Annotated in this window: 57 protein-coding genes and 1 riboswitch (2 of these 58 running past the window's edge); of the genes, 11 read left to right on the top strand and 46 right to left on the bottom strand. The window is 50.3% G+C overall.

From position 1 onward, the window contains the following. From D328_RS0106460 to D328_RS0106310, 30 genes are all read right to left on the bottom strand, one after another. Nucleotides 1–728 carry the 5' portion of a M23 family metallopeptidase gene (locus D328_RS0106460; protein WP_025681505.1) on the bottom strand. The gene continues 1 nt to the left of window position 1, outside the view, so only the first 728 of its 729 coding nucleotides appear in the window; it begins with the start codon at nt 726–728; only part of the stop codon is in view: it crosses the left edge, with 2 bases visible at nt 1–2. Nucleotides 729–800: 72 nt separating this feature from the next. After that, complete coding sequence (gene spoIID / locus D328_RS0106455) at nt 801–1,916, bottom strand: stage II sporulation protein D (RefSeq protein ID WP_025681506.1); 1,116 nt, start codon at nt 1,914–1,916, stop codon at nt 801–803. Nucleotides 1,917–2,166: 250 nt separating this feature from the next. Next, complete coding sequence (murA, locus tag D328_RS0106450; protein WP_018884154.1) at nt 2,167–3,510, bottom strand: UDP-N-acetylglucosamine 1-carboxyvinyltransferase; 1,344 nt, start codon at nt 3,508–3,510, stop codon at nt 2,167–2,169. A 226-nt stretch (nt 3,511–3,736) separates the two neighbouring features. Further along, complete coding sequence (locus D328_RS0106445; protein WP_018884153.1) at nt 3,737–3,994, bottom strand: DUF1146 family protein; 258 nt, start codon at nt 3,992–3,994, stop codon at nt 3,737–3,739. A gap of 356 nt (nt 3,995–4,350) precedes the next feature. Next, nucleotides 4,351–4,758 carry a F0F1 ATP synthase subunit epsilon gene (locus tag D328_RS0106440; protein WP_018884152.1) on the bottom strand — a complete coding sequence of 136 codons (408 nt, stop codon included), beginning with the start codon at nt 4,756–4,758 and terminating at the stop codon, nt 4,351–4,353. Nucleotides 4,759–4,824: 66 nt separating this feature from the next. Further along, the gene (atpD, locus tag D328_RS0106435) at nt 4,825–6,225 is read right to left on the bottom strand and encodes a F0F1 ATP synthase subunit beta (RefSeq protein WP_018884151.1); all 1,401 of its coding nucleotides are present in this window, start codon (nt 6,223–6,225) and stop codon (nt 4,825–4,827) included. A gap of 162 nt (nt 6,226–6,387) precedes the next feature. After that, nucleotides 6,388–7,254 (bottom strand): ATP synthase F1 subunit gamma, encoded by an 867-nt coding sequence (gene atpG, locus D328_RS0106430; protein WP_018884150.1) that lies wholly within the window; start codon nt 7,252–7,254, stop codon nt 6,388–6,390. A gap of 328 nt (nt 7,255–7,582) precedes the next feature. Beyond that, nucleotides 7,583–9,097, bottom strand: a complete 1,515-nt coding sequence (atpA, locus tag D328_RS0106425) for a F0F1 ATP synthase subunit alpha (protein ID WP_018884149.1) — start codon at nt 9,095–9,097, stop codon at nt 7,583–7,585. Between the two features lie 19 nt (nt 9,098–9,116). Next, nucleotides 9,117–9,662 carry a F0F1 ATP synthase subunit delta gene (locus tag D328_RS0106420; RefSeq protein ID WP_018884148.1) on the bottom strand — a complete coding sequence of 182 codons (546 nt, stop codon included), beginning with the start codon at nt 9,660–9,662 and terminating at the stop codon, nt 9,117–9,119. Then, nucleotides 9,659–10,147, bottom strand: a complete 489-nt coding sequence (atpF, locus tag D328_RS0106415; protein WP_018884147.1) for a F0F1 ATP synthase subunit B — start codon at nt 10,145–10,147, stop codon at nt 9,659–9,661. Before atpF ends, D328_RS0106420 begins: the two co-directional genes overlap by 4 nt. Before the next feature lie 111 nt (nt 10,148–10,258). After that, nucleotides 10,259–10,483, bottom strand: coding sequence for a F0F1 ATP synthase subunit C (gene atpE / locus D328_RS0106410; RefSeq protein WP_018884146.1), 225 nt, complete (start codon nt 10,481–10,483; stop codon nt 10,259–10,261). Between the two features lie 88 nt (nt 10,484–10,571). Next, nucleotides 10,572–11,381 (bottom strand): F0F1 ATP synthase subunit A, encoded by an 810-nt coding sequence (atpB, locus tag D328_RS0106405; protein WP_018884145.1) that lies wholly within the window; start codon nt 11,379–11,381, stop codon nt 10,572–10,574. Nucleotides 11,382–11,399: 18 nt separating this feature from the next. Then, complete coding sequence (locus tag D328_RS0106400; RefSeq protein ID WP_026281033.1) at nt 11,400–11,792, bottom strand: ATP synthase subunit I; 393 nt, start codon at nt 11,790–11,792, stop codon at nt 11,400–11,402. Then, nucleotides 11,785–12,027 (bottom strand): AtpZ/AtpI family protein, encoded by a 243-nt coding sequence (locus tag D328_RS0106395; protein ID WP_018884143.1) that lies wholly within the window; start codon nt 12,025–12,027, stop codon nt 11,785–11,787. The genes D328_RS0106400 and D328_RS0106395 overlap by 8 nt, the downstream gene beginning before the upstream one ends. Nucleotides 12,028–12,213: 186 nt before the next feature. Further along, a complete protein-coding gene (wecB, locus tag D328_RS0106390; protein WP_018884142.1) occupies nt 12,214–13,368 on the bottom strand; it encodes a non-hydrolyzing UDP-N-acetylglucosamine 2-epimerase in 1,155 nt (384 codons plus the stop codon). Between the two features lie 150 nt (nt 13,369–13,518). Further along, complete coding sequence (gene upp, locus D328_RS0106380) at nt 13,519–14,148, bottom strand: uracil phosphoribosyltransferase (RefSeq protein ID WP_018884140.1); 630 nt, start codon at nt 14,146–14,148, stop codon at nt 13,519–13,521. A gap of 303 nt (nt 14,149–14,451) precedes the next feature. Continuing rightward, nucleotides 14,452–15,663 carry an ABC transporter substrate-binding protein gene (locus D328_RS0106375; protein WP_231505519.1) on the bottom strand — a complete coding sequence of 404 codons (1,212 nt, stop codon included), beginning with the start codon at nt 15,661–15,663 and terminating at the stop codon, nt 14,452–14,454. Between the two features lie 95 nt (nt 15,664–15,758). Beyond that, nucleotides 15,759–16,598, bottom strand: a complete 840-nt coding sequence (locus tag D328_RS0106370) for a carbohydrate ABC transporter permease (protein ID WP_018884138.1) — start codon at nt 16,596–16,598, stop codon at nt 15,759–15,761. Between the two features lies 1 nt (nt 16,599). Next, a complete protein-coding gene (locus tag D328_RS0106365; RefSeq protein WP_197031797.1) occupies nt 16,600–17,484 on the bottom strand; it encodes a carbohydrate ABC transporter permease in 885 nt (294 codons plus the stop codon). Between the two features lie 224 nt (nt 17,485–17,708). Next, nucleotides 17,709–18,959: a serine hydroxymethyltransferase gene (locus tag D328_RS0106360; protein WP_018884136.1), complete on the bottom strand. Its 1,251-nt coding sequence runs from the start codon at nt 18,957–18,959 to the stop codon at nt 17,709–17,711. Between the two features lie 156 nt (nt 18,960–19,115). Continuing rightward, nucleotides 19,116–19,706, bottom strand: a complete 591-nt coding sequence (locus D328_RS0106355; RefSeq protein WP_018884135.1) for a TIGR01440 family protein — start codon at nt 19,704–19,706, stop codon at nt 19,116–19,118. Nucleotides 19,707–19,883: 177 nt separating this feature from the next. Next, a riboswitch (ZMP/ZTP riboswitch) is annotated at nt 19,884–19,965 on the bottom strand. 106 nt (nt 19,966–20,071) lie between these two features. After that, entirely contained in the window at nt 20,072–20,650 is a 579-nt protein-coding gene (locus tag D328_RS0106350) for a low molecular weight protein arginine phosphatase (protein ID WP_018884134.1), read from the bottom strand. Between the two features lie 29 nt (nt 20,651–20,679). Further along, on the bottom strand, nt 20,680–21,240 hold the full coding sequence (locus D328_RS0106345) for a manganese efflux pump MntP (protein ID WP_018884133.1): 561 nt from the start codon (nt 21,238–21,240) through the stop codon (nt 20,680–20,682). Between the two features lie 72 nt (nt 21,241–21,312). Next, the gene (locus D328_RS0106340; RefSeq protein WP_018884132.1) at nt 21,313–22,539 is read right to left on the bottom strand and encodes an L-threonylcarbamoyladenylate synthase; all 1,227 of its coding nucleotides are present in this window, start codon (nt 22,537–22,539) and stop codon (nt 21,313–21,315) included. A 142-nt stretch (nt 22,540–22,681) separates the two neighbouring features. After that, on the bottom strand, nt 22,682–23,344 hold the full coding sequence (gene spoIIR, locus D328_RS0106335; RefSeq protein ID WP_018884131.1) for a stage II sporulation protein R: 663 nt from the start codon (nt 23,342–23,344) through the stop codon (nt 22,682–22,684). Nucleotides 23,345–23,540: 196 nt separating this feature from the next. Next, nucleotides 23,541–24,866, bottom strand: a complete 1,326-nt coding sequence (locus D328_RS0106330) for an FtsW/RodA/SpoVE family cell cycle protein (RefSeq protein WP_018884130.1) — start codon at nt 24,864–24,866, stop codon at nt 23,541–23,543. A gap of 196 nt (nt 24,867–25,062) precedes the next feature. Beyond that, nucleotides 25,063–25,926 (bottom strand): peptide chain release factor N(5)-glutamine methyltransferase, encoded by an 864-nt coding sequence (gene prmC / locus D328_RS0106325; protein WP_081625231.1) that lies wholly within the window; start codon nt 25,924–25,926, stop codon nt 25,063–25,065. 24 nt (nt 25,927–25,950) lie between these two features. After that, nucleotides 25,951–27,018, bottom strand: a complete 1,068-nt coding sequence (prfA, locus tag D328_RS0106320) for a peptide chain release factor 1 (protein WP_018884128.1) — start codon at nt 27,016–27,018, stop codon at nt 25,951–25,953. Between the two features lie 662 nt (nt 27,019–27,680). Beyond that, nucleotides 27,681–28,781 carry a redox-regulated ATPase YchF gene (gene ychF, locus D328_RS0106315; protein ID WP_018884127.1) on the bottom strand — a complete coding sequence of 367 codons (1,101 nt, stop codon included), beginning with the start codon at nt 28,779–28,781 and terminating at the stop codon, nt 27,681–27,683. A 143-nt stretch (nt 28,782–28,924) separates the two neighbouring features. After that, nucleotides 28,925–29,566: a GNAT family N-acetyltransferase gene (locus D328_RS0106310; protein WP_018884126.1), complete on the bottom strand. Its 642-nt coding sequence runs from the start codon at nt 29,564–29,566 to the stop codon at nt 28,925–28,927. A 158-nt stretch (nt 29,567–29,724) separates the two neighbouring features. Here D328_RS0106310 and D328_RS0106305 point away from each other — a divergent pair, with 158 nt between their 5' ends. Next, entirely contained in the window at nt 29,725–30,882 is a 1,158-nt protein-coding gene (locus D328_RS0106305) for a glycosyltransferase family 4 protein (protein WP_018884125.1), read from the top strand. A 215-nt stretch (nt 30,883–31,097) separates the two neighbouring features. Here the strand turns inward: D328_RS0106305 and fni are convergent, their stop codons facing one another. Further along, nucleotides 31,098–32,114: a type 2 isopentenyl-diphosphate Delta-isomerase gene (gene fni, locus D328_RS0106300; RefSeq protein ID WP_233426162.1), complete on the bottom strand. Its 1,017-nt coding sequence runs from the start codon at nt 32,112–32,114 to the stop codon at nt 31,098–31,100. Nucleotides 32,115–32,761: 647 nt separating this feature from the next. Here fni and rsgA point away from each other — a divergent pair. Next, nucleotides 32,762–33,835, top strand: coding sequence for a ribosome small subunit-dependent GTPase A (gene rsgA, locus D328_RS0106295; RefSeq protein ID WP_018884123.1), 1,074 nt, complete (start codon nt 32,762–32,764; stop codon nt 33,833–33,835). Next, on the top strand, nt 33,832–34,854 hold the full coding sequence (locus D328_RS0106290) for an aminoglycoside phosphotransferase family protein (RefSeq protein ID WP_018884122.1): 1,023 nt from the start codon (nt 33,832–33,834) through the stop codon (nt 34,852–34,854). The genes rsgA and D328_RS0106290 overlap by 4 nt, the downstream gene beginning before the upstream one ends. Nucleotides 34,855–35,000: 146 nt before the next feature. On the opposite strand, the gene D328_RS0106285 is transcribed toward D328_RS0106290, so the two are convergent. The 8 genes from D328_RS0106285 to D328_RS0106250 form a co-directional block, all read right to left on the bottom strand. Further along, nucleotides 35,001–36,512 carry a phytoene desaturase family protein gene (locus D328_RS0106285; protein ID WP_018884121.1) on the bottom strand — a complete coding sequence of 504 codons (1,512 nt, stop codon included), beginning with the start codon at nt 36,510–36,512 and terminating at the stop codon, nt 35,001–35,003. Then, nucleotides 36,500–37,717, bottom strand: a complete 1,218-nt coding sequence (locus D328_RS0106280; protein WP_018884120.1) for a glycosyltransferase — start codon at nt 37,715–37,717, stop codon at nt 36,500–36,502. The genes D328_RS0106285 and D328_RS0106280 overlap by 13 nt, the downstream gene beginning before the upstream one ends. Further along, entirely contained in the window at nt 37,705–38,478 is a 774-nt protein-coding gene (locus D328_RS0106275; protein ID WP_018884119.1) for a lysophospholipid acyltransferase family protein, read from the bottom strand. The genes D328_RS0106280 and D328_RS0106275 overlap by 13 nt, the downstream gene beginning before the upstream one ends. After that, on the bottom strand, nt 38,475–39,203 hold the full coding sequence (locus D328_RS0106270) for a carotenoid biosynthesis protein (RefSeq protein WP_018884118.1): 729 nt from the start codon (nt 39,201–39,203) through the stop codon (nt 38,475–38,477). The genes D328_RS0106275 and D328_RS0106270 overlap by 4 nt, the downstream gene beginning before the upstream one ends. Before the next feature lies 1 nt (nt 39,204). Continuing rightward, nucleotides 39,205–40,095, bottom strand: coding sequence for a phytoene/squalene synthase family protein (locus tag D328_RS0106265; RefSeq protein WP_018884117.1), 891 nt, complete (start codon nt 40,093–40,095; stop codon nt 39,205–39,207). Next, complete coding sequence (locus D328_RS0106260; RefSeq protein WP_018884116.1) at nt 40,095–41,549, bottom strand: phytoene desaturase family protein; 1,455 nt, start codon at nt 41,547–41,549, stop codon at nt 40,095–40,097. The genes D328_RS0106265 and D328_RS0106260 overlap by 1 nt, the downstream gene beginning before the upstream one ends. Then, nucleotides 41,546–43,096, bottom strand: a complete 1,551-nt coding sequence (locus D328_RS0106255; protein WP_018884115.1) for a phytoene desaturase family protein — start codon at nt 43,094–43,096, stop codon at nt 41,546–41,548. The genes D328_RS0106260 and D328_RS0106255 overlap by 4 nt, the downstream gene beginning before the upstream one ends. A 169-nt stretch (nt 43,097–43,265) precedes the next feature. Further along, the gene (locus tag D328_RS0106250) at nt 43,266–44,162 is read right to left on the bottom strand and encodes a MerR family transcriptional regulator (protein ID WP_018884114.1); all 897 of its coding nucleotides are present in this window, start codon (nt 44,160–44,162) and stop codon (nt 43,266–43,268) included. Between the two features lie 255 nt (nt 44,163–44,417). Here D328_RS0106250 and D328_RS0106245 point away from each other — a divergent pair, with 255 nt between their 5' ends. After that, nucleotides 44,418–45,911 (top strand): phospholipase D family protein, encoded by a 1,494-nt coding sequence (locus D328_RS0106245; RefSeq protein WP_018884113.1) that lies wholly within the window; start codon nt 44,418–44,420, stop codon nt 45,909–45,911. A 33-nt stretch (nt 45,912–45,944) separates the two neighbouring features. On the opposite strand, the gene cls is transcribed toward D328_RS0106245, so the two are convergent. After that, the gene (cls, locus tag D328_RS0106240) at nt 45,945–47,456 is read right to left on the bottom strand and encodes a cardiolipin synthase (protein WP_026281028.1); all 1,512 of its coding nucleotides are present in this window, start codon (nt 47,454–47,456) and stop codon (nt 45,945–45,947) included. A 334-nt stretch (nt 47,457–47,790) separates the two neighbouring features. Between cls and D328_RS0106230 the strand changes: the two genes are divergently transcribed. The 4 genes from D328_RS0106230 to D328_RS0106215 are packed head-to-tail and all read left to right on the top strand — an operon-like array spanning nt 47,791 to nt 50,036. Next, complete coding sequence (locus D328_RS0106230) at nt 47,791–48,378, top strand: TetR/AcrR family transcriptional regulator (RefSeq protein WP_018884110.1); 588 nt, start codon at nt 47,791–47,793, stop codon at nt 48,376–48,378. Between the two features lie 7 nt (nt 48,379–48,385). Next, nucleotides 48,386–48,733 carry a DMT family transporter gene (locus D328_RS0106225; RefSeq protein WP_018884109.1) on the top strand — a complete coding sequence of 116 codons (348 nt, stop codon included), beginning with the start codon at nt 48,386–48,388 and terminating at the stop codon, nt 48,731–48,733. Further along, entirely contained in the window at nt 48,733–49,047 is a 315-nt protein-coding gene (locus D328_RS0106220; protein ID WP_018884108.1) for a DMT family transporter, read from the top strand. Before D328_RS0106225 ends, D328_RS0106220 begins: the two co-directional genes overlap by 1 nt. 47 nt (nt 49,048–49,094) lie before the next feature. Next, entirely contained in the window at nt 49,095–50,036 is a 942-nt protein-coding gene (locus D328_RS0106215; RefSeq protein WP_018884107.1) for a 1-phosphofructokinase family hexose kinase, read from the top strand. Nucleotides 50,037–50,160: 124 nt separating this feature from the next. Here D328_RS0106215 and D328_RS0106210 read toward each other — a convergent pair whose 3' ends face one another. From D328_RS0106210 to mobA, 3 genes are all read right to left on the bottom strand, one after another. Continuing rightward, the gene (locus tag D328_RS0106210) at nt 50,161–50,487 is read right to left on the bottom strand and encodes a hypothetical protein (protein ID WP_018884106.1); all 327 of its coding nucleotides are present in this window, start codon (nt 50,485–50,487) and stop codon (nt 50,161–50,163) included. Then, the gene (locus tag D328_RS0106205; RefSeq protein ID WP_154658976.1) at nt 50,439–50,879 is read right to left on the bottom strand and encodes a sigma-70 RNA polymerase sigma factor region 4 domain-containing protein; all 441 of its coding nucleotides are present in this window, start codon (nt 50,877–50,879) and stop codon (nt 50,439–50,441) included. The genes D328_RS0106210 and D328_RS0106205 overlap by 49 nt, the downstream gene beginning before the upstream one ends. Before the next feature lie 139 nt (nt 50,880–51,018). Further along, complete coding sequence (mobA, locus tag D328_RS28450) at nt 51,019–51,681, bottom strand: molybdenum cofactor guanylyltransferase (RefSeq protein ID WP_018884104.1); 663 nt, start codon at nt 51,679–51,681, stop codon at nt 51,019–51,021. A 184-nt stretch (nt 51,682–51,865) separates the two neighbouring features. Between mobA and D328_RS0106195 the strand changes: the two genes are divergently transcribed. Further along, nucleotides 51,866–53,062: an MFS transporter gene (locus D328_RS0106195; protein ID WP_033412393.1), complete on the top strand. Its 1,197-nt coding sequence runs from the start codon at nt 51,866–51,868 to the stop codon at nt 53,060–53,062. Here D328_RS0106195 and D328_RS30985 read toward each other — a convergent pair. Beyond that, entirely contained in the window at nt 53,048–53,191 is a 144-nt protein-coding gene (locus D328_RS30985; protein WP_018884102.1) for a hypothetical protein, read from the bottom strand. The two genes, D328_RS0106195 and D328_RS30985, sit on opposite strands and share 15 nt — an antisense overlap. Beyond that, on the bottom strand, nt 53,181–54,404 hold the full coding sequence (locus tag D328_RS0106185; protein ID WP_018884101.1) for an MFS transporter: 1,224 nt from the start codon (nt 54,402–54,404) through the stop codon (nt 53,181–53,183). Before D328_RS0106185 ends, D328_RS30985 begins: the two co-directional genes overlap by 11 nt. Before the next feature lie 267 nt (nt 54,405–54,671). Between D328_RS0106185 and D328_RS0106180 the strand changes: the two genes are divergently transcribed. Next, a complete protein-coding gene (locus D328_RS0106180; RefSeq protein WP_018884100.1) occupies nt 54,672–55,265 on the top strand; it encodes a TetR/AcrR family transcriptional regulator in 594 nt (197 codons plus the stop codon). A 148-nt stretch (nt 55,266–55,413) separates the two neighbouring features. Here D328_RS0106180 and D328_RS0106175 read toward each other — a convergent pair whose 3' ends face one another. Then, nucleotides 55,414–57,111, bottom strand: a complete 1,698-nt coding sequence (locus D328_RS0106175; RefSeq protein ID WP_018884099.1) for a glutamine--tRNA ligase/YqeY domain fusion protein — start codon at nt 57,109–57,111, stop codon at nt 55,414–55,416. A gap of 287 nt (nt 57,112–57,398) precedes the next feature. On the opposite strand from D328_RS0106175, the gene D328_RS0106170 reads away from it, so the two are divergent. Further along, nucleotides 57,399–57,671: the beginning of a hypothetical protein gene (locus D328_RS0106170; RefSeq protein WP_018884098.1), read on the top strand. 417 nt of this gene lie beyond the right edge of the window; 273 of the gene's 690 nt are visible here — the first part of the coding sequence; it begins with the start codon at nt 57,399–57,401; its stop codon lies off the right edge, out of view.

Genomic DNA, 57,671 nt, shown 5'->3' with positions numbered 1-57,671 from the left:
TATTGCTTCGGCAGAACTGTCACTGGATTTACTGGCTGACCATCCTGGATAACCTCGAAATGAAGGTGATTCTTGAGATCCTTCTCCATTTCGCTACGTCCAGCTACCGCAATTACATCCTGTTGCTTGACGGCATCGCCCTCCTTGACCTTCACATGATCAAGGCTTTGGTATACCGTCTTGAGATTGTTGTCATGCGTAATCTCCACAATACTGCCCATAAGTGGATGCTGCTCTACCCGAGTTACTTTTCCGCTCATAGCTGCCTGGATATCAAATACCTGATCATCCGCACGAGCCAGATCAATTCCTGTGTTAGCTGTGAAGGTCTGGTCATACTCTACCATCGCAGAGGCTTGTTCTTCTTCACTGGCATTGGTGTCAAAAAACGGCTTCACGACTTGTACCTCTGTAGCATTCGCTACAGGCCATACCATATTCTCCGACTGAGCGACGACTTCCATGCTATCCTGCTCTCCTGTCATACCAACGTCTTCGCCAACTGAGACTTGCTGTGCTTCGGTCGGGTCTTGCTGAAGAGGTGTCTTGCTGCCATCCTGATAGACCCACACGAGAGTTAATATAATGGCTGCTGCGGCAATGTAGGCTGCAGGATAGACCCACCTTTTAGACAACAGCTTCCTCCATGAAGACGACTGTGCGCCTTGTTCTCCCATTTTTGTTTTGGAAGAGTCTTCATGATTCTGGTTTTTGTTTTCTTCATTCATGATTATCACCTCAGTAACAAGTGTTACCGGGTGCAACTCTTTTATACTCGTAAACTCAGAAAATTTGAAAATTTATCCTTCCTGCCTGGTTGTTAACAGTTTCGAAGCCTTAGCGAAGGAGATTCCCGTGTAGTAGTGTTGAAGAATCTTCGTCGTCGTATAGCCCTCTTTGGCCATGCCATTCGCTCCCCATTGACTCATCCCCACTCCATGCCCATTTCCAAAGGTAGTGATGGTAACGCCCTGCGAGTCTTCCTGCCATGTAAATTCGCTGGATCGGAGTCCTAGTCTACTACGAACCTCCACTCCGGAATAGACCTCGTCTCCTATACGAATTTTCTCAATGCGATGCCCGGCTGTCTTCGATAATGTGCGCATTTCCGGGAGACTCTTGTTCGACGAAAGCGTGGCGATGGCCTTTCGCGGGAGGTTAAGCTTCTGAATCAGCTCGTCCCTTGTAAACCTGACCGTCTTCCGATAACCAGGTGCAATCTTCTGATCCCATGGGCTCGGGACACTACGCAGATAGGGTACTCTGGCTTGCCACACATCCTCAGAGTTCTCTGTGTATCCGTTGCTTGTTGAAAAAAACGAAGCCGTAATCGGTCGTCCACCGTATACCATAATAATATCTCTAGTGTCTTGTACCGCTTTTCGAATTTTTGCGAGAGCTTCCGCTTTTCCAGCATTCTCCCAGTCCTTCTTCAGGACTTCTGCTGAAAGATAGACCTGATGCTGAATGGTATCCGTCACATCTGCACCAGGTGAACCGCTACGGTCTTGTGCGGACAGACGCCTTACGATAAAGGTTCGTGCAGCAATGGCTTGGGCCTTGAGTGCCTCCGTTTCAAACGAAGCTGGCATCTCGGCAGCTACCACCCCAGCCACATAGTCTTCTAATAGGACGGTTTCGGTAGTGCCTGACGCGCTAAGTAGCACCGTCACTTGAATGTCCTGAGACGCTGTACTCTGCGTTCCTACTGGATGTCTACCAGCTTCAGAGGAAGCTGACGACTGATCCGTAGCTGGTGGATTTGGCCATTCATGCCCAGGGCCAACTAGCACCGTCGGAATCACCAGAACCAAAGCGAAGAAGACAGCTGCGCCAGTTAATGGGAGCCATGGGCGAACAGCCTGTCCAGGGGGCTTCGACGGAGTCCAGCGAGTGTTGCCTCGATATTCTTTCATATATTGTGCAGCCTCCATACCATGATTAAGCTCCAGCTATCTTGCATTGCCGGATACTGAATCTTATGAAGACCATCTAGCAAATAGAACTCTTAAATAGAGCCTGCTTGAGAGAATCGAAGGTAGTATCGGGGCCAACGATGTTGACGTACAAACAAAAAATCGCCCACCGCAAATGCGATGGACGACCGTAGCCAGTGGTAAGCACCATGGCTATATGTGCAACCTTGTGAAAACAGGTTACTGTTGATTAAGCTAATGTAGGTTGTACTTTGAAAATAGGAGAGGTTTCTTCCTTCAGCAGGCTCTCAGCAGCAGGCTCGTTCTTGGTCTCTTCAACTACTACACGATAGATATCCGCTCCGAGCTTGGAGAGCTTCTCGGCCAAATGTACATATCCACGATCGATATGATGCACACCAGACACCTCAGTTGTGCCTTCTGCAACCAGACCAGCAAGAATTAAAGCTGCTCCTGCCCGCAGGTCCGTCGCACATACTTTCGCGCCTGTCAGCTGAGCCTCACCCGTAATAATGGATGTTCTGCCCTCAACCTTAATCTCTGCATTCATAAGATGGAATTCATCCACATGCATGAAACGGTTCTCAAAGACCGTCTCCGTGATGACACTTGTGCCCTTGGCCACCAACTGCAATGCCATCATCTGGGACTGCATGTCGGTTGGGAAGCCAGGGTATGGAAGAGTCTTGATATCCACGGCCTTTAGCGGCTTGTCGCTGATGACGCGAATACCGTTCTCATCCGGTTGGATCGTGACACCCATTTCCTCAAGCTTCGCAATGACTGGGCCCAGATGGTCGGAGATTGCGCCTTCTACATAGACATCTCCACCTGTAATGGCCGCGGCTGCCATGTAGGTCCCCGCTTCAATACGGTCCGGAATGACAACATGCCGAGTGCCATGCATTTTCTCCACACCTTCAATGCGGATCATGCCGGTACCCGCCCCACGAACCTTGGCGCCCATGCCGTTCAGATAGTTAGCCAGATCCACAATTTCCGGTTCCTTGGCAGCATTCTCAATGATCGTAGTACCTTCGGCGAGCACCGCTGCCATCATGATGTTCTCGGTTGCTCCTACGCTAGCCACATCCAGATAGATTTTGGCTCCACGCAGACGTCCTGCACTACGAGCCTCTACATAGCCCTGGCCCATGCTGATCTCGGCGCCAAGCGCTTCAAATCCCTTCAGATGCTGATCAATCGGACGAGTACCGATGGCGCAGCCGCCTGGCAACGAGATACGTGTATGTCCCATACGCGCAAGCAAAGGCCCCATAACCAAAAACGATGCCCGCATTTTACGGACCCATTCATAAGGGGCTTCACAAGAGGTAATGGACTTTGCATCTACACGAATGGTCTCATTCTGGTATGTAACGCTCGCACCCAGAGATTCCAATACTTTATTAATCGTCATCACATCATCTAGGGGAGGCGCATCGATAATGACACTCTCTCCTTCTTCTCCCAGCAGAGAAGCTGCGATAATCGGAAGAACGGAATTTTTAGCCCCGCTTACCTTCACTGTTCCGACCAATCGGTTGCCACCGCGGACGATAAATTTGCTCATTATGATTTCCCTCCGCGCGTTCGTGTTCCTTTTCGGTCCGAAAAAGAACGTAATCCGCTATTTTCGTGCCCATCACGGGCGTTTCATTGTGAACTCACTAACTTGCATCATATCATCGTTTAAAACTTGGATTCAAGCGTTTTTTGATGGCTTACCCTTCAGAACCAGTCAGCGTTCGACAATCCCTGTCTTCCGGCCTACAAGTGATTAACCAAAGGGTATACCCTTAAAACAAATGACGCAGCATCTGGCTCCAGGACATGTAATCCAAAATGAAACCAGCCACGAAGCGTCCAAGCACGATCGCAAACAATAGATGCAGCAATCTGCCCTGCGGTCCCTTAGGGTGTCTGATCAGTAGATCCAGCTTGAAGTTCTGGAGCGCCCACCATGACAGACCGATACATAAAAGAGAAATCAGCATGGATATTAAGCCATTGGCGCTTGCAGCCTGACTCAGCTGCCGGGTCAACTCATCACTCATAGTTCAACCCCCGTAACGCAGACTCTTCTGTAATGAACAGGAGCGCTCTGCATAAATACTGTATTTTTAATTCTTGTTATATATAGCGGGCAGCAAAATGAGATTAAACATTGCTTGCCTGCTTAATTGACTACTCTATAATACTTGGCAAACGCATAACAATCTAGTCCTAATTCATAAAGAACTGCTTTTTTTCGACAAATTCTGTTTGTTCCTGGTAGTATTCACCAAAACGGGACAATATGATTCCTATAATCGCCTTACTTCCACATCCGAGTGGGTATGCACTATCCTATGCATCAAAAAGCCCGACAGTCACATCTGCCGGGCTTTTTTTGAGAACTGATTCAAAATACCTATTTCTTGGCGCCTCCTGAGACGTTCAGACGGTTCAAAGCCTTTTGCAGTGCAATCTCTGCACGCAGATGATCGATGTCAGTGCGGTTGCTTTGGACACGCAGCTCTGCACGCTCTCTTGCGGCACGAGCACGCTCCACATCAATATCTTCAGCTCGCTCTGCACTTTCAGCCAGAACGATGACCTTCTCCTTACGTACCTCAACAAATCCGCCGTTCACAGCAATAACCTCTGTATTGCCTCCGGTCTTAATACGCATAGGGGCGATCTGCAGTGGAGTAACCATTGGAATGTGTCCTGGCAATATTCCCAGATCACCTTCTACGCCTCTTACACTCAAGCCATTCACTTGCTCGGAATAGACTTGCCGGTCCGGAGTTACAATCTCCAACAAAAAGGTGCTCACTTCCATCCCTCCTGAACAGCTGTCCGCAAGACAGCCCACCTAAAGGCTATGTGCGGTTAAGCACCATTACAGATGCTTGGCCTTCTCGACTGCTTCTTCAATAGTTCCGACAAACAGGAATGCCGCCTCCGGCAGATTGTCATGCTTGCCCTCAAGAATTTCCTTGAAGCTGCGCACCGTTTCCTTAACCGGAACATATTTACCCGGAATGCCGTTGAATGCTTCTGCAACGTGGAATGGCTGGGACAGGAAACGCTGAATTTTACGTGCACGTGCTACCAGCATTTTATCCTCTTCACTCAGCTCATCCATACCAAGGATTGCGATAATATCTTGAAGCTCGTTATAACGGGCCAGAATCTGCTTGACGCCTTGAGCTACATTGTAATGCTCTTCACCAACAACCTCTGGTGCCAGAATCCGGGAGCTGGATGCGAGTGGATCTACCGCAGGGTAGATACCCATCTCGGAGATTTTACGCTCCAAGTTGGTCGTTGCATCCAAGTGAGCAAATGTCGTAGCCGGAGCCGGGTCAGTATAGTCATCCGCAGGCACGTAAATCGCCTGAATGGAAGTAACGGAACCTTTTTTCGTGGAAGTGATCCGCTCTTGCAATTGTCCCATCTCCGTTGCCAGAGTTGGCTGGTAACCTACCGCCGATGGCATACGTCCAAGAAGGGCAGATACCTCGGAGCCCGCTTGGGTGAAACGGAAGATGTTATCAATAAACAGCAATACGTCACGGCCTTCTTGATCACGGAAGTACTCCGCCATCGTCAGACCAGTCAACGCTACACGGAGACGAGCGCCTGGAGGCTCGTTCATTTGTCCGAATACCATCGCTGTCTTGTTAATTACACCGGAATCCTTCATTTCATGATACAGGTCATTACCTTCACGAGTCCGCTCGCCCACACCTGCAAATACAGAAATACCACCGTGCTCCTGTGCGATGTTGTTGATAAGCTCCTGAATGGTAACCGTCTTACCTACACCCGCACCACCGAAGAGACCAACCTTACCACCCTTTGCGTAAGGAGCCAGCAGGTCAATAACCTTGATACCTGTCTCCAGCATTTCTGCCTGGGTAGTCAGTTCATCAAATGAAGGTGCTTTGCGGTGGATCGGATTACGGGTCGCATCGGATAGATCTCCCGCTTCATCAATTGGTGCACCCAGTACGTTAAATACACGTCCAAGAGTTACTTCACCAACAGGCACCGCAATTGGCGCCCCCGTATCGACTGCATCTAATCCGCGCACGAGACCATCCGTAGATGACATCGCGATACAACGTACGCGATTATCACCCAAATGCTTGGAAGCTTCCAGGGTCAGATCAACCTTGCGACCGCCCTCTATCTCTGCTTGGATCGTGATTGCATTAAGAATTTCTGGAAGGTGACCACGTTCGAATTCAACGTCGACTACCGGACCCATGATGCTCACAACACGTCCTTTGTTCATCTTCCTGTTTCCCTCCTACATGCTTGCACAGCTGCAAATCCCGCTACTGTTACCTTTGTTTTTTGCGCCGTTAAGCCGTCATTTTATATACCTTAGCGCGTAGCATTCAGGATTATCCGCAATCATAATTACGGCTAGACCAGACGCTCATTCGCCTGAATGTTATACCTGTGCGTTAGCCCCAGCCACGATCTCCGTAATTTCTTGCGTAATCGCCGCCTGACGGGCACGGTTATAGGTAAGTGACAATTCATTAATCATTTTGGTTGCATTCTTCGTTGCGGAGCCCATTGCAGTCATCTTCGCACCTAATTCACTAGCTTTACCTTCCAGCAAAGCACCATAAATCAGCGTCTCTGCATAACGAGGCAACAGTACCTCAAGCACGCCAGCAGCAGAAGGCTCATACTCATAATCTATTCGCTCAGCTGACTGGGTAGCTTCTGGAGTTGCCATTGGCAGAAGACGTTCTACAGTAGGAATTTGGGTCAATGCATTAACAAAACGGTTATAGCATACATATAGCTCATCATATTGACTCAGCTCGAAGCCATGAACCGCTTTGTGGGCAATCGCCTTAATATCTGCGAACACTGGAGAGTCAGACAGGTCTGTAACGACATCCTGCAGCACTTGACCACGTCTGGTAAAGAAGTCTCTTCCTTTACGTCCGATCACGAACAGCTCGTATTCGTCCTTGGACTGATGACGTTCAGCCAGCGTAGTTGTGACTTGGCGCAGGATATTGGCGTTATAGCCACCTGTGAGGCCAGCATCCGAAGTAATCACCAGATAAGCTGATTTCTTGACAGGTCTGCTCTGCAGCATCGGATGCTGCACATCATTCTGTCCAGTCGCGATACTTTCAACTACTTCTTTTAGCTTCTCAGCATAAGGACGTGCCGCATCTGCCTTCTCTTGCGCTCTTCTGAGCTTGGCAGCTGCTACCATCTCCATTGCCTTGGTGATCTGCTTCGTATTCTGAACACTCTTGATCTGGCGTTTAATCTCGCGCATACCTTTTGCCATGATTTCACCACCTTCAAGCTTTGACGAAGTCAAAGCTACTTCGTAAGCATCTTGCTAAACTTTGACGGAGTCAAAGTTACTCGTAAGCATCTACTAGGCTTTGACGGAGTCAAAGTCACTTCGTAAAGACTCGCTATGCTTTGACGAAGTCATGCACTCTCTCGGATTCATATATCCAGGTGATGATTCCGTCAAAGCAGTATTGTATGCTGTCGATTCGCACTCCAGTCGAATCGGAGCTTACTCAAGCTATTTACAGCTCCGGAGTACACCCAGAGCGTATTCATTAGAGCAATGATCTAACGCAGCCATGGTTCAATGATAATGATTAGACCGAAGTGGCAAACGATTTTTTGAACTGCTCAATAGCAGCCTTCAATGCAGCTTCGTTATCTGCAACAAGATCCTTCGTATCACGAATGGATTGAAGAATTGCATCATGAGAGGATTGCATGAACAACAGGAATTCCTTCTCGAATCTTCTAACATCCGCTACAGGGATGTCATCGAGATATCCTTTTACTGCTGTATAGAGACTGACAACCTGAAGCTCAACCGCCAGTGGTTGGTTAACACCTTGCTTCAGAATTTCCATCATGCGTGCACCTCGGTCCAGACGGGCCTTGGTGGACTTATCCAGATCGGAGCCGAACTGGGAGAACGCTTGAAGCTCACGATATTGAGCCAGATCCAGACGCAGGGAGCCTGCTACCTTCTTCATGGCTTTGATCTGAGCGGAGCCACCGACACGGGATACGGAAATACCCACGTTGATCGCCGGACGTTGACCGGAATAGAACAACTCAGACTCCAGGAATATTTGACCATCCGTGATGGAGATTACGTTCGTAGGAATGTAAGCTGATACGTCAGAAGCTTGCGTCTCAATGAACGGCAACGCCGTCATGGAGCCACCGCCAAGCTCATCGTTCAACTTCGCTGCACGCTCTAGCAAACGAGAGTGAAGGTAGAATACATCCCCCGGATAAGCTTCCCGACCTGGTGGGCGACGAAGCAACAGGGACAGCTCACGATATGCAGAAGCCTGCTTGGTCAGGTCATCATATACGATCAGGACGTGCTCGCCCTTGTACATGAAGTACTCACCCATAGCTGCGCCAGCATATGGTGCAATGTAGAGCAATGGAGACGGCTCAGAAGCTGATGCCGTTACAACGATTGTGTATTCCAGTGCACCGTTGCGACGCAGTGTCTCCACTACTTGTGCAACTGTGGATTGCTTTTGACCAATCGCTACATAGATACACTTCATGCCACTGCCTTTTTGGTTCAGGATTGCATCGATTGCAACAGATGTCTTACCAGTCTGACGGTCACCGATAATGAGCTCACGCTGACCACGACCGATTGGAACCATCGCGTCAATCGCTTTAATTCCTGTTTGCATCGGCTCATGTACGGATTTACGAGCCATAACACCAGGAGCCTGGTTCTCAACTGGACGGAATTCCGTAGTTGCGATAGGTCCTTTACCGTCTACTGGCTGACCCAGTGGATTCACGACGCGACCGATCAATGCTTCGCCTACTGGCACCTGCATGATCTGGCCTGTACGTTTCACCTGGCCGCCTTCACGAATGTCAATGAATTCTCCGAGAATAACGACACCTACGTTGCTCTCTTCTACGTTAAGGGCCAAGCCCAGTACGCCGTTGTCGAACTCAACGAGCTCTCCGGACATAACATTTTCCAGTCCGTATACGCGGGCGATCCCGTCGCCGACCTCTACGACTGTACCGACCTCAACCACTTCAATATCCGTCTTATATTGTTCAATCTGACTCTTGATCAATGTACTGATCTCTTCAGGTCTGATACTCAACTAGGTTCACCCCTATCTTCTATACTCGTCTGTTAAAAGATTTCTCAAGACGCTCCAGCTTGCCTGCCAGACTGCCATCAAACAACGTATCCCCGATGACGACCTTCAGACCACCAAGCACCTCTGGATCGACTACATTTTCCACACGAATCTTCTTGTTCACACGGGCTCCGAACAGAGCGGATACTTCCGCCTTCTCCGCATCATTGAGTGCATATGCAGAATAGACCGTAGCGTCAGCTAGTCCAAGCTTCTCTCCCTCAGTCTCCAGATAGCCCTGCAGGAGTTCTTCGAACAGATTGGCTCTGCCCCGACCCACCAACAGCTTGATCGTATTGATCACAGGAGCCGACAACTTGCCCTGAAAGCTCTCAGCCAGCACTTGCAGCTTGACCGCTTCAGTAATGTTGGGAGAATTGATGAAGCTCAGTATTTGCTTGTCGCCCGAGACAGCTTTTACGAAAGCTCTAAGTTCGTCTTCCGTTTCGATGACCCGGCCTTGCTGCTCTGCTACTTCGTACAAGGCTTTAGCATACCGCTTAGCAACTACTGAGTCACGGTTCATGCTCTGCCTCCTACCTCTTTAAGGTATTTGTCCACAAGCTCTTCTTGAACTTGGCTCTCATTCACTTCTTTTTGAATCAGCTTGGAAGCAATCTGTACAGAGGCTCTGCCCACTTCATTACGCAGAGTGGCCACTGCTTTGTTACGCTCATTCTCGATATCGCGAACAGCTTCGTCCTTCAGACGAGTAGCTTCTTCACGAGCTTCGCCAATGATTTGCTCTGCCTGTCTCGTACCTGTCTGCTTGGATTGCTCCAAGATTTCATAAGCTTCCTGACGAGCCTGTTGCAGTGCTTGTTTTTGCTCCTCTACATAAGCCGTAGCTTGCTCACGTGTTTCTGCCGCTTCCTTCATTTGACGCTGAACCAGTTCACGCCGTTTCTCCATGATGGAGAACAGCGGTCCAAATGCATAACGGTCAAGCAACCAATATAAAATCCCGAAGGCAATCAGAGCAAGCACGAGGGATGTCCATTCAAAATGCAATTGAAGTCACTCCTTTCCGGTGAACGCCTATTCCATAATTCTCATTGATGATATCCAACAAAGAAGGCGCGGATGGCTGTGCCTTCCCCGCCAAACCTTATATATCATGAATTAAGCTGCTGCGTAGAAAATGAACGCGAGTACTACACCGATCAAAGGCAGTACCTCAACCAGACCAACGCCGATGAACATTACCGTTTGCAGGGAAGACTTAGCTTCCGGCTGACGAGCGATACCTTCAACTGTTTTACTGATGATCAGACCGTTACCGATGGATGCTCCAAGCGCACCCAGACCTACTACGATAGCTGCTGCCAATAATGCCCAAACTCCCATTGAAAAAATCCTCCCTCAAATACGTGTATTTTAAAATTAATTATATACAGTTAAGTGTGAAGCTAGCTTCAATACTTAACGTTGAAACCTAGTGATCCTCATGCGTATCAATCGTTTGCGACAGATACACAAAGGTCAGAATTGTAAAGACAAACGCCTGAATCGAGCCAATGAAAATACTGAAGCCTTGCCATGCAATCAATCCGGCTACTGAAGCGATATATCCGCCGATACCCAGAGCCGACATTTGCAGGATAACAGAGATCAGTACCTCCCCTGCGAAAATATTCGCATAAAGACGAATACCATGTGTTAGTGGCTTGGAAATGTTCTCAATCAGGTTAATCGGCAGGAACAGCGGAAATGGCTGCACATAGTGCTTAAAGTATGCCTTGGTATTGCGTGTCATCCCCATAAAGTGAACGATGGCAAAGACGATTAGAGCCAGTCCCAGGGTTACGCTCAAGTCAGCTGTTGGTGACTTCCACCATGCTACAGCTGCATGTGGGTGTGAGCCTGGTGCCGCAGAGTGGAACACCTCCTGAACGCTCAGCAGTGGCTTACTGAAAATAGTAGCCGCTTCAGCCGAGTCATACGAGGTTACGATCCCGAAGGGCAAGCCCAGCATATTCCCGACGAAGATGAACATAATGAGCGTCATCCCCAGGGACAGGAACGGTCTACCTTTCTTGAGATCCATTGTACTGGAAATCAGGCCTTGAACGAATTCTACGACCCATTCCATGAAATTTTGCAATTTCCCTGGATTCTCTACAGACAAATTGCGAGTTGCAAGGAGGGCAAGGACAAATACAATCGTACTGGTAACAATGAGCATCAATACAATCGACAAGTCGATATGTAATCCTCCAAGCTCAATGATCGGTGATTCGTGCATGTTTTTCTCCCTCCTTTCTCAGTGGTGCTTCTGGTCTTCTCTCAGAGAGAAGATGATGGCAATCACCAGCAATGCAAGATGCCCGGACACAAGGCTTGCCGCTACGGCAATTTCGTTAAAATACCACGGAAATTCCAATGCCAGCACCATGGCCAGTATGGAGGTTGCGGCTCGAAAAATAAACCCGGTCCCAAATACCTTTTTGCGTGATTCACCTGCTGCAGCATCCAGAACCTTTCGTGTCTTGAAAGACATATGAAACACATTTAGACAGCTTACAATAGTTCCTAAGACTAGTCCGTGACCAACATCACGGTGGTGGGGCATTAGTGCTGATACAAGGAAACAAAGCGCAATAAAGAACAATGCGACCACCCAAAGCGCTCTTTGAAATCGATTTGTCTCACTCATTATTGTCCCTCAGTACCTTTCTTATGACAAGAGCGACATTTGAGATACCTGCAACCAAGCCTACGATAACGCTTACGGCAATCCAAATCCCAAGATGTCCGAAACGATTCCCGAGCCAGTTTCCGATGAGAAATCCGCCATACACACATACGACTAGATTCACGCCAAGAACACTGACCACGCTAGCGGCCTTCCAAACATTTCCCGAGTCCTTGGGCTTGGCTTGCTTGACCATTTTCGTGTCACCCCTGTAATTCCAGTCCATTTTACTTAAATATAAGACACTTTGTCAATTGAATGCTAATGGCTTTCCAGTGGGAAAAAAACGGGTGGAAACTCCCCCTAAAAAGGGCAAAATTCCTTACAAACCGTACAGTTGAACTGTATGCTAACTGTACGGCTTGTATAATATCGAATACAACTACTTTGTGAACATTCTGTGAAACTCTTCCGGACGCTCCGCTTTGACTCCGAAATGGTGAAGAATCGCATTGACAATTCTAACCGAAGCTTTTCCGTCTCCGTATGGATTTGCAGCCTTGCTCATCGTTTCATATAACCCTTTGTCCGTCAGGAGAGCACGTGCACGCGTATAGACTTTCTCTTCGTCAGTCCCAACAAGCTCAAGCGTACCGGCCTCAATCCCCTCTGGACGCTCAGTTGTATCTCGCAATACCAGTACAGGCACACCATAGGAAGGCGCTTCTTCCTGTAATCCGCCAGAGTCTGTCAGAATCAAATGAGTATGCGGATAGAAATTGTGCAGATCCACTACATCCAATGGATCAATCAGGCGAATACGTGGGTGGTTCCCAAGGATCTCGAATGCAGGCTCCTTCACAGCAGGGCTTGGATGGACCGGATAGACAATAGCTACATCCTCGAACTCATCCGCAATGCGCTTCACAGCCCGGAAAATGTTGCGATGTGGCTCTCCCTGTGATTCGCGACGATGCGCGGTCATGAGAATCAGACGCTTGCCTTGTGCCCATTCAAGCACCGGATGCGTATAGTCCTCACGCACAGTATACTGGAAAACATCCGTAACTGTATTTCCAGTTACGTAGATATTTTCTTCCAGTTTATTCTCCTTCCGAAGGTTCCCTGCTGACAAATCCGTAGGAGAAAAGTGTAGATCCGATAACACGCCCGTCAGCTGACGATTCATCTCCTCTGGGTATGGAGAGAGCTTATTCCAGGTCCGTAGCCCTGCTTCGACATGGCCGACCTGAATCTGCTGCATAAAGGCCGCATAACTAGCTAAGAACGTCGTAAGCGTATCTCCATGCACCAGTACGATATCTGGCTTGGCTTTCCGAAGCACAGGCTCCAGACCCTGCAGCACTCTAATGGAGATTTCGTTCAAGGTCTGCCGGTCCTTCATAACATCCAGATCGTAATCCGGGTGGATGTTGAATACCTCCAGCACCTGATCCAGCATTTGACGATGCTGAGCAGTTACGCACACGATGGATTCAATATGCTCGGGATGGCGCTCCAGCTCCAGAATAAGCGGGGCCATCTTGATCGCTTCTGGCCGTACTCCAAAAATCGTCATTACTTTAATCTTGGACATGATTAAGCTCCTTTTCACATTAAAGCATGGCCCCGGTAACAATGGTATGCTCATGTGTCCGGGGCCAAATCATCTGCTTATAATAGATACTTCCATGAATTACATTATGAATACTTCCCAACCCAACTGCAAACTTCCTGCTTGCTGGCTTTACTTGGTACCGTAGAGTCGGTCTCCGGCATCTCCCAGTCCAGGAATAATATATCCATGACTGTCCAGACGCTCGTCCAGTGCAGCTACATAGATGTCCACATCAGGGTGTGCATCCTGAACGGCTTTGACGCCTTCGGGAGCTGCAATCAGGTTCATCATTTTAATCTGCGTGCAGCCACGCTTCTTGAGCACATCAATCGCTGCAATTGCTGAGCCTCCCGTAGCGAGCATCGGGTCGATGACAATCAACTCACGCTCAGTTACATCGGTCGGCAGCTTCGTATAATATTCAACAGGCTGAAGTGTCTCCGGATCACGGAACAGCCCGACATGACCTACCTTGGCCGCAGGGAGCAGCTTCACTACGCCATCCAGCATCCCTAGTCCTGCTCGCAGGATCGGAATCAGACCGAGCATACGCCCGGAAATGACTTTGCCTTCCGTCTCTGCCACAGGGGTCTGTACCACAATGCTCTCCAGTGGAATGTCACGTGTAATCTCATAAGCCATCAGCGTCGCTACTTCATCGACCAATTCACGAAAGTCTTTTGTATTCGTGCGCACATCACGAATGAAGGTCAGCTTGTGTTGAATTAATGGGTGATCGCATATCACCAGTTTACCCATATTAAGTCCCTCCGGTATCCTACTTCATTTCCTTAGCACACTGTAGTCTCGCGTATAGACCACAGGTGATTGCAGCTTGCTGTAATCGCATGTACTCCACTATACGTTCATTATTATTTCAAATTCTAAGCAATCGTATAATGCAGTGAGGGTCTATATTCTTTCATTGCCCAACTATAGGTGCTATCGATCCACAAATCTCGTATATTATATCATTCCTTGCCGCTTTTAACACCTGCCTGTGGTAACGAATTAGAGAAATGAAAGAGCCCTCGCCTTTCGGACGAAGACTCCCTCATCTGACTATCTGAATTTCAGATTATCCCATGCCTCTTGGAATTGCTGCATCATATCTTCTTTGGTGATCGCGCCTGCGATATAGGCCTGCATAATACTGCTAAGATCATGATTCAAGCCTTTGGGAAAACGTGAGAAGTTCCAGCTTAGCACCTTGTCTTCCTCTACGCGGCGAATAATCTCGGCACCGAGGTCACCTACGATGTCCGGGCTGGTCTTGATGCTCTGGAAGGCAGGTACGAATTTGAACTCCTCTGTGATGTATCTTTTCCCCGTGTCTGAGGTGACCATCCAATTCAGAAAATCTTTGGCCTCTTCCTTCACTGGTGAGTTCTTGTTGACCACCCAATTCGCTGGAACGCCGACGGCCAGGTAATCAGCTAATGCAGGATCATCATTGACCGGTGTCGGTAGAATGCCGATGTTGAGATCCGGATTAATCCCGTCAATCTGAGGCTGGGTCCAGTTCCCTTGTGGCATCATCGCCGCCTGCCCCGTTGCGAACAGCGTCACCTGTGTATTGTAATCGGTCGTCAGTGGATAGGGATTACTATACTCCAGCATCAGGTCCATCAGCTGTACCCAGTCGTCGAACACCGGATTTCCTGGGATGCGGTTCGTCTGGGCATCAAGCTCTTCAATGAATCGCTCAGGCTCCTCCTGTCTGGAGAATGGAATGTTCGCCAAATGATTGCCAAGCACCCAATATTCTTGATAAGCATTGGCAAATGGAATGATTCCTTGCTCCTCCAGACGCTGTGCTACCTGCCTCAACTCCGTTAAGGTCTGTGGGAGATCCGTAATCCCTGCCTGCTCGAACAGGTCCCTATTATAAATGAAGCCGAATCCTTCCAGATTCATCGGCTGCCCATATAGCTTGCCATCCTTCGTCATGGGCCGCTTCGCGAAATCATCAAGCTCATTCACCCATGGCTGGTCGGATAAATCCTCAAGATATTCGAACCACGTCTCCATATCCTGATACCCTTCATTGGTAAAGATATCAGGCTCATCACCAGATGAGAACTTTGCCTTCAAAGAAGCTGCGTAATCCATACCGCCTCCCACAGACAGCACCTCGACCTTAATGCCAGGGTGCTCCTTCTCGTACTCGGCTACCATCGCCTTCAGCGGCTCAGAGATCTCGACCTTGAACTGGTAGATGTGAATCGTCTTGGAATCCGTACTTTCCTGTGCTCCATTGCTGCAGCTAGTCATAAGCAACAGTACAAGGACAAGCAGGAGGGGGAAGCTTATGGATTTTCGACTGAATATGCGACTGAATCTTCGGCGTCCAAGCATGCTCTCACCCCTTAACCCTTTACCGCACCGGCTGCAATGCCGGATACGATATATTTTTGCATCGACAGAAAGAAGATAACGACAGGAGCAATCCCGAGCACAAGTGCGGGCAAGGCCAGATCCCACTGCTTGGTAAATTGACCGAACAGCATATAGGTTGCAATCGGAATTGTATTCAGATCCGGGTCAGACAGAATCAGCGAAGGCATCAAATAGTCATTCCAGATCCAGAGCGTATTAAGGATGAGTACGGTCACGAACATTGGCTGTAGCAACGGACAGACGATACGGAAGAATACACCGTAGCGGGAAGTGCCATCCACGCGAGCCGCCTGTTCAATCTCCAGTGGAACGGACTTGATGAAGCCATGAAACAGGAACACGGACAAGGATGTACCGAAGCCCAGATAACAGATAATCAAGCCCAGCAGGCTGTTATTAAGGCCCAGCACATTCGTCACTTCCATCAGCGGCAGCATAATAGACTGGAACGGTACGACCATGGCCGCCACCAGAATCACGAATAATATGCGGTTAAATACCGTATCGTGTCTGACCATCTGATAAGCAGCCATCGAACTGATCAGCAGCAGCAGCACATTACTGACAAGTGTTACGATGAGCGAGTTCATAAAAGCTTTTGGAAACTCTATGGCCCGCCAAGCCTGCACATAATTGCTCCATTGGAAGGAGGCAGGCCAGGAGGCTGCATCAGACAATATCTCCCCGAACGGCTTCACCGAATTCACCAGCAGAAAATAGAAAGGGATCAGGAAGATCAATGCAATCAGGATCAGAATCAATTCAGCGGCAAATGTGCTTAAACGATACTTGCTTGATGTATGCTCCATCTTACATTTCAACCTCCCTCTGCTTGGTCATGCGCACCTGAATGAGTGTAATGATCGCGACAATCACGAAAAAAATCATAGCCTTGGCCGTCCCAAGACCGAGACGATTATTGGTAAAAGCTTCATTATATATGTCCAGCGCTACGGATTCTGTTGATTTGTACGGTCCGCCCTTGGTAAGCGCCAGATTCAATTCAAATACCTTGAACGACCAGGAGATCGCAAGAAACAGACAGACCGTCACCGCAGGCATGATCAGCGGAATAATAATCTTGCGCAGCACCTGCATACGGCCTGCACCATCCATCTGAGCGGATTCCAGCAATGATTGAGGTATATTACTTAGCGAAGATATGTAGATCACCATCAGATAGCCTGCATATTGCCACACGAATACGATGACCGTGCCCCAGAAGGCCGTTGATGCATCACCAAGCCACGGTAGAGTGAAAAAGGACCAGCCTGTAGCTTCTCCTACCGCTGAGAATCCTCTCACGAATATGAACTGCCAGATAAAGCCGAGCAGCAACCCGCCAATCATATTCGGCATAAAGAAAACTGTCCTGAGCGCAAGGCGTGTTCGCAAGGGCCTGGTCAAGAAGAAGGCCAGTAGAAAGCCTAGCACATTGGTCAATACGACACCACATAAGGTAAAGCGTACGGTGAACCAGAATGCATTTCGAAAATCAGGGTCCTTCGTCAGAATGTGAACATAATTATCCCATCCTAGCCAGCGGTTGTGCTGCGATACTCCATCCCAGTCTGTCATGGAGTAGTACAGCCCCAATACGAAGGGGACCACTACAATGGACACGAAAAATATCATCATCGGACCGACAAAAACAAGCTGTCTCATAAGTGCTGAACCCTGTCGATTCAATATCATCCGCTCCTTTGCTATAAAATGAATACCCTTGCACACCATATCTATTTTGTTAATTACCCAAAAATTACATATTTAAGCTTACTCAATGAGATGACACGATTACATTTATCTCGCAGGACAGGACAGTACAACGACAAAAAAGCGCAAGGAATTACGCGGTATATGACCGCGAATCCTTACGCTTGTATACTTGCTCTATTCGATTAAAATCTCACACCTGGATATTAGTACTGCACACTTGGATAGATTGGATACTGATCAGTCAAACGGGTAACACGTGCGCGCAGCTCGCCCAGCTTAGTCTCATCCTTCGCATTCTTGAGCGTACCTGCAATGATGCTGCCGATCTCTAGCATGGCATCTTCCTTCATGCCACGAGAGGTAGCAGCTGGCGTACCGATCCGAATACCACTCGTAATGAACGGACTAGTCGGGTCAAATGGGATCGCGTTCTTGTTCACTGTAATCCCAATGGAATCCAGTACATGTTCCGCATCTTTACCTGTAATGTTCAGATTGCGCGTATCAATCAGCATGAGGTGATTGTCCGTGCCGCCCGATACGATATTGATGCCTTCTTTGACAAGAGTCTCAGCCAGTACCTGTGCATTACGCACAACCTGCTGCGCATATTCCTTAAAGGAGGGATCGAGTGCCTCTCCGAAGGCTACTGCCTTGGAAGCGATCACGTGCATTAACGGTCCACCTTGGGAACCAGGGAATACAGCCTTATCAATAGCTTGGGCCCAGGATTTGCGAGTCAGAATCATACCACCGCGTGGTCCACGGAGGGTCTTGTGAGTTGTTGTAGTTACAAATTGGGCATGCGGAACCGGATTCGGGTGCAATCCAGCTGCAACCAGACCTGCGATATGAGCCATATCCACCATGAACAAAGCACCTACATCATTAGCAATGGATGCAAAAGCCTCAAAATCAATCGTGCGTGGATAAGCACTCGCTCCAGCAACGATCAGACGAGGACGATGCTTGAAGGCAGCCTTGCGTACTTCATCATAATCAATCAGGAAGTTATCCTCACGAACTCCATAGGCCGCGAAATTATACAGCAATCCTGAAGCATTAACTGGACTACCATGTGTCAGGTGACCACCATGAGCCAGATTCATACCCAGAACGGTGTCCCCAGGCTTCAACGCTGCCAGATACACGGCCATATTCGCCTGTGCACCGGAATGCGGCTGAACATTGGCATGCTCGGCGCCGAACAGTTCCTTGGCACGGTCACGCGCGATGTCCTCCACGATATCTACATGCTCACAGCCGCCGTAGTATCTTTTGCCTGGGTAGCCTTCGGCATATTTATTGGTGAGCACTGAGCCCATAGCTTCAATGACCGCTTCACTAACAATATTTTCGGATGCAATCAGCTCGATATTGTTCTGCTGACGCTTCAATTCCAGTCCCATAGCTTCCAGTACAGCCGGATCGTTCTTACGCAAATGTTCCATCATGATAGATAATCCTCCCTGCGATTTTATAATCATTTTAGAATAAATTACATCAGATAGCATCCATACCCGTTACTACATCAATAACGACATTGCATCATAGAATGGCATTAAAACATTAAATAACGGCATTCATGGCACTGCATTAAGGCATAGGATTCAGTCACAGTTTCCACTTGTATCCGTCTCGCCCAAGACCTTGTACACAGCTCGCTCTCCGCCAATAAGAGGAGGACGGGTGAAGGCTGCCGTCACACGCGCCTGTCCCACATAACGAAGTGATGGTCTGTAAGGCACCGCCACTCTTCGCAAGTGCATCCCGATGAGAGTCTCGCCAATGTCCAGGCCCGCATGCGCCTGAATGCGCTCAGCCAAGCAAGGCTGCTGCATCAATTGATAAGCCGCGGCTGCCATGGACCCACCTGCCGTTGGTACGGGGACAGCCCCCACTTCATTGAAGCCCATTCGCTCCAGGACCTCACGCTCCAGCACCAAGGCCCGGTTGAGATGCTCGCAGCACTGATAAGCAACAGCGAAGCCAACCTCCAAGCGGACTTCTTCAATTCCTGCCAGCAGCTGCTTCGCTACCTCAAGCGCACCAGAGGTTCCAATTCGCTGTCCCACCACTTCGCTAGTACTTGCGCCCACGACCAGCAGATGACCTGGCCCCAGATGAGCAGCCTCCACCAGCTCGCGTACAATGCCAGATACCGCAGCCTGTAGCTCCTCTATATGCTTCACATTGCCCATTCCGCGCTCCTCCCTATCCTGCCCAATAAATCCGGCTTCTCCGTTGACATTCTATCGTCTTCATTATAGCGGATTATTGACTTTGCAATTCATAAAATTCAAATACTTGAGCAACAAAGGAAGGAGTTGAAGCTTAAAAAAATGAAAAAAAGAGCAGTCTACTGCTACGCAGCGTTGCTCTTTTGCCCAGGCGACCGGCCGTATATCTGGTGCTCCATCGTGGTTCAGCCCACTTTTGTCGCCAGTTACACCAGACTCTCTTAACTCATGAACATCATAATTCATCTGCAAGCGGAAATCAACATTGGAGTAGCAGTTTTCATTGGAAAATGTTCATTTCTTTCATGCACAATCCCCAGTGCTCCCTATCCCCTAGTAAGCTTGTCCACCAGTCGATGCAGGGCCGTCCGAATCTCGGCAGCAGCCACCTCATAATCATCCCTTGAGCCGCCGAACGGATCGGAGATATCAAAGCTTGGAATGCGCTGTCGCAACTCGATGATCTTTTCACGCTGCTCCATCGACAGCTCCTGCCCTAAAGCGGCTGCAAGCTCCAAGGAGGCAGCTAACTCGTCCATCTCCTGCAGATCACGTAGCACTCGCTCATCATCCTCGACGTATTCCTTCAAGGTAAATACTTTCCCTGCCGATTGTGGGAATCGCTGCAGCACATGCTGCTTATGTCCCTGGGTCAAGGTCAGGATCAATTCTGCCCAGTTCATCAATTCCGGATTCAGCGAGGATGATCGAAATTCCTCATAGATATCATGATCCTCCAGCACAGCCTTCGCATGACGGGATATCGTAGCTCCATCCATTGCAGCCACGCCAGCGGAGCGAACCTCCAGATCCAGCTTTCGTTCAGCTGATATTTTACGTAGCATTGCCTCTGCCATAGGGCTACGGCAAGTATTACCTGTGCAGACAAACAAAATATGCTTCATAGCGATCAGCCTCCCAATACCGTAAGCAACTAAAAAATAAACATAAAGCCAAAGGTCAATAGTATCGTACCTCCGACCATTTCTCCATAGGCTCCTAGCTGTATACTAGCCTTGCGTCCCAGAAGCAAACCGAGCATGGACATCGCGCCTCCACATATCCCGAAGGTAATGACCGTCAGCGCTAGATCACTGTTGAACATTCCAAGTGAAATACCTGCCGAAAAGGAGTCTATGCTCACCCCCAACGCGAATAGCACCATCCCAAGGGTGGAACGGTAATCGAGCATGGGGATACCTTCCCCACGTATAGCATTATAGATCATATGTCCGCCAAGCAGGATAAGCAGCCCACCAGCCACATAGACCGTAACCTGACCCAGAATCGCGCTCATATATTGACCGGTGAACATCCCCAGTAGTGGCATAATGATATGAAATAATGCAATTACCGTACTAATCCGAAGCACATCGAGAAATCGAATTCCTCTCATACCGACCCCAACACCAAGCGACATGGCATCCATGCCAAGTGCCAAAGCCATCATCAAAATGGTCATGAACTGCCCTGTATGAGCTGCAAATTCCTGCATCCACATTCCCCCATGTACATTATCAATCTTGTACACGATATGCGGACAAGGGGGACTTCATACCAAGCTCGTCTAATTCCCTGTGTGAATGATTCGGTTCCCTGCGGCCTTCAGCATACGATTCATGACAGCTGCTCCCATGCCCTTGAGGGGGCATGCTTCCGCCAGAATGAGGTCCACCCCTTCTTCATCACAGCGACGAAGGAGGGAGTAGAGCCTCTGAGCCGCCTGCTCTGGCGCAGCAAGACTCCCCAGCGAATAGACACATGGATGTGGATAAGCTGCGAGATGCTCATCATAAGCAAGCACAGCTGCACGCTTGTGGCTCTCCGTTGCCTTCGCCAGCTCTGTGCGGATTCGTGCAGCTACGACGTCCACTGAGCCGCCCTCTACGATGTACATGGTACCGCGCGGAGCATAATGCGTATATTTGACCCCTGGGGAACGCGGTGCTGTAAGTCCATCAGTAGCATTAGCTGCTTCCTTCAACCCGGGGTCCACCAAGACAGCCTTCACACCAGAGACAGCCATTAACTGCTCAGCAGTAATGCCACCTGGGCGAAGAATCGTGACCTTCCCATCTGGACTTGTCTCAACGACTGTTGACTCCACACCTACCCCCGTTGGGCCAGCATCGAGGATACCATCAATACGCCCACCAAGATCCTCTAACACGTGAGCAGCCGTCGTCGGACTAGGTCTACCGGACAGATTGGCGCTGGGAGCCGCTACCGGGCATGCAGCCTCAGCCAGCAGGCGCAAGGCCACTGCATGATCCGGCATACGAACCGCTACCGTATTCAGACCTGCCGTGACCCGGGCCGATAGCACTCCAGCTCTCACAGGCAGCACCAGCGTTAACGGTCCAGGCCAAAATTCCCGTATCAGCTGCTCCGCCAGCTCATCAACATGCTCAACGAGCTCATCAAGCTGAGCACGGTCAGCTATGTGCACAATAAGTGGGTTGTCCGAGGGTCGGCCTTTGGCCTTAAAAATAGAGGATACAGCTTGATCATTACGGGCATCCGCTCCCAGACCGTATACGGTCTCGGTCGGAAATGCCACCGTCTTTCCATGGCGGAGAAGAGCAGCTGCCTCCTGAAAAGCAGCAATATCCGCTGTAGTCTCCATTACCTGAGCACCTGTCTTCGCATCCGGAACATAAGGTTCATCCGTTGCGACTGGCAGATCATCTCCGCTGAGTCGCGGTGTACTGCTCAACGACCAGTAGCGGGTCTCCACCCGCTGGTCAGCTCTACTTGGTAGTGAGCCTGTCACAGGCACACGTTCATCATTCATATGAGTTCATCCTATACTGTATAATCATGGCTCGCATCCATACTTAGCATGCCTGTTATGATCTATTATATCATATTCAATCCCTGTATCCGTAGACAGGGTCTTACTGTGCATTGAGGGATACATGTACAGGAAAGATCGTTCAGGCGAACAAGTTACTTAACCAGTTCCAGCCCTTCACTAGCATATCCCACAGGAAGAAGCGAACCTCCGGCTCCTCGCCAGCCGTTACCGGTGACGGGGCATCACCCACTGCTGCTGCCGCCGCTGCGGTATTTCCTTCGCCCGTTGCTGCCCCGACGAAGCAGAGTGGCGGGAACAGCACACACCACCAATTCTGTCCCTGGCCTGAGCCCAACGTGATTCTTACAGCTTCGTAGTCGCCTGCCGGATACAGTCTATTACCATACCACTTGTTCGGAAACGGAACATTGCCGAGCTCAACATTGTATGTATAATTCACATTCCGCAGGGCAAGCTGCTCACCCACCGTTGCTTCAATCTCAGGAAGACGGGAACGCACCATCCGACGCGCTTCCTGGAGACTCTGCGGCTGATCCAGCTCCGAGACCCATGTGTTCATCTCTTGAACTACAGCATCACGAATCTGCAGCTTCAACAGCTGGTCACTTGGTTGGTCGGAATTCGCCAGGATTCTGAGTCTGATGGATGCTTGTGGAATGGCATCGGATTGTTGAATCCACCCGGGTACCGCAGCATCCACCTTCTGACCTTCCCACGACATAATCCATATCATCAAGCACATGACTAGCATGGCTAATTGTCTCCATCCGCTTCTACTCATCTCAATGCCCTCCCCGAACTCTATCATGTCTATCAGTATGTCCGGTGAGAGAGAGATTAAACCTAGCAATCTATTAAATTCTACGATCATTCTACGATACGACTTCCGTACAAAAAACACACCTCGTCCTGGCTGCCGATCTATTGGAGATCCACAGTCCATTCTAAAGTGTGTCTATTCTTCTGTGTGGAGCTGTCTACTCCGAATCCTTTTGGCTCACACTATTCTTAGCATCCTTCGGGGACTTGCTTGATTGGATCAGCTTCGCTGGCTTTGATTCTCGCAGACTGCGAGCCCAACGGGAAATGCCTGTCGGCTGCTCTTCAGCTATCCCCCCATCCTGAAGCACCTGCACTCTCGGACGTGCTACTGGATCAGGAAGGTCATCGTCTACCTCCTGTCCATGTACCTTGATGCTCATGATGAGACCCATACTAGCCATGTTAATAAGCAGCGAGGTACCCCCATAACTGACAAACGGAAGGGTAATCCCTGTCAGCGGCATAATACCAATAAATGCACCGATGTTCTCGAAAATCTGGTACAGCATCATCGCGACAATCCCGACAATCAGGAATGGTCCGGTGCGATCACGACACTCCAGAGCAATCAGAATGAGACGATGGATGAGTATAAAATAGAGCAGTAATAAGACCGATGAGCCTATAAATCCAAATTCTTCAGCTACCACTACAAAAATCGAATCCGAATACGTATAAGGTACCCGCCCGGACTGTACAGACGAGCCATTAAGGAAGCCCTCACCAAGCATGCCTCCGGACGCAATAGCACGCTTCGCATTATCCGTATGCCATTTCGCCGCAGCTGACGCTTCATCAGGCATGAGCCAAGGGTCCAAACGGTCAGTCCAGTGTGTCCGGTCAATACTCACCATGAAATTATAAATCTGTTCATGAAAGGTCATGTATGCCTTAATGCCTCCACCCACGACCACGGTGAAAATCACCAGGGCAATCATAGCGTGGGTAGACTTGATATTGCCGATCCATAGCATGCCGATCAGAATAACGAGATACGCAAGTGCATTTCCCAGGTCATTCTGCGCCATAACAATTGCGAAAGGAATAAAGGTAATAAACCCGATCGGGAGTACGTCCCGAATAAAGCGCAGCTCGCTATTCCTTTTTCGCATCAATACATACGACAAAAAGATGATGAGCGCTAGCTTGAAGAACTCCGCTGGTTGAAGGCTAAGTTCGCCAATTTTGAGCCAGCCCTGTGCGTTATTCAAATTTTGCCCGAAAAAGAAGACCAGCAGCAGCAGCAGAATGCCTCCACCATAGATGTAGAGTGCATTTTGAATAAATACTCGAAAATCCACTATAGTGAGGCCCAGAATCGCTATGAACCCCAGTGCATAATAGATCAATGTCTTCTTATAGTCATTGCCATGGCCGTTCCAATATTGGCCTGCACTATACTGTATGATTACACTAATGACCATCAGCAGAACCAGGATTACTATGATCGGCGTGTCAACTCTCTTAAATTTCTGAAACATGCTGTCCCCCTGAAGCTTATTGAGGATTGGCCATTCGCACAAAATGTGTAAAAGGCCACTCTCTGGATAATCCACCTTTATCATTGTAAAGGATCAGCGCTCAAAAAGAAAATACACCATGATGGCCTTTGATACTGGACTCCACCGAGATCATATGCAGCTTACCTACATGTGGCTCTAATGCCTGCCTTAGGGGCTAATCGGCCAGACCCAGTACATGACGCTCAATGCCAGCCAGATCTGGGACAACCACAATGCGGCTCCAGTGGCCTGCCTGCCTCAGCAATTCCGCGACAAGTGATGCCTGCCCCATACCCAGCTCAAAGCCAATCAGCCGAGGAGGTGCTTGCAGCAGAGACAGCTGCTGCATCATGATCCGGTAAGGAGCCAGTCCGTCTGGTCCGCCGTCCAGCGCAAGCCGCGGCTCATGAAGACTGACCTCAGGCTGCAGGCCTTCAATCTCCGCAGCCGGAATATAAGGTGGGTTCGACACCAGGATATCAACAACCTCTCCAGCAAATGGAGCCAGCAGGTCACCCTGTCTCATTGCCAGCTCTACACCGACAGCCGCAGCATTCAGCCGGGCTACAGCAAGCGCATCGGGAGACAGATCTCCCGCTAGCACCTGCCACCCTTTCCGCTCCGCTGCTATTGTAATAGCTATCGCTCCGCTGCCCGTCCCGATATCCAACACCCGTGGGTTGCCACCCGGCCAGAGCTGATCGCCATACTGAAGGATCGCTTCCACCAGTAGCTCCGTCTCCGGACGCGGAATGAGCACACTTGGCGACACCTTGAAGGGGCGTCCGTAGAACTCCTGCTCACCTATAATGTACTGAGCTGGCTCACCGGCGGCCTTTCGATTCACTACAGTTTCCCAATCCTGCTGCTTGCCAGCAGGAAAGGGCTGCCCCAGCTCTGCGTAGAAAGCAGCACCTTGCATATCCAATACATGCTCCAGCAGGAGACGTGCATTATGCTGTGGCTCTAATACACCTGCTTCTGCTAAAAAAGAAGAAGCCTCAGTCAAGGCTTCTCTGATGCTCCGTCCTGGCGACATCCGATAAGATTCACGTGTCAAAGCTTATACCTCTTGTTCCATGAGCTCAGCCTGCTCGGCAATCGTAAGCGCAGATACAATCTCATTAATCTCGCCATTCATGACCTGATCCAGCTTGTGCATGGTCAGACCGATGCGATGATCCGTGACACGGCTCTGTGGGAAATTATAGGTACGAATACGCTCACTGCGATCTCCGGTACCCACCTTGCTCTTACGCTCGCCAGCATACTTGGCTTCCTCTTCCTGACGCATCATATCGGAGATACGTGCACGCAAGACCTGAAGTGCCTTCTCCTTGTTGGAGTTCTGCGATTTTCCATCCTGACACGTAGCTACAATGCCAGTTGGCATATGCGTTACCCGTACAGCAGACTTCGTCGTATTAACAGACTGCCCACCAGCACCACTGGAACAGAAGGTATCTACACGAATATCCTTATCCAGAATCTCGATATCCACTTCCTCTGCTTCAGGCATAACGGATACAGTGGATGTGGAGGTATGAATCCGTCCACCAGACTCTGTCGTTGGAATTCTCTGAACGCGGTGGGCACCGCTCTCGAATTTCAGCTTGCTATATGCGCCTCTGCCCGTAATCATGAAGATGACCTCTTTGAAGCCACCCAGATCATTCATATTAGCGTCCATCAGTTCCACACGCCAGCCTTGCGTATCTGCATAACGAGTGTACATCCGGTACAGATCCGCTGCGAACAGAGCAGCTTCGTCTCCTCCAGCCGCGCCACGAATTTCCACGATCACATTCTTATCATCGTTAGGGTCCTTCGGCAGCATCAGAACGCGGATATGCTCATCCAGCTCCTTCTGCCGTGAGCTGAGCTCTTCGATCTCCATTTTGACCATCTCGCGCATCTCGTCATCAAGCTTCTCGCCCTGGAGTTGCTTCGCTGCATCCAGTTCTTCGCTAACGTTCTTATATTCAGTATATGCCTCGTAGGCTGGCTGCAGATCGGATTGCTCCTTCGAATATTCGCGCAGCTTCTTGCTATCATTTACTACATCCGGGTCACAGAGCAGCTCGCTGAGCTTCTCATAACGGTCGGCCAAAGCCTGTAATTTATCCAACATGATGGGTCACCTCACGTATCAATTTCAATTCTATTCGTTACATCTGCTATGTGCTCATATTTCATCTATAACTTCAATTCAAGCCGGAACTTGTGCCACATATATCCTGACTGCTTACTCAGAACATGAGTTACCTGGACAGAAGCCCTCACTTTAGTTCATACAATATATTCTTCAACCAATATCTCAACATACTCTTGAACTTACATCTCGACGCCCAAGCTCGCTACAACGTCATCAAATCCTTTACTGAAAAGTAGAAATCAATAAGGTATACGACTCTTAATTATAGCATATTATCGAATGCCTGAACAGTAACTATCCCCACTGGATACCCAATAATATCTTGTCAATATGCTGTATGTTAATACAGGTCAGAACTTTAAATACTGTAGCCGAATACCACACACGGTAGGCGCTGTCGAGGACTACTCGTAAGAAGAACAACGCTTGCTTGCATATTAATATATCCGTCAGCTAAAAACAATCAGCAACGAACAAAGCCTGCCGTCTTCCTAAGAAGATCAGCAGGCTAATTACACAATTACAGGCTTGCCCTGAATATCATTACTATGCTACTAGATTATTCGATAATGCATTGCTTGATATTAGTGTATTGGTGTGTTCCTTGCTAATACAGGACTGTGCTAGCACACCTCTTATTAAACGTTGAAACGGAAATGCATAACGTCGCCATCCTGCACGACATATTCTTTACCTTCCAAGCGAAGCTGCCCGCGTTCCTTGGCACCGTTCATAGAACCAGCCGCAACCAGATCGTCGTAGGATACCACCTCAGCACGAATGAAGCCACGTTCGAAATCCGTGTGGATCACTCCCGCTGCTCCTGGAGCCTTGGTTCCCTTGCGAATCGTCCAGGCGCGAACCTCTTGCACCCCAGCTGTGAAATACGTATACAATCCGAGAAGCTTGTACGCAGCCTTGATCAGCAGGTTCAGACCAGAATCCTGAATACCCAGCTCCTCCAGGAACATCTGCTTGTCTTCGCCTTCCAGCTCAGAGATTTCTTCCTCAACCTTGGCACTAATTGGCACCACTTCAGCATTCTCAGCTGCAGCGAACTCCTTTACACGGTTCACATACGGATTGTTGGCAACATCAGCGATCTCATCCTCCGACACATTAGCCGCATACAGTACAGGCTTGAGCGTGAGCAGGTGCAGATCACGGACAATGAGACGCTCTTCGTCCGTCAGATCCACGCTGCGAGCAGGCTTGTCCTCGTACAGAACAGCCTTCACCTTTTCCAATACCTCAACCTCTTGCACGTACTGCTTGTTGCCGCCCTTCATATTCTTCTTGGAGCGCTCAATACGCTTCTCGATGCTCTCGATATCGGCCAGAATCAGCTCCAGATTAATGGTCTGAATGTCGCTGACCGGATCAATCTTGCCATCCACGTGGGTAATGTTCTCGTCCTCGAAGCAGCGCACCACATGAACGATAGCGTCCACCTCACGGATGTGAGCCAGGAACTTGTTACCCAGACCCTCACCCTTGCTCGCACCGCGCACAAGACCAGCAATATCTACGAATTCAAAGGCCGTTGGAACGGTCTTCTTCGGTTCAACCAGTTCAGTCAGCTTGTCCAGACGCTCATCCGGCACCTCTACAATGCCTACGTTCGGATCGATCGTACAGAACGGATAGTTAGCCGATTCTGCGCCAGCTTGTGTAATTGCATTAAACAATGTAGATTTGCCGACGTTAGGCAGGCCTACGATTCCAGCTTTCAAAGCCATGTATATGACAACTCCTATTTTCGGATAAATTTCAGGGGTGCCGCATGCACAGCGCATGCTTCCTCACACCCAACCAAGCACCAATTAGCAGATAACAGTCTAAATCATTATATATGAGAACATATACTCCAGCAACACCGGGCTTACAGCTCCTTGGACATTTGAATGTCCGTCACGACGTAGCCCATTTTTTTGTACAGCTCGAAGGCACGGGTATTATGTCCGAATACATGCAGTCCGATTTTTCGTATCCCGCGACTGCGTGCTTCCTCATCGAGAGCCCGTAGCGTTTGCTTGGCGTAGCCTTGTCCTTGATAAGCATCCTCGATCCAGAACTCCAGGATGAACGCTTCTGGGCCCACGGGAGTATCGGTAATGTTGAACCAAATGATCCCGATCCCCTGCTCATCCCCCCGCTGCTCGCGAAGTGTTATCACATATAGATAAGCATCCGGAGTATCGAGTCCCTGTGGCAAATATGTATGAAGACTTTCCTCCGCAAGGCGTGGTGCTTCTTCCTCCGTCCACGTCCCTGCTTGCACTTTGTCAGCGGCATAATCCTGAATCAACCGCTTGATAAAGCGCTCATATTCCTCACCATTCATGCGACGGAGTTGGATATTCTCCTGTAGCCCGTGGGCCTTCTCCGTGGCTGTGCCCGTACCTGCCATATTCGCTTTCTTGCCCGCCACTTCACGCGAAACCTCAATTGCAGCTTCATTCGTATCCTCATTTGTATCCTCATTTGTATTCTGATTCGTAGCCTTGCTCAAGTCTTTGTCCATCTCCCTATTCCATCCTCCCTATGCGTTCATATATTGCATTATGACTGCTCCCAAGTAATTTACAGGAGGGCTCAGCAAGTTAACCTGGGCTTAACCTCGGCATGATGATCCGTTGTTATGATGGTGTCATCAAGAGTCATTGTCATAGGAGGGATACCATGCGCCTGGCCTTGTTCACTGACACCTACGCTCCGGATACCAATGGGGTCGCTCGGACACTGCAACGCCTCAGTCAGCATCTGAATCTCAGAGGAATCGAACATCTGCTGTTCACTCCGCAATCCATCATTGAGGGTAGCCATGCTGCTTCTGTGCGCACTGTCGCCAATGTCCCTTTCTTCCTTTATCCCGAGTGTCGTATAGCCTTGCCGAATAGACTAGCCATTCATGAAGAGCTGGGAGGCTTTCGTCCCGACCTGCTGCACTTGGCCACTCCGTTCAACATGGGGCTCCTCGGCCTGAAATACGCACTGAAGCATCAGCTTCCGCACGTCATCTCCTATCATACTCATTTTGACCGCTATCTCGAATATTACAAATTGAAAAGCATGGTTCCCCTTTACTGGAAGTATATCAAATGGTTCCACAGAGCCTGTGATGCTACATTTACACCCTCTCTCGAAACTTTGAATTCCCTGCAGCTACAAGGTATCCAACGTCTGAAGCTATGGTCGCGTGGCATTGACTGCGAACTATATCATCCCGATCGACGCCATCAGCATATTCGGCAGCGTTACGGCATTACAGCTCCTCTGATTCTCCTCTACGTCGGGCGAATTGCCCCCGAGAAGAATATCGACACCTTGATGCTCGCGATGAAGCATCTGCCCGAGAGCATGCAAGCCCGCGTGCACTGGCTCATCGTCGGAGACGGACCACTACTGCCCAAGCTGCGTCTACACGCTCCTGCGAACACAACATTCACTGGGTACCTTCATGGAGAGGAGCTTGCTGCCGTATATGCTTCGTCAGATATATTCGTATTCCCTTCCTGTACCGAGACGTTCGGGAACGTAGTGCTGGAAGCGATGGCTTCAGGTCTGCCTGTCATAGCAGCGAACGCAGGTGGGGTAAAGGATCTGGTCTCGCAGCATCGCAGTGGCATTCTACTCGAACCTAACAATGCCGAAGCACTTATTCGGGAATTATGTCTGTGGGGAGATCATATGGACCAATTGAGGATGATGGGTCTCGAAGGAAGAAGGCTTGCACAGATGCGGTCGTGGAGGCATATTTTTGACGGGCTAATCACGGATTACGAGGAAGCCATACAGTATCGAAGCCAACCTGCAAGCCATCGAACGTTTACAGCATAATTCATGTACCTCAAAGGACATTACACCTCAGGCTATCGTCACAGCCCGTACTGCTTCGATAGCCTGAAATGACGAACAAAATGGTCGAATATTTAAAGTCCTGGCCTGCTATGCTGCTACAGGTGTATTACAAGCGTATTTACAGGTCTATTATAGCGCTATTACTCCGTTATTGGTCCATGGTTGATCCGTTGTTGCCCTTGTTATAACTCGTACTACAGACCCCCTCGGCCTGCGCGTTGTCTAAGACGAGAGGTCCCTCTCAATTGTTCGACATCACGCACACCAATGCCGAACATCACCGTACGCAGCTCCAACTCCACTTGAGCCAATCGCTCGATCACCAGCTCTTCGGATTCTACTGCCGCCCCTAGGAGGGAGCGCCCAAATCCGGCCAGATCCGCACCGAGCGCGATCGCCTTAGCTGCATCGACTCCATTTCGCAGTCCACCACTACCGATCACTGCCCCCTGTTCGAGCTCCTGAACCTCCCTGATACAACTCGCCGTAGGGTTACCCCAATCAGCGAATGCCTCGGCGGCAGCCCGTTTGATCGGATCTGTATTACGGAACTTCTCCACCTGACTCCAGCTCGTCCCGCCTGCACCAGCTACATCGATGAATGATACGCCTACCGAGAAAAGTCTGGCAGCTGTGACGCCATCAATGCCCCAGCCTACTTCCTTAACTCCGACAGGGACCGTTAGCCTACTGCATACCTCCTCAATCCGGGAGAGCAGTCCGCTGAAGTTCGTGTTGCCCTCTGGCTGAAATACCTCCTGCAGGCTGTTCAAATGCAAGACCAGCATATCAGCCTCCGCCATATCCACAGCACGCTGGCACTGCTCTACACCAAAGCCGTAATTCAGCTGCACGGCGCCCAGGTTGGCGATGATCGGAATGCTCGGGGCCTGCTTTCGTACCTGAAAGGTATAAGCCAGCTCCTCTTTCTCCACAGCAGCGCGGATAGAGCCAAGTCCCAGTGCCCAGCCTCTGGCCTCTGCTGCTGCAGCAAGCCGCTGATTGATCTGTGCTGTGCCAGCACTTCCCCCTGTCATAGAGCTAATAAGGAGCGGTGCCTGCAACTGGTGTCCCAGAAAATAGCTTGCCAGCTGGATGTCATCAAAATCCACCTCAGGCAGCGGGTTATGCTTGAATACTAAATGCTCCAGCCCGCTGCTAATTCCTTCACCAGCTACATTTTCGCGGAGACATAGCCGCACATGCTCCATTTTTCGCTCACCCGTTCGTACCGTTTCCCCCTGCGATTCCAGCTGTTCTTCCAACTGTCCTTCCGTTTGCTCCTCTATCTGGTCTTCCCTCTGCTCGTCGTGATCCGGTCGGCTCATGCGCTCACTCCCTCTCTGCACTTCTCATCGTCTGATATCTCAATGAACCACCCTGCGTTCGAGTGGGTTCATGGCATTCTCATGTTCATCATCTATCATTATATCCGATATCAGGGCATATCCGAATCCACTCATATTCGATTATTTGAATATACTTGTAGGATTGTTCACAGTTTTCATTATTCTGTATTGATTTATTGTATTGATTTATTTACCAAAAAAGGTTATTTTATAGACAGCTTAGCAATAAGCAAGTTCCTGACACGAAGGGAGATGTTTTTAATGGCAGCTACTTATATGGTGGTTCGGTCTTAAAACTGAATAGTTGGCGTACACAAAAGGCGGGAATTCCCCGTATTATTTGGTATGCCATCCAAAGTAACCTTTCGTGAATATTGCTGTTTGCAGGATACGATGAAGGTCGTATCTTTTTTGCGTCCTGATGCCGCGCGACAGCAGCTTCTTTAGAGGCTGCTTGTCCGTGGCATTTTTGCGTCCAAAAACAACATTAAAGGAGCTAATCAACAACCATGATTGATTTGAAAACTTATGGCTACACAGAAATAGAAGCAATTCCCGACGGATTATTGCCCGGCAGGGTGACGGAGCTTCGACGCGAGCGCTTCACGGTCATGACTGGAATGGGCGAAGTAAAAGCGGTGCTCAAAGGAACGTTCTACCATAGCTCGGCGACGCGCATTGACTTTCCGTGCGTCGGTGATTTTGTCCTACTGCACCACAACGAGAGTGGAAATTCTCTCATCGTTACGGTACTACCCCGCCGCTCCAAGTTCTCACGTGCGGATTACTCAGGGCATGCCGCAAGCTTTGCCAGAACCGTGTTAGAGCAAGTTGTTGCCACCAACTTTGACTATGTGTTTATTCTTTCTTCTCTGAATGGGGATTTCAACGTTGCCCGCATCATGAGGTACCTGACACAAGCCAGACAGAGTGGCGGCCAACCCGTCATCATTCTGACCAAGGCTGATCTCGTGGAGGAAATGAATGCCCCACTGGCGGAAATCACACAAAGTATCCCCGATGTACCAGTTCACGCGATCTGCAGTCACACAGGCATGGGGCTGAACGAGTTGAGTCCCTACTTGATGCCTGGTAACACAGTCGTCTTTCTCGGTATGTCCGGCGTAGGCAAATCCTCTCTGCTCAATGCATTGATAGAACAGGACGTAATGAAGGTTCAGGCGATCCGGGAGGGCGACAGCCGGGGGCGCCATACGACAACACACCGTCAGCTGTTTTTACTCCCCTCTGGTGCAATGGTCATCGATACGCCGGGTATGCGTGAGCTTGGGCTGTTTGCCGCTGACGAAGGTATACGAGCAAGCTTTACCGATGTTGAAAAATGGTTCTCTCAATGCCGATTCTCGGATTGCCGCCATCAGGCCGAGCCAGGCTGTGCCGTGCTCGCCGCGCTTGCTGACGGTTCGTTGCCTCATGAACGGTGGGAGCAATACGTTGCCCAGCGACATGAGAGCAAGTATGTCAATGACAAAACAAGCTACCTCATCGACAAGAGAGCTCGAGACAAGACAATCGCTATGCTGAACAAGCAAACGAAGAAGAACGGAGGGCGGAAGAAATGAATATTAAATTCGAGACGCTAATCTATGTCTTAGGCCAACGGTTCAAGAAGGATATCTCATCAGCAGATTACCAAACCATCCCTTTGCAGGGCGGAACTGTGGGAGATGTGCACCTGGTAACAGGTAGCGCCGAAGCTGCGGATGGCGAAAAATTGACGTACCATATCGTACTGAAAATTCAGAAGAAATGGGCACGCTACGGCGATCCGGATTCATGGCGCCGTGAATATGATCTCTATATATCTGATCTGGGAGCGACGTTCTCGACTGCTTTTCGCTGGCCGACCTGCTATCACGCCAAGATAAATGCTGAAGAAGATGAATGCCAGCTGTGGCTGGAATATATTGAGGGCGTAACAGGCTCGAACTTAACCGGTGACATGTATGAACAGCTCGCGCGGGAGCTAGGTCGCTATCAAGGCAAGCTGTATGCCGAGCAACCTCCTGTGTTGCAGAGCCTGACCAATCTGAGCAATGCTGATCTTATGAAGAATACGTATCTGCATTACCGGTCATGGCCAGTTGTCTACAATTATATACGCTCAGAGAGCTGCGAACTCCCTCAGCACGTCCGGCAAATGCTCATCGACATTGATGAGCACGCAGACGAAATATTCGCTCGTATCGAACAATTACCCCTCGTGCTCTGCCACCGGGATTTCTGGGTGACCAATCTGTTCTATACTGATGGGAACATTGCGGTCATTGACTGGGATACATCCGGATGGGGCTACCTTGGCGAAGATCTCGCAAGCCTGATTGCCGATGAAGCAGATATCGACCACATGGTAGAATACTATCAGCGATGTGTCCCTGCGTATTATAAAGGCTTCTCGGAGTATGCGGATGGAGCCTCTATCGCCGATCATTGCGTCTATGAGATGATCCTGCTCGTATTTGGATACAGGCTGGTGGAAGGATATATCCATACAGACGACGATGACGAGAAGACTAACCTTGTCCGTACGCTTCAAAATATCTATAAATTAAGGCTAGTTCTGTGCAGGGCTGACCCTTAAAAAAAGAACTCCGAAAATCCTTCTATGTAATGGGTTTTCGGAGTTTCTTTCATACTCCCATTAGAGTATTGCTGAGGCTTGCTCATGGTATCCTAGAAGACACGGAACATTCCAGTCGGTGGATTAACAGTGGAATGTACACACATTTAAGTTCTCTCCTGCAGAATACGCTCAGCCACCAACTGGCCAGATAACGCAACAATGGGTGTCCCGCCTCCGGGATGTGTCGTCCCCCCGACATACCACAGCCCCTCTACATCTCGACTTCTGTTCCCGGGTCTTGCGAAGGTCTGTCGGACTGAATTGGAGGAAATGCCATAGATCGCTCCCCGATGTGCATAAGTATCAGCCGCGAGCTGCTCCGGGGTATAGCTCAGCAGCACATCAGCATGTTCCAAGCCGTCGATTCCACATGCCGCCAGTCTGCGTAGCAGTCGAGCTCGATAGGCCTCTGCCTCCTGCTCCCAGTTCCAATGTGCTGATACATACGGGGCATTGGTCAGTATGAATAAGTTACTCCCGTCTGGAGGTGCAAGTCCGGCCTCGGAGTAGCCCGAATAGCAAATATATATGGTAGGGTCCACTGGCGGCTGCTTCTGGACAAATATGGACTCGAATTCCTGCTCATAGTTCTCCGGGAAGAAGACCGTATGATGGCGCAGCAGCTCATATTGCCTGGGAATCCCCGCTAACGTCACGAAGCCAGACAACGAGGGCTCATATCCGGCAATGCTGGCATCGCTCATTGATGGACGCTCTGACGAGGCCAACAGCCTTGAATTCACAGATAGTACATCACCGTTCGCAATGACCAGCGAGGAAGGATAGAAGCCGGCTGTCGTCTCGACGCCCTGTATTTTTCCATTTATGACCACAATCCGCTCTACCTCGGTTCCGGTCATAATCTCTACCCCACACGCCATAGCCAGCTGCTCCAGCCCATCGACCAGTGCGGAGGTCCCACCCCGTACACCGTACACGCCAAGGTCTCCCTCCAGATGGGCCATCATGGCGAAGATCGACGGCGACTGATAGGGGGATGAGCCCACATAGGTGGCGTATCTTCCGAACATTGCAAGCGTATGAGGATGGCTAAAATATCGGCGCAGCAGCTTGTGCAGGGTCAGCCACGGACGTACCCGAAGCAAGCCACGAAGCATACCCATATTCAGCTTGTCACGCGGCCCCAACAGCAGCTTATGTAAGAAGCGTGCGTCCGCCTCCCGATATAGCGCTGTCGCCTCTCGCATGAAGGCATCATAGCGCCGTGCATCGGCAGTACTGTAGGACGCAATCTGCTCCTTCATCCACACCCGGTCCTTGCTGAGGTCCACAATCGTCCCATCCGCGAATATATTTCGCGTGCGCGGCTCCAGTTCATACAGCTCACAGTAATCCTCCAGCCTTGCACCCGCCGAAGCAAATACTGCACGGAAGGCATCAGGCATCGTTATCGTGCTCGGACCGCGATCAAAATGATACCCCTCCAGCTCCACACGCTGCAGCTTGCCGCCCACTCGTGGCTGCTTCTCCAGCAGCTTCACAGGGACACCTCCGGCTGCAAGTCTGATGGCACACGACAATCCACCGATGCCACCACCGATGACGATAGCTCCCGCAGACTTTCCAGACATAACTCCGTCTCTCATGAATACCATCTACCTTTCCAGTAATAGCCCTTGCCCGAAGCAGCTCCATACCAGGATCGTATGGCGATCAGCAACAACCCGACAATGGATAGCGGCAAGAGCGCCGCATGCCATAAAGGCTGGCCTCCTGCCGCTCTGTCAGCTGTTCGTTTGATCGCCATTCCCAGAAGAACAGCAGCAAGGGACACGCCAGCCAGAGTCGATTCCCCTAAGACCACAGCCCCTCCCAGTATTAGCACAGGGATTAGATACATTGCGCTGTAGCTTAGAATTAACAGGACCAGCAGCCAGGGCTGCCTGCCAATTCCGTCATATACATTTTTGGTGAAGCCATTCCATACCTCTGCAGCATTACAGTACATCCGCATATGAACATGAGTGAACACTGAAGCAAGCGTAACCGGATGCCCGGCTCGCTTGACTGCACGGGCAAGACTCATATCGTCCACCATCGCAGCCCGGATAGCCTCGTGTCCACCTGCTGCCGAATAGCTGTCCCTGTGAATTAGCAGGAAAGCTCCCATAGCTGCAACGAACAATGGTGAGCGCGAATGCTTGATCAGGGCTATGGGAAGGTGGCAAATAATCGTGAACATCATCATTGGCACAATCAGTCTCTCCAGCCAGGTCATCGTCACTTGACGCGGAAAGCCTGTGATCAAACCCTTGCCTTGATACACTGCTGTCCGCAGAGCAGCTTGCAGAGCATCCGGCGCAAGACGCACGTCCGCATCCATAAATAACAGCCAAGTGCCCTGTGCCGCAGTCGCTAGTTGATGACAGGCATAAGATTTGCCAAGCCAGCCCTTAGGAGGCACTGCTCCCTGAAGCATGCGAATGCTTAGCGATGAATCGTCCACACTTGCTGTAGCCTGGCGGGCAATGCATTCCTTTACAAGCGCAGCAGTAGCATCCTCCGACCTGTCATTCAAGATAAGTAGCTCCAGTGTGATTCCTTGACGATCGCATGACAGTACATGCTCCAGACAGGCCTGAATATGGGCCTCTTCATTTCGGGCGGGAATCAGAATGGATAATACAGGCTTCCCAGAGGGCTCTCTAGCCTCGAATCTAAGGCTGTCTGCATTCAAGCCATCCGACTGCCCCAGTATAGGTAGGACAGATGCATTCCAGAGGGCAAATCCCCATTGCAGGAGCAGAGCACAGCCAATGACCAGCAGGATGACCATGCCCCCCTCTACTAGCGGTTCCATGGTATCACCTTAGCTCTGCATTTGCTGTATACCTCACTGATGGATTGACCCGTTGGAAGCAATTGAATGTAATTCGGGTCCGAATCTGTCGCACCACCCAGCGACTGAACGAATTCATGTCGATGCCGATCCAACTGCCTCTGTAACACAGATTGCAGCAGGTCAACACTTTCCCGGCTCGTCATGCTCCTCCATGTATCGTTCGGAGGGTACAGCGCTTCACCGAAGCGAAGAGTCACCTCTGGACGATCATGCTGAAGCAGCCCATGATAGGCGGTGACGGGCACCACAAGTGTACGCGGAGCCTGCTGCAGAATTACAGCAACCCCCCGCTTGAACTCCAGCGGTCCGGCATCCGCATGCGTGATTGTACCTTGTGGATAGATCAGTACACGGTGGCCTTGGTTCAACAGCCCAGCCGTATATTTGAAGCTTGATCGAATATCGGACACCCGTTCACGATCAATTGAATAAGCACCGAGCCGCCGAAAAAAACGAAAGGAGGACAACTGTCGTTCCTCCATCATGACATAATATTGCGCCCAATCTGCATGGGACAAACGCTGGATAGCATGATAGAACCATAGGCCATCCCACCAGGAGCTATGGTTCATTATATAGAGTACAGGTCTGCTACCAGCGATATCTGGATCGGGCGATCCTACGGCCGCTACCGAGCGGAAGGCGCGCCGCAGTAAATACCACTCGTTATATCGGCGGAAGATCTTGTGGAACACTCGTGATTTAGCGGCGGCGATCATATCTTTCGACTCCCTTCCGCGAGCAACATACCGAGCACCATCACCAACCCGCACCACCACAAGCCTGCCTGAAGCCCAAGGACGCCGAACATCAGCAGTATCAGCTGATACAGTCTCACGGCGCGCAGGTCCCGACGAGCATCTGGCTGCAAGGCTGGCAGTATCAGTGAGAGCAGCCCACCTACAATGAACCAGGCTGCAAAATTACTGAGGGGTACCCCATAGAACCCGCCTACCGCCTCCCAAGACCAGAAGCCCCGCAGATGGGCCACGGGATCAAGCACCAGATCCAGAAGCACTGCCCAGGCTGCGGTAAGCAAGGCTCTAATCCATAGATTAGAACGGCCCCCTGGAAGTCTGCTCGCCAGAAGCGCCCCACTACATACCACGCCAATCCAGGCAAAGCCCAGCGTCACCGGAACGCCGAACAGATGCCAGCCCAGAATACGTGAATATTCATATTGACCGAATGGCCAGCCTGTATGAACCCCCAGCCATTCGACGGACATTCCTCCAGTCCAGATCACGGCCGCTGCAAGCCAGGTATGACCTCTTCGCCACCATTTGACTGACTGGTCGGACAGTGTGAACATCAGAGATAGCGCATAAAGGCCGTAGAATACGAGAAACAGTCCATTTGAAAATTGTAGTACATCCGGTACACCAATCGTCCACAGCAACAATGTGCCTATGGCATACCATGCCCAAAAAACGATATGAATCATCTCAGGACACCGCCGTTGAAGCGGCCTCCATGACATGCGCATCATATTGCGCCAGGATGAGTCCGAACATCATATGCTTATCCTCGTCACTGACGAAGGCCCGCTTCGTGTACACATCATAATCGTTATCCTCAATGGCATTGAGAATGGAAGCGTAGAAGGTGGCAGCCAGTTCTACAGCCATGCCGCTAGCTGGCGGGTATGACTCTACATCTGCGAGTCCCTCCTGGAACCAGTTCAATGCAATCTCCTTCAATTCACCGAGCATCGCTTTGAAGTCAGAGTTGATCTCACCACGCAGCCATGCCGCCTCCGAGTAACCATGCTTCTGCATAAGCTCCAGCGGAATATAGCGGCGTCCGCGGTCACGATCCTCCCCTACGTCACGCATGATATTGACGATCTGCATCGCCTTACCCAGCCGGATTCCCGCTTCAACAGCAGCCTCACTACGATCCTCTCGCAGCACAGGCAGCAGCATCTCTCCGACTGTACCGGCTACCAGATAGCAGTAATCCTCCAATTGCTCCATCGAATCATAGTGCGTCACAGACAGATCACGCAATTGACCATCCATCTGCGACAGGAACGGCTGCTGATCCAGCTGCGGGAAGGTCACGAACAGCCAGCGAAGTGCAGGCCAGATAAAGTGTCCTTCAGCTCGGTCCAGCTGCATAAAATGCTCTCTTAGCTCATAAATGGAATATGGTGAGCGCTCCGGCTCATCTACACTATCATCAATCATCCGGCAAAAGGCATAAATCACATACACGGCTTCTTTCCGTGGCGAGGGTAGCCCGCTAAATGCGTGATAAAAAGACGAAGAGCCCTTGCGAATCATCTGTTCACATGAATGAAATACGGATTCCAGCATCTTCTCCGGGTGTGTCATTATTCCAACTCCTTTATCAGTTGATTAACGGCCATTCTGGCCCCTTGCATGACGATCGGTACGCCTCCGCCTGGATGGACAGATGCCCCCGCAGCAGCCAAGCGCCGAATGGGGAATGGTCGCGGCTGCGGCCTGTAGACACCAGATTGCCATAATACCGGGGCGATACCGAAGCTGCCCCCACCATAGAGACCATCACGCTCTGCCTCCAGTGGCGTACGAATCTTCAGCCATTTGACCGACTGTCTCAGACCGTCAAAGCCTCTCTCCTCTGCGCTTGCAATGACCCGTTCAGCCAATGCTTCAGCTCCTTCCTCCCAGAACATATCTGTGCTGTTCGGAACAGGAATCAGGAAATATAGTACACTCTCCCCTGCAGGAGCAGCATTCGAATCAAGGGCTGCGGGATTAAACACATAGAACGACGGATCTTCCGGCAGCTGCGAATGGCGGAACACCTGCTTCAGATTGGCCTGAAGACTCTGCGGCAGGAAAAATTGATGGGTCAGCATCTTCTCCCAGCGTCGATTCGCGCCAACATACAGCAAGACACAGCCAGAAGATGGACGGAACCTTCTCTTTGCCGGCAATGTCCCGGCATCAAGTAGATTGTGAATATTCGGAAAGTCGCCATTGTACAGCACACCATCATAGGCCTCCAACTCTGACCCACTGGTCAGTCCACGGCATACGCCATCCACTACAGATAGACTTTGCACCTCTGCATGGAGTCGGAACGTGACACCTCTCCTCTTCAATTCTTCACCCAGAATAGCTGGCAATGCAGCATATCCACCCTCTAGCATCCATACACCGTACGCATGCTCCGCATAGGGCAGAAGAGAGTAAATACCAGGTGTCGAGAAAGGCGCCCCTCCAATGTATAGACTTTGGAGAGAATAGGCATCCTTCAGCTGTTCGGTACGGAAATAGTCACCGATTACGCCACGCATGCTCTTGTAGGCCTTCAGCCTGCGCAGTAAGGATAGTCGTTCACGCGTAAAGAATGAGCGATAGCTCGGGAAATCCTGTTCGAGTATGGAAGCACGACCGGCTGGAAATAGCTCCGACATATCTGCCATGAATCGTCGAAAGCCAGCGGCCTCTCCTGGAAATATCCGCTCCAGCTCTTCTGCCTGATGCTCCGTGTCTCTATACTTGGTCATGATTCGCCCATCGGCATAGTGGATGCGATAGAGTGGATCACAAGGTATAAAACGAAGGCTTTCGCGGCTCATACCCGCTTGCTCCAGGATCTCGTGAATAACCTCAGGTAACAACACAATCGTAGGCCCTTGATCGATCTGGTAGTGACCATCCGATTCATAGGCAATTCGGCCCCCAAGACGATCAGACCGCTCATACACGGTAACCTCGTAGCCTCTATGACTTAGCAACAATGCACTGGTCAATCCGCCAATGCCTGATCCAACAACCGCTATACGTTTGCTCATAGGCTGTGCCTCGTATCTGTGGTACTGTGCATGACGGTAGTGCGATGTCTATGACGCCGATCCTCACGTTCGATCAGATCCACGCTAATACGGGCAGACTCGAAGATGGTCGGCAGGCCGCTTCCCGGATGCGTACCCCCTCCAGCCAGCCATACTCCCTCAACTTCCTCGAATCGGTTGTGTGGCCGCAGTGCCATCATTTGTCCTAGATTATGCGCGAGATTGAAGGTTGCTCCTTTATAGACATCCAGCTCGTTCTGCCACTCCAGCGGGGTCATGTGATGGGCCACCTCGATACGAGTCCGAAGATCGGCAAGCGCAGGAATGCGTTCCAGTCGAGCTAGCAGCTTATCCATTACAGCATCCCGTTCTCGATCCCAGTCTACATCCGCTCCGAGATTCGGTACGGGCATCAATACATAGAGTGAAGACTTGCCAGCAGGAGCCAGCGTCGGGTCGAGCAGTGATGGATTGTGCACATAGATCGAAGGATCTTCCGAGAGCCGCATATGCTTGGTAATGTCATCGACATTCTGACGGTAGTCCTCTGCAAAATGAACCGAATGGTGTGGAAGATCCACCGTGCCTTCAATGCCCAGATACAGCATTACGGTCGAGAGTGAGAATTTCTTGCGTTCCATATGAGCTGGCGTGTACTTCCTCAGTACTCCAGGAGCAAACAGCTTCGTTACCGCCGTACCAAAATCAGCATTCACGACAACATGATCAGCCTCCACTCGCTCTCCATTGTCCCGGATCAAACCGGTTGCTCTGCCCCGCTCTACTGTGACCTCACGGACCCCGCAGCTGGTATGGATAACCCCTCCATACTCCTGAATGACCTTAGCCATAGCATCAAAGAGTGCATGCACACCCCCAATCGGGTGATAGAGACCATAACGGTGCTCCATGAAGGATAAGATGGTGAAGGTGCCCGGACATTCCCATGGTGACATCCCCAAATATTTCGACTGAAAGGTGAAGGCCCAGCGGAGACGCTCATCCGTGAAGTATTTGGACAGCCGTCCGTAGACTGTATCGAGCGCATGCAACCTCGGCAGAGCGCGCAGCAGATCTGATCGCAGATAGTCGGTCCAGCCCGTGAAAGGTCTTCTTAGCAAAGGCGAGACACGGTCGAACTTCAACTGCTCCTCATGCATGAACCGCCTGTAGCCTTCCCCGTTACCCGGGAACAGCTTCTCAATCTGTGCGACAGTCTGCTCCAGATCAGATGACGGTGTGAATACGGTATTTCCGAAATGCAAAGCATACAGAGGGTCGAGTCTCTTCAAATCCACATAATCATGGACAGAGCGCCCGGCTGCTTCAAACAGCTCTTCCAATAAGGATGGCATCATCAAAAAAGTGGCTCCACGGTCAAAGCGGTATTCCCCCAGCTCCAGCCGGGAGGAACGACCACCGATGCGCGGCTGCTTCTCATACACATCAACATGATATCCCTTGGCGGCCAACAGCATGGCAGCGGCGAGGCCTCCCGGACCTGCGCCAATCACCGAGACACGTGTTGCCGAGTGATCCTTGCTCATCGCGTACTCCCTTCGCATTACAAGCTTTTTATAATGATTATTAAACAGCTCGAACGGATTCAACTCCGTTCTGTATAAAATAAGTATACAAACCTTATACAATCATAATACGAATTTTATACAGAAATGAAAAGAGAATAATTTTAACTATTTATCAAATGTTCACAAGTCAGATATCTGAGAATTTCGTGCCAAACCATTCCTGCCAGTCATCAGGATGCTGCTTCACGATCCACTGCGGGTAGCGGGGAGCTGTCGCTTGTTCATAGCCTTTGCCCCCTAGAATAAAGTCAAGAGAGGGATGCTGCTTGTGCAGCTGGTGAACCATCTGATCCGCCTGTACGACACGTTCTACTCCGGTTACAGACATGCAGATGAGTTCGACGTGCTGATCCGAGATCAACGCCCGTAGTCCATCGAGTGGTGTATTCGCACCCAGGTAGAGTACGTCTACTCCTTTCTTGCGAAGAAACAGGGCGAACTGAAGCAGCCCCACCTGATGGTGCTCGCCCTCTGGACAGATGGCCAGCGCCTTTGGATAGCGAGTGTTAACCGGGAACAGATAGAAGAATTGATAGAAACGCTGCGAGATGAGCTGGGTAATAAAATGCTCCTGAGCCACTGTCGCCTTGCCCTGCTCCCAATCGTCTCCGACCCGAATGAGGATGGTAGATAGCACTCTGTAGAACATGGCATCATAGCCATGCATCGTGAATCCCATATCAATCATAGAGTGCCCCTGCGCCGCATCGAACCGAAGCAGTACCTGGTAGATCCGCTCTGCGAGATCACTATAGGAGTCCTGGGCCATGTGCTCCATGGCTGGGTGAAGGCTCTCGCTCTGCTGCTTGCGCGATTTCAGCTGCTTAACAGCCTGAGAGATGGGAGCGTCATGAGTCTCTACCTGCTCCTTGAGCCACCGCAGGTCGTTGACATCCTCTATGCTATAGGTGCGGTATCCGGTCTCGGTTCGCTGCGGCTGCACCGCCCCGTATCTATTCTCCCAAGCGCGAAGTGTGACGGAGGGAATACCCAGCATGGCAGACACCTGTCGAATCGTGTACATCCTGTTCACCACTTTCAATCATTTCAAGAAGAAAATTTACACGGTCCTCTTTGCTCTTGTGTAAAAAATGAGCTGGGCTTCCGTACAGATTACTCCGTATCAGGACATCAGCCTTCGCACGAAAAGGAAGCTTATACAAACAATATACAGCGATTATACACCTGCAAAATCCGAATGTCGATCCATTTGCTGTGCGTCACTCTGACACTGATGGCGTTAAATAGGAGCATGAAGGATAAGGGGGATGGAACGCACATGCAATCTTCACAACTAAAGGCAGGCTCCTTTAAGAATCAAGCAGGAAAGTTCGTTCGCAAGCATCCCGTAGTATGCATTCTGGTGGGACTATGCCTATGGCTAGGGGCTGTGATGCTGTACCAGACGAACAAGCCGTTGCCTGCGGGAATCTCTTACGAGAGTGAACTATACCACACAGACGACATCCGCTTCTGGACAGACCTGACCTATCCCTCGGCAGAAGGCCAGCTCACGCAGGAGGCACAGATTACAGACCGGATATTGCAGATCGTCGATGAAGCTGAGCAATTTCTCGTCATTGATATGTTCCTGTTCAACGGCTATACACATGTTGATCAGCAATTCCCACCAGTAAGTGCTCAGCTCACGAAGGCTTTAATTGATAAAAAAACAGAACGCCCACAAATGGACATTCTGTTCATTACAGACGAGATTAATACGAACTATCATTCGGGTTCTAATCCACTGCTGACCCGTATGCAGCAGGCAGGGATTCGTGTCGTACAGACGAATGTCGATCCCCTGCGAGATTCTACGCCGCTCTATTCCGCCGTCTGGCGCACCTTTTTTCAATGGTTCGGTCAGCAGGGCACAGGGTGGTTGCCCAACCTAATGGCAGATGAGGGACCTGAGATGACGGCCAGATCTTACCTTAAGCTGCTAAATGTGAAGGCCAATCATCGCAAGCTGGTCGCCAGCGAGAAGAGCGCCTTAATTTCCTCAGGCAACGTCCATGACGCAAGCGCCTTTCATTCGAATATGGCACTGGAGGTAAGCGGCCCCATCATCGCAGAGATCATAGAGAGTGAGCAAGCTGTGCTGCGCCTATCCGGTGAGTCTCCTTTTCCAGACGTTCAATCACAGCTACAGCAGATGACCTCCCCCGATCAGGGCTTGTACCAGATGAAGTATCTGACCGAGGGGAAGGTCTATCAGGAAGTATTACGAATGATTCAGGAAACGAATAAAGGAGATACCATTCACATGGGCATGTTTTATCTGGCGGATAGGGCGGTCTTGAAATCACTGCTGGAAGCTGATCGTCGCGGCGTCAAGGTGCAGCTGCTGCTGGACCCGAATGAAAATGCCTTCGGACAGGAGAAGGTCGGTATCCCGAACCGCCCTGTGGCTGATGAACTCCATGAACAATCGAACGGCAGCATCCAAATCCGATGGTACAACACCACATTCGAGCAGTATCATACAAAAATGATGTACATCGCCAAGGTTGAGGGCCCGCACCTGATCATCGGAGGCTCCACTAATTTCACCAAGCGGAATCTGAAGGATCTGAACCTGGAGAATGAGCTATGGGTAGCTGCTCCTGGCGATAGTCCTCTGGCCATGCAGGTTCGTGATTATTTCGACCGTATCTGGAATAACCGTGATGCTGAGTACAGTCTTGCCCTTGAAGCCTATCTGGAGGACACGGTGTTCCTCAAGGATATCGTGTATCATTTGCAGAATATACTGGGCTTTACCACGTTCTAGTGTTCTATAGGGTCTAGCTGTCTTCCTTGGCAGTTACAGCAGCGGAGATAGTAGCCTTGCAGCTGATTCCAGCACGCGCTTGGTAATGCGCTTGTTCATGAACTCCTCATGGACGATCTCCTTCGTGTACTTGAGATCCCGTTCATAATCGTACACAATGCGGCGGACACTTTCCGTATCGACCAGCAGAGCATTGACCTCGAAATTCAAATGGAAGCTGCGCATGTCCATATTGGCTGTGCCGATCGTAGCCATCTCCCCATCAATAATGAGGAGCTTGGAATGGAGAAATCCGCGTTCATATTCATAGATCTTCGCCCCTACCTCCAGTAAGGACGGAAAATACGAGTGTGATGCCAGGAAGGGCAGCCACTTATCAGGCTTGGCCGGGAATAGAAGCCTGACATCCAGGCCAGATAGAGCAGCCGTGCGCAGTGCAGTCAATATATCCTGATCCGGTATGAAATACGGCGTGGCGATCCAGACAGACTTGCGGGCTGACGTAATCATGGCGAAGAATATATTCTTCAGTGCCCGTCGCTCGTTATCCGGGCCGCTGGCAATAATCTGAATGGCCCCATCCCCGCGATGCTCCATATCAGGAGACAGGTACTCTGGCTCCAGAATCTTCTGATCGGTCATATGCAGCCAATCCTGCAGAAAAATAATCTGCAGGGTGCGCACAGCTTCACCTTTGACGATCATATGTGTATCGCGCCAGAAACCATATGCCTTGTTACGACTAAGGTACTCGTCCCCTACATTCAGACCGCCAATGAAGCCTGTAGTACCGTCGATCACTACAATTTTACGGTGATTCCGATAATTGACCCGACTGGAGAAGAAGAGAATCTTGGCTCCCCCATAGGCTACGACCTCAATACCCGCCTGCTTCATTTCCCGCAGGAATGCCTTCGATAACTGGATGCTGCCGACGGCATCGTACATGAACCGTACTTTCACACCCTCATTGGCCTTCGCAATCAGAATCTGCTGAATGCTAGTCCCGATATCATCATCACGGAAAATATAATATTCCATATGGATATGGTGCTCGGCCTTCTGCAGCTCCTCCAGGAGCGTCGAGAAGGTCTCTTCACCATTGGTGAGCACCCGTGTCTCGGAGTTAAAGGATACCGGCGAGCGGGCCAGACGCCGTGACAGCTGGAGCAGCTGGCGCTGATTCTGGCTGAACCGTGTCAGCTCCTGCTCCTTACGCAATGCATAGTTATCGATTCGCTCATAGGCCTCCTGATCCAGGAGCGCCTTTTTATTGTATTTACGACGCTTGAATACATTTTGCCCGAACAAGAAGTACAGTGGAAGTCCTACAATCGGCAGTAACGCTAGCAGAAGAATCCATGACATCGTCGTCGACGGATTACGGTTCTCCATGAAGATAATCAAGCTAATCGAGATTACTGACAAGGTGGAGAAAATACTGATGATTGTCCCTTCATTAGTACCGATAAAGCCAAACAGACCGAAATAATAGCTTACAAAAATAACGGCTGCAATCAAGATTGCCAGTAGACCTCGTCTCATACTCATCCTCACTTCCGGTTGAAGGTCCGGCCCATTCGTGGCCTGTCCCTGCAGCACTACACCAGGGCATCCCCGGCACTGCGGAACAGCCGACTCCTGCTGCTCATGGCACAGGTTGACCAACTTATATTGTACATGAATTAACGGGCACTTCCCAAGGAGGGTAGCATATTTTTTTTCATCCCTGATTCCTTTATGATTGATTTCTTTAAAATGGATAGCTTTATTATTTATTTTTTTATTGTTAGCTGGGCACATAAGCTGTTCACCACCCACCTTGACATCTAACATATAACGTGAGATAGTTACCTAACGATCGTTAGGGAGGTTCAAAATGACTCGTCTTCACACTATCAGGGATGCAGCATTATCCCAATTTGCCGAGCATGGCTATGAAGGCACTTCCCTTAGCGGGATCGCAGGTGCCGTCGGCATCAAGACCCCTTCTCTGTATGCCCATTATGCCAGCAAGGATGATCTTTTTCTCCAGGTGGTGCAGCATGCATTTCGTCTTGAGGAACGGCGAATTGTCAGCTATTTCTCGTCACATGCACACAAGACGCTGGAAGAGGTACTGTATGGCTTTTTTGCCTGGATCGAGGGAGAATATCACAATTGCAGCACAGCCAAGTTTGTATTAAGAATGTCTTTTTTTCCTCCGGTGAATCTCACACAGCAGGTGATGGCTGTAGTGATTCCCTTTTATGCGAAGATGGAAAGACTACTTCAGTCCTACATGCTTCAGGCGGATGCCTCGCAGAAGTTGCTGCGCACATCCCCGGCCCAGGCTGCCTTGGCGTTCACAACGATGGTCGATGGGACGATCGTGGATCTTTTATACGATGAGGGAAGAGCTTATAGACGACGTGTCGAGGCCGTATGGCCGATTATGTGGCACGGAATGAGCATTGGAGAGGAGTAACACAGATATGAGACGTGGCTGGATATATATATTTATAGGAGGTTGTCTGGAGATTGTCTGGGTATCCGGGCTTAAGCATGCTTCTACCCTTCTGGAGTGGCTTGTGACCGCAGTAGCGCTTGCTACCAGCTTTTATCTCATTTTACAGGCAGCTCGGAGGCTGCCGATCGGAACCGTCTATGCGGTATTTACCGGCTTGGGGACGGCAGGCACCGTGATGGCTGAGATGGTCATCTTCGGGGAGCCGTTCAGTTGGCCGAAGGTACTGCTGACACTGCTGCTCCTATCCGGTATTATTGGCCTCAAGCTAGTTACAGACAGTGATTCAGTCAGTAGACAAGGGGGGACGGCGTGATGGCATGGCTTGCATTATTGATTGCTGGTTGCGCGGAGATTACAGGTGTTATAGGTATGAAGGGCATTACGATGCGTAAAGGCTGGACCTCATATCTACTCATGGCTGGATCGTTTGCAATAAGCTTCTCACTACTGACCTACGCTATGCAGACGATCTCTATGGGAACAGCTTATGCTGTGTGGACCGGGATTGGCACGGTGGGCAGTGCCGTTGTAGGTATGCTGTTATTCGGCGAACCTAGTGAACGCAGACGGATTATTTTTATAGCGATGGTATTGTGCGGGGCTGTCGGGCTAAAGCTGGTATCCTGATCCCTTCACCATAGCAAAACCCAGCTCTGAGGAGGCTCGATTTGAGGATGATTACTACCGTAACTTTGAATGCAGCCATCGACAAAATTTTTACGCTTCCAGGCTTCGCGTTGAACAAAGCACACAGAGTGCAGGACCCAATCACCGTTCCTGGGGGAAAAGGAATCAACGTCGCTCGAGTCCTGCGCTGCCTGAACCAGCCTGTCACGGCTACAGGCCTGATTGCGGGTCACAACGGACGACTATTGCTGGACGGTCTTCATCAGGAGGGCGTACCTGCTGACTTCATAGATATAGGTCACGGTGAGACACGGCTGGCGATTACCATGCTCGATCCGCTAACGGGAACTCAGACGGAATGCATTGAGGAAGGACCCCCTGTCGAAGGCAAGCACCTCATCTCTCTGCGTAACAAAGTACAGCTGCTGGCGGCGCGCTCATCCTGGGTTATCTTCTCAGGAAGTCTGCCCGCAGGCTGTCCTGTCGATCTGTATGCCGAGCTATGCCAGTTAGCCAAGTCACAGGGAGCCAAGGTAGCTCTCGATACCAGTGGTGAGGCCCTGCTTGCAGGACTAGAGGGGCTGCCAGATCTTGTGAAGCCAAATGAGGAAGAGGCTGTCCGCTATGCAGGAGCTGTGTCGAGCGGTAGGGAGCATCTACAGACGGCTGCTCTCAGACTTACAGAGGCTGGTGCAGGAATGGTTGTGATCTCCATGGGTGGAAGAGGAGCAGTGGCAGCCCATGCTGGCCGACTATACGAGGTCTCGCTGCCTCCACTCTCCATCGTTAGCCCGTTAGGTAGTGGGGATGCTATGGTCGCCGGACTGGTAACAGCCCAGTTGCAGCAACGAAGTACACTGGAGGTACTACGCTATGGTGCAGCCTGCGGTACTGCCGCAGCCATGCATGCGATGGCAGGCTTTGTAGAATTAGACACCGTAAATGACTTGTTCTCTGACATTCAGGCTACGATTACTATAGCTACATAGGGTGACTTATCTACATAGGTTAACTTATCTACACAGATTGACTTATCTACATAGGGTGGCTCACCGTAAATACAACGAAATTACACTGCAGTACCACGAGCTTGATTTCCCCTGAATACAAGGCTTATTTCCATTTTAAAGGGATATATCTTCGGCTGCTGCAGACAGCTCGTTTGCAGTCGAAGAAGGCTTCCTCCCCGCTGCTCCGCTCTTTCTGACCACTGCTATTCCATCTGAAGTGCTCCAGCAGCTCTAGCCTCATGCTTTGGAGGGCGTCCTCTCTTGGTATGGGAATGAACCGGGCTAGCTCATGCATCGTGGGCTCGAACGTATCCAGAAGCTCCAGCATGGACATCTCGGGCCAAGCGGGCTGATCGCGTCTGCTCCAGAGAGTCACCTCATTCACAGCTTCATATATTGCCGGAGTTGGTGCAGCATTTTGTGCTTCCATCGGTTCACCCCCTGCTGGCTCATGCCTAATTCAAGAGCCACTTCCTTCTCTGAACAATTTCGCAGATACAGCGCCTTCATAATCTCTCTGCCTGTAACCGAGGGTAATGCATCCAACACTTGCTCGACCCAGAGGTCGCCCTCCACTGTGCTCGTGAAGGACGGCTCAGTCCATTCGTAATCTTGACCTGGACTTTCTCGTCGGTACTTGGATCGTGCCTGATATTGCAATCTCCATGCCTTACGGCGGATTACTCCCGTATAATATTCCATCTGTCTATCATGCAGGCACTCGTCGTTGCTATCTGGATAAACATTGATCTCGTCATTGAGCTCGGTAGGCATGCCTGCATACTCACGATTCCAGCCATCATTCTTTCTGAATTCCATCATCCGTACCTCCCTATTCCAGAATAGGAACACCAGTTCCTGTTTATCCCATTATAAGATTTAATCTGGAAAGTGTAGCCGTACGCAAGACGTTTTTTACACGAATTTTTGGCTGTTTTCTGCTAACAGCAGATTGTCTAATCTATTCTTCTCGTGATAACAGCCTGCATACTTGAATATAATCCTCCGGTCGGTTCATATTCATAAATAGCTGCTCCGCCTCCTTCGGGTCCCACCCATAGGTAGGGGACGAGCTAATCTCATACACATGCATGCCCTTTAGCCAGTCCTGCACACGAAGATTCTGCTGCTGCAAGCAGGCCTCAAGTGCTGGCAATACGCTTATATGATAGATAGCCGCCAATGGCTGCAAGCGCCCATTTACCGTGGGTACAACAGCCTTCAATGGCTTGGCAGCTCCTTCATACGACTGAGGCCGCTCCTTGAGAAGCTGTTCCTCATCAGCCTGCTCGGGAATGCACGCGGCAAGCGCTCGAAAGACCCCGGCATGCAACAGGGGCATATCGCACGCACATACCAGATTCCATTCCGTGCGTGATGCCTGCATTCCCGCATACAATCCCGCAAGGGGACCTTGCCTCGGGTGCAAGTCGGCCACGACCTCAAGACCGGTATAGGCATACGCCTCGGTATCCTGGGCCGAAATGATCACCCTTGAAGCTACAGCGCTCATCTCTGAAGCGATTCTCTGTACAACCGTCTGGCCTTCGATTAGCAGCTCCGCCTTATTCGTGCCCATGCGGCTCGACATACCACCAGCTAATACAATTCCTGTTATGTCCATATTGTTACCTCTCCGAATAGATTACAAAAATATTACTTTTTTATGTCACACATGGTTTGTTTAGCTTTTCAACAAGTGATACAGTATACATTAAAGTAAGCGCTTATGCGGATGCTCGCATTCCGCTCTTCACCATCCTTCAGGAAAGGAATGGCTGTAATTGCAGAACGATACGCAACCAACAATGCCTTCGCCCTTGCATTCTCTGAAATTATATAATTTCTTTCTTTATGGTGCCATTGCCATCTTCAGCAGCTTTCTGCCCCTGTATTTCCAGGATATCGGAATGAGCAAGCTGGAGATCGGAACTCTGATGGCGATTGGGCCCTTCGTGTCTGTCTTCGCTAACCCGTTCTGGGGATATGCCTGTGACCGATCCCAGAATATTCGCCGCATCCTGTTGATCATGATCGGGGGAACCTTGCTTTTTTTGCAAGCGATCTTCTATGTACATACCTATACGTTGATCTATTCTTCGATGATTCTGTTCTTTTTCTTTCAGAGTCCGCTATTCACCCAGACGAACAGCATGATTCTTGGATATATTGATGGGACTAATCGCAAATTCGGCTCATTCCGGATCTGGGGCTCACTTGGCTGGGCTCTCATTGCCCTGCTCGCTGGGCCAGTGATTGACCGCTTTGGAGCCAGCAGCATCAGCACGATATTTACGGTCCTGCTGATTGCGTCAGTGGCGGCCCTGCTGCTGTTGCCTCCACTACGTGCCAGCTCAGATGCGCCCAGCGTGAATATCCGGGGATTTGGCAAAATCCTGATGAATGGCTACTTCATGACCTTCATTCTATTAGGCATTCTGGTCTCGATCCCCAACGCCATCAACAGTGCCTTCATGTCCCTGTACATTACAGAACTCGGTGGGTCGGTTGGGTCCGTCGGTGCAGCTGTCTTCGCTTCGTCCATCCTTGAGGTGGTCGTCTTTCTGCTGTTTGATCGTCTCCTTGGTCGCAAAATGACGACGATGATCGGCTGTCTGACACTGGTCAGCCTGTTGTTCGCGCTACGCTGGTGGCTTATGTCCGCTGCCACGGACCCGATGCATATCATCCTTATTCAAGGGATGCACTGCATTACCTTCGGGGGCTACTTCTATGTAGGTACACAACTGACGCTGTTGTTCGTGCCCCGCGAATTCCGTTCATCTGGTCAGGCTTTATACACATTAACCTGGGCTGGTATCTCGGGTATTATTGCCGGCTTAGCTGGAGGGTGGCTGTTCCAGAACTTTGGCGGTGAGATTATGTATAAGGTCGGTGTCACCCTCGCCCTGCTTGGAGCCACTGGATTCGGTCTTATGTGGTATATGCTGCGCAAGCATGGGTACAGCCCCCCTCAAGAAGAAGGTCTGTCAGAAATCTCCTGAGCTCGACAACGCCGCACGCAGGACTTCCACGCCGCGTGCAACTCCTGCGCGCGGCGTAATGACATACGCACCTGTGCCAACCTGCACATCCAGTTCTGACTCCCAATCAGTGAACCGTCTATAACTCAACTATTCGCCTCTTATACATCTCATAGCCCCAGAGCAATAATGCCAGACCGCTTACGGCGGCCCCCAACCAGCACACACCACCCCATCCTGCCCAAGCATACATCTGCGTAGAAGCGATGGAGCCTATAGCACTGCCTATCGAATAGAAAATCATATACGCAGCCGTCAATCGACTCTGCGCCTCTGGGCGCTCTCTATAGATCAGGCTTTGGTTCGTGACATGAATCGCCTGCACAGCCAGATCCAGCAGAATCACTCCGACCACCAGATACACGGTTGAATGGTAGAGCAGTCCAATCGGTAGCCATGCCAACAGTAGCACTAGCAATGAGAAGCCTGTCGTACGCTGGCCGAAGCCTGCATCTGCCCATCGCCCCGCACGAGCTGCAGCAAAGGCTCCGGCAGCGCCAGCAAGCCCAAACATCCCAATGGTGGTGTAGGACAAAGACAGCGGAGGAGCACTTAGCGGCAGCACCATGGAGGTCCACAAGATACTGAAGCAAGTAAAGATCAGCAACGCCAGCAAAGAGCGTATTCGTAGAACAGGCAGATCACGGTAGAGCTGGAATATTGACAGAAGCATATGCCTGTAGCTCAATCGTTCATCCCGACGTGCCTCAGTTTTGGGCAAAAGGAAGAAGAGTGCAAGGCCGCCAAGCAACGTAAGTCCTGCAGAGACTACATACACCGCTCGCCAGCTCAGCCAATCATTCAGTGTCCCCGCTACTGTACGTGCTAGCAGGATTCCTATAACAATACCACTGGTCACAAGGCCGACCGTACGCCCACGTTCTGCCGCCGTGCTGAATGCAGCTGCTGCGGCTACCATCGTCTGTGCTACAACCGCTAACAGTCCAACCATGGCAATTCCCACGAGCAAAGTCGTCATATTCGATGAGATCGACACCCCTATTAATGCCACTACCGAGCATAGCATTTGCATAGCAATCAGTCTCCGCTTGTTCAACAGGTCTCCAAGTGGGACAAGCAGTAGTAATCCTGCCGCATAACACACCTGTGTCACGGTAACAACCATGCCAATCGTTGAAGGTGACGCCCCAAATTCATGAGCTATAGACTCCAGTAAAGGCTGGGCGTAGTAGATATTTGCCACCGACAGACCACTGCATAGCGCCAATAAGAGAACTACAGAACGAGATAATGCATGGGGCGATGCGGCAGCATGAACCGGTTTTCCCTTGGTAACACTCATATACATTCCACCTTAGTTGAAAGTAATCACACTCATTTTATAATGTACCGATGAGTACAATATAAGACGTGAATTAACATACTTCAACTTCTACACAAGTGTCAATAACAACTTGAATTTCTCTGTGAATTCACCAAGCTGATCATCTTAACATTACAATCAGTAAGCAATATGTATCATCGAACCTTGATTACGTTCACCCGCTTGACGTCCTTGATTCACTTCTTTATGATTAATATACTTATCGGTATGAAAAGGTGGGGCACTATGGTAAGAACACGTGAGTTTAATACGGAAAAGGCTCTTGATGCTGCGATGCAGGTATTTTGGGAGAAAGGTTACGAGGCTACATCCCTGACGGACCTGACGCAAGCCATGGGAATCCAACGGCCAAGCCTGTACGCCGCCTTTCGCGACAAGAAGGGACTATTTGAGGCTACACTCCGCAGGTATACCGCCCAGCATGCTGCACAGATCAGGACATGGCTACAGCAAGAGAGCACCGTCAAGGCTGCCTTCCGGGGATTGTTCGAGAGGATTGGCGCAGTGAATGAGACACTTGCTTCCTGCCAGCGCGGCTGCTTCTGTATTAACACAATGGTGGAGCTCGCTCCGCATGATCCCCGATTTGCCATACTTACTCGTGAGCATCAGCTATATTTAGCGGCTATATTCAAGGAGGTCATTGAGAGGGGGCAACAGAGCAAGGAGCTCTCCAGCAGCTTGGATGCGGGAGCGTTGGCTCAATCTCTTGTCATCACGATGATCGGCTTGACCGTCTTGACGAAGTCAGGCCCTGATCCTGCCTTTATCAAGCACAGCATAGAGACTACACTAACATTGCTTGAAGAAGAACGTTAAACAAAGACAAAAGCCGCAGTACAGGCCCTGGCTGAATGAATCAGCGGGTCTGTCTGCGGCTTTGCCAGATACACTTCTATTGCTAATATTGCTATGATCATGCAACCCTAGCTTATAGATGTGGCTTGCAATTCATCTTATCTTTCAATTAGTTGGACTTCGGTAGCTGGAAGGAGCTCTTCAGCGACACGACCCGGTTGAATACAGGGCGCCCAGGCTCGGATAGCTTAGGGTCTACATTGAAATATCCATGGCGGAAAAATTGGAACTTATCCTGTGCTTGTGCTTCCTTCATATTCGGCTCCACATAACCGTGCATAATTTGAAGCGAATTTGGGTTCAGCTCGTCCAGGAATGTCTTCTCCTCGCCGGATTCTTCGACGATCTCCTCTTCCTCTACCAGCTTTTCTTCTGCCTTAACCAGCGGCTCATAGAGACGGAATTCTGCTGGTACAGCCTGAGTGGCCTCTACCCAGTGAATAGTCCCTTTCACCTTACGTCCAGTGAAGCCTGTACCACTCTTCGTCTCAGGATCGTACGTACAATGAAGCTCAATCACCTTGCCGTCCGCATCCTTGATGACGTCATTGCACTTGATGAAATAAGCATGCTTCAGACGAACCTCGTTGCCCGGGAATAGACGGAAGTACTTGCTAGGAGGGTCTTCCATGAAATCCTCACGCTCGATGTAGATTTCACGAGAGAATGGGATCTGACGAACCCCCATCTCTGGATTCTCGCTGTTGTTCTCAGCCTCCAGCATCTCGACCTGTCCCTCAGGGTAATTGGTGATGACAACCTTGAGCGGGTCAATAACCGCCATTGTACGAGGGGACTTCAGCTTCAAATCCTCACGTACGAAATGCTCTAGCACCTGCAGATCAATTTGCCCGTACGCCTTCGAGATCCCTGTCTCATACACAAAATCACGAATAGCCTCTGGCGTATAGCCACGGCGCCGCAACCCGGAGATCGTCGGCATTCTTGGGTCATCCCAGCCATCGACATGACCTTCGTCGACGAGCAGCTTCAGCTTGCGCTTGCTGGTAACCGTCTGTGCCAGGTTCAGGCGACCGAACTCGTATTGACGAGGTACATTCTCCATCTCGCACTCCGCTACGACCCAGTCGTAGAACGGACGCTGATCCTCGAACTCCAGAGAGCACAGTGAGTGCGTAATACCTTCGATCGCATCCTCAAGCGGGTGAGCATAAGCATACATCGGGTAAATGCACCACTGATCTCCGGTATTGTGATGATGAGTATGGGATATACGGTAAATAACCGGATCACGCAGGTTGATATTCGGTGAAGCCATATCAATCTTCGCGCGCAGCACCTTCTCACCATTCGCATACTTGCCTTCACGCATCTCGGCAAAGAGCTGCAGATTCTCTTCCACAGAACGATCACGATACGGGCTGTTCGTCCCTGGCTCTGTCAGTGTTCCGCGTGTCTCGCGAATCTGATCAGCCGTCTGATCGTCCACGAAGGCTTTGCCTTTGCGAATGAGTAATTGGGCCCGCTTGTACATTTCTTCGAAGTAATCTGAGGCATAGAATTTAGCCTCCCATTCATAGCCGAGCCACTTGATATCCTCCTGGATCGACTGAACGTACTCTATATCCTCTTTGGCAGGATTCGTATCATCGAACCGCAGATGGGTGCGGCCACCGAATTCGTCAGCCAGCGTGAAATCAATCCAGATCGCTTTGGCATGACCAATATGCAAATAACCGTTAGGCTCTGGAGGGAAACGGGTAACGACTTCCTTTACCTTGCCACTACGAATATCTTCCTCAATAACCGCCTTGATAAAATTCGGGGGAGTGCTTGGCTTCTCCACACGTATCAACCTTTCTCTACATAAAATCAGCTTTGAACATGAGAGTCCTATCCTGAGTTTCCAACTCGTTACTCTTAAATATACCTTTTCCTGCCGGATAGATCAATGTATTCGGTCTTGGCCTGCACAAAGCTTGATATCAGCCACAATTTCCCCGCCAAAAGTTAAAAAGAGTTAACGACTTCTGCTTCACTTTTCTATATAGTGTAACTATATCTAGCCTACGATGTGTAGCTAACATAACGTAAGCTAGAACGACAGATCTACATCATGAAAGGAGTCGGGTTATGCTCAGCTTTATAGTCGCCCTCGTATGGTCCGTGATGATCTCATCGGACGACCCGATCCAAGCCATCGCACAGATGCAGCCAAAGCTGCTGCATGCTGTTGCTTCAGAGGATTCATCTGTCAAGCTCTTCCGCGGTCCTGCTAAGCAAGGGATGTTTCAGCGTGTCATGCTACAGAGCGGGCAGCGCTCAGCTCAGTATGCTTGGACAGGCTCTGCCCAGCCCACTTCGGAGCCTCAACTCTATCTGGAGGATGTCACAGGCGACGGACAG

Origin of the sequence: Paenibacillus massiliensis 2301065 = DSM 16942 (genome assembly GCF_000377505.1) — a bacterium.
Classification (GTDB): domain Bacteria; phylum Bacillota; class Bacilli; order Paenibacillales; family Paenibacillaceae; genus Paenibacillus; species Paenibacillus massiliensis.
Note: the sequence above shows the minus strand (reverse complement) of the source record. Positions and strands in the feature narration are given on the sequence as shown.

Excerpts from the sequence above, each read along its gene's own strand:
- D328_RS0106345 (WP_018884133.1), bottom strand. The coding sequence starts at position 21,240 with ATGCAGGAATTTGCAGCTCATACAGGGCAGTTCATGACCATTTTGATG.
- ychF (WP_018884127.1), bottom strand. The coding sequence starts at position 28,781 with ATGGCTTTGAAAGCTGGAATCGTAGGCCTGCCTAACGTCGGCAAATCT.
- D328_RS0106225 (WP_018884109.1), top strand. The coding sequence starts at position 48,386 with ATGAGACGTGGCTGGATATATATATTTATAGGAGGTTGTCTGGAGATT.
- prmC (WP_081625231.1), bottom strand. The coding sequence starts at position 25,926 with ATGTCGCCAGGACGGAGCATCAGAGAAGCCTTGACTGAGGCTTCTTCT.
- atpG (WP_018884150.1), bottom strand. The coding sequence starts at position 7,254 with ATGGCAAAAGGTATGCGCGAGATTAAACGCCAGATCAAGAGTGTTCAG.
- D328_RS0106205 (WP_154658976.1), bottom strand. The coding sequence starts at position 50,879 with ATGATGGAATTCAGAAAGAATGATGGCTGGAATCGTGAGTATGCAGGC.
- mobA (WP_018884104.1), bottom strand. The coding sequence starts at position 51,681 with ATGGACATAACAGGAATTGTATTAGCTGGTGGTATGTCGAGCCGCATG.
- D328_RS0106280 (WP_018884120.1), bottom strand. The coding sequence starts at position 37,717 with ATGGAACCGCTAGTAGAGGGGGGCATGGTCATCCTGCTGGTCATTGGC.
- D328_RS0106360 (WP_018884136.1), bottom strand. The coding sequence starts at position 18,959 with ATGATGGAACATTTGCGTAAGAACGATCCGGCTGTACTGGAAGCTATG.
- D328_RS0106395 (WP_018884143.1), bottom strand. The coding sequence starts at position 12,027 with ATGGTCAAGCAAGCCAAGCCCAAGGACTCGGGAAATGTTTGGAAGGCC.
- D328_RS0106445 (WP_018884153.1), bottom strand. The coding sequence starts at position 3,994 with ATGAGTGATGAGTTGACCCGGCAGCTGAGTCAGGCTGCAAGCGCCAAT.
- atpD (WP_018884151.1), bottom strand. The coding sequence starts at position 6,225 with ATGAACAAAGGACGTGTTGTGAGCATCATGGGTCCGGTAGTCGACGTT.
- rsgA (WP_018884123.1), top strand. The coding sequence starts at position 32,762 with ATGATTGATTTGAAAACTTATGGCTACACAGAAATAGAAGCAATTCCC.
- D328_RS0106340 (WP_018884132.1), bottom strand. The coding sequence starts at position 22,539 with ATGAATGATGAACGTGTGCCTGTGACAGGCTCACTACCAAGTAGAGCT.
- D328_RS0106250 (WP_018884114.1), bottom strand. The coding sequence starts at position 44,162 with ATGTACACGATTCGACAGGTGTCTGCCATGCTGGGTATTCCCTCCGTC.
- D328_RS0106370 (WP_018884138.1), bottom strand. The coding sequence starts at position 16,598 with ATGGAGCATACATCAAGCAAGTATCGTTTAAGCACATTTGCCGCTGAA.
- murA (WP_018884154.1), bottom strand. The coding sequence starts at position 3,510 with ATGAGCAAATTTATCGTCCGCGGTGGCAACCGATTGGTCGGAACAGTG.
- D328_RS0106270 (WP_018884118.1), bottom strand. The coding sequence starts at position 39,203 with ATGATTCATATCGTTTTTTGGGCATGGTATGCCATAGGCACATTGTTG.
- D328_RS0106215 (WP_018884107.1), top strand. The coding sequence starts at position 49,095 with ATGATTACTACCGTAACTTTGAATGCAGCCATCGACAAAATTTTTACG.
- D328_RS0106230 (WP_018884110.1), top strand. The coding sequence starts at position 47,791 with ATGACTCGTCTTCACACTATCAGGGATGCAGCATTATCCCAATTTGCC.
- D328_RS0106310 (WP_018884126.1), bottom strand. The coding sequence starts at position 29,566 with ATGGACAAAGACTTGAGCAAGGCTACGAATCAGAATACAAATGAGGAT.
- prfA (WP_018884128.1), bottom strand. The coding sequence starts at position 27,018 with ATGTTGGATAAATTACAGGCTTTGGCCGACCGTTATGAGAAGCTCAGC.
- D328_RS0106245 (WP_018884113.1), top strand. The coding sequence starts at position 44,418 with ATGCAATCTTCACAACTAAAGGCAGGCTCCTTTAAGAATCAAGCAGGA.
- D328_RS0106305 (WP_018884125.1), top strand. The coding sequence starts at position 29,725 with ATGCGCCTGGCCTTGTTCACTGACACCTACGCTCCGGATACCAATGGG.
- D328_RS0106255 (WP_018884115.1), bottom strand. The coding sequence starts at position 43,096 with ATGAGCAAGGATCACTCGGCAACACGTGTCTCGGTGATTGGCGCAGGT.
- D328_RS0106195 (WP_033412393.1), top strand. The coding sequence starts at position 51,866 with ATGCCTTCGCCCTTGCATTCTCTGAAATTATATAATTTCTTTCTTTAT.
- D328_RS0106275 (WP_018884119.1), bottom strand. The coding sequence starts at position 38,478 with ATGATCGCCGCCGCTAAATCACGAGTGTTCCACAAGATCTTCCGCCGA.
- D328_RS0106400 (WP_026281033.1), bottom strand. The coding sequence starts at position 11,792 with ATGAGTGAGACAAATCGATTTCAAAGAGCGCTTTGGGTGGTCGCATTG.
- D328_RS0106290 (WP_018884122.1), top strand. The coding sequence starts at position 33,832 with ATGAATATTAAATTCGAGACGCTAATCTATGTCTTAGGCCAACGGTTC.
- D328_RS0106355 (WP_018884135.1), bottom strand. The coding sequence starts at position 19,706 with ATGGGCAATGTGAAGCATATAGAGGAGCTACAGGCTGCGGTATCTGGC.
- upp (WP_018884140.1), bottom strand. The coding sequence starts at position 14,148 with ATGGGTAAACTGGTGATATGCGATCACCCATTAATTCAACACAAGCTG.
- D328_RS0106210 (WP_018884106.1), bottom strand. The coding sequence starts at position 50,487 with ATGGAAGCACAAAATGCTGCACCAACTCCGGCAATATATGAAGCTGTG.
- D328_RS0106265 (WP_018884117.1), bottom strand. The coding sequence starts at position 40,095 with ATGACACACCCGGAGAAGATGCTGGAATCCGTATTTCATTCATGTGAA.
- D328_RS0106375 (WP_231505519.1), bottom strand. The coding sequence starts at position 15,663 with ATGACTAGCTGCAGCAATGGAGCACAGGAAAGTACGGATTCCAAGACG.
- D328_RS0106185 (WP_018884101.1), bottom strand. The coding sequence starts at position 54,404 with ATGAGTGTTACCAAGGGAAAACCGGTTCATGCTGCCGCATCGCCCCAT.
- D328_RS0106365 (WP_197031797.1), bottom strand. The coding sequence starts at position 17,484 with ATGATATTGAATCGACAGGGTTCAGCACTTATGAGACAGCTTGTTTTT.
- D328_RS0106420 (WP_018884148.1), bottom strand. The coding sequence starts at position 9,662 with ATGAACCGTGACTCAGTAGTTGCTAAGCGGTATGCTAAAGCCTTGTAC.
- wecB (WP_018884142.1), bottom strand. The coding sequence starts at position 13,368 with ATGTCCAAGATTAAAGTAATGACGATTTTTGGAGTACGGCCAGAAGCG.
- atpB (WP_018884145.1), bottom strand. The coding sequence starts at position 11,381 with ATGCACGAATCACCGATCATTGAGCTTGGAGGATTACATATCGACTTG.
- spoIID (WP_025681506.1), bottom strand. The coding sequence starts at position 1,916 with ATGAAAGAATATCGAGGCAACACTCGCTGGACTCCGTCGAAGCCCCCT.
- D328_RS0106220 (WP_018884108.1), top strand. The coding sequence starts at position 48,733 with ATGGCATGGCTTGCATTATTGATTGCTGGTTGCGCGGAGATTACAGGT.
- fni (WP_233426162.1), bottom strand. The coding sequence starts at position 32,114 with ATGGAGCATGTGCGGCTATGTCTCCGCGAAAATGTAGCTGGTGAAGGA.
- cls (WP_026281028.1), bottom strand. The coding sequence starts at position 47,456 with ATGAGACGAGGTCTACTGGCAATCTTGATTGCAGCCGTTATTTTTGTA.
- atpE (WP_018884146.1), bottom strand. The coding sequence starts at position 10,483 with ATGGGAGTTTGGGCATTATTGGCAGCAGCTATCGTAGTAGGTCTGGGT.
- spoIIR (WP_018884131.1), bottom strand. The coding sequence starts at position 23,344 with ATGAGTAGAAGCGGATGGAGACAATTAGCCATGCTAGTCATGTGCTTG.
- D328_RS0106260 (WP_018884116.1), bottom strand. The coding sequence starts at position 41,549 with ATGAGCAAACGTATAGCGGTTGTTGGATCAGGCATTGGCGGATTGACC.
- D328_RS0106350 (WP_018884134.1), bottom strand. The coding sequence starts at position 20,650 with ATGAAGCATATTTTGTTTGTCTGCACAGGTAATACTTGCCGTAGCCCT.
- D328_RS0106330 (WP_018884130.1), bottom strand. The coding sequence starts at position 24,866 with ATGTTTCAGAAATTTAAGAGAGTTGACACGCCGATCATAGTAATCCTG.
- D328_RS0106180 (WP_018884100.1), top strand. The coding sequence starts at position 54,672 with ATGGTAAGAACACGTGAGTTTAATACGGAAAAGGCTCTTGATGCTGCG.
- D328_RS0106285 (WP_018884121.1), bottom strand. The coding sequence starts at position 36,512 with ATGGTATTCATGAGAGACGGAGTTATGTCTGGAAAGTCTGCGGGAGCT.